General features: G+C 29.9%; 48 protein-coding genes (1 of these 48 running past the window's edge). 24 read left to right on the top strand and 24 right to left on the bottom strand.

What is annotated here, in order from left to right:
* The 4 genes from AAC008_RS00240 to AAC008_RS00225 form a co-directional block, all read left to right on the top strand.
* Window positions 1-206, top strand: the 3' end of a protein-coding gene (locus tag AAC008_RS00240) for a GNAT family N-acetyltransferase (RefSeq protein ID WP_339886705.1). Its footprint begins 322 nt before the window's first position; the window shows 206 of its 528 coding nt (coding positions 323-528); its start codon lies beyond the left edge, outside the window; it ends in the stop codon at window positions 204-206.
* A 64-nt stretch (window positions 207-270) separates the two neighbouring features.
* On the top strand, window positions 271-1,383 hold the full coding sequence (locus tag AAC008_RS00235) for a hypothetical protein (protein ID WP_339886704.1): 1,113 nt from the start codon (window positions 271-273) through the stop codon (window positions 1,381-1,383).
* Between the two features lie 61 nt (window positions 1,384-1,444).
* Complete coding sequence (locus tag AAC008_RS00230) at window positions 1,445-2,296, top strand: substrate-binding domain-containing protein (RefSeq protein WP_339886702.1); 852 nt, start codon at window positions 1,445-1,447, stop codon at window positions 2,294-2,296.
* Between the two features lie 21 nt (window positions 2,297-2,317).
* Window positions 2,318-3,250: a transglutaminase domain-containing protein gene (locus AAC008_RS00225; RefSeq protein ID WP_339886701.1), complete on the top strand. Its 933-nt coding sequence runs from the start codon at window positions 2,318-2,320 to the stop codon at window positions 3,248-3,250.
* Here AAC008_RS00225 and ung read toward each other — a convergent pair.
* The gene (gene ung, locus AAC008_RS00220; RefSeq protein WP_339886700.1) at window positions 3,247-3,915 is read right to left on the bottom strand and encodes a uracil-DNA glycosylase; all 669 of its coding nucleotides are present in this window, start codon (window positions 3,913-3,915) and stop codon (window positions 3,247-3,249) included. The two genes, AAC008_RS00225 and ung, sit on opposite strands and share 4 nt — an antisense overlap.
* Before the next feature lie 82 nt (window positions 3,916-3,997).
* Here ung and AAC008_RS00215 point away from each other — a divergent pair, with 82 nt between their 5' ends.
* Window positions 3,998-6,163, top strand: coding sequence for a DNA mismatch repair protein MutS (locus tag AAC008_RS00215; protein WP_339886699.1), 2,166 nt, complete (start codon window positions 3,998-4,000; stop codon window positions 6,161-6,163).
* 104 nt (window positions 6,164-6,267) lie between these two features.
* Entirely contained in the window at window positions 6,268-6,681 is a 414-nt protein-coding gene (locus tag AAC008_RS00210) for a DCC1-like thiol-disulfide oxidoreductase family protein (protein ID WP_339887198.1), read from the top strand.
* Window positions 6,682-6,745: 64 nt separating this feature from the next.
* Here AAC008_RS00210 and AAC008_RS00205 read toward each other — a convergent pair whose 3' ends face one another.
* Complete coding sequence (locus tag AAC008_RS00205) at window positions 6,746-8,062, bottom strand: T9SS type A sorting domain-containing protein (protein WP_339886698.1); 1,317 nt, start codon at window positions 8,060-8,062, stop codon at window positions 6,746-6,748.
* A gap of 157 nt (window positions 8,063-8,219) precedes the next feature.
* On the opposite strand from AAC008_RS00205, the gene AAC008_RS00200 reads away from it, so the two are divergent.
* The gene (locus tag AAC008_RS00200) at window positions 8,220-8,363 is read left to right on the top strand and encodes a hypothetical protein (protein WP_339886697.1); all 144 of its coding nucleotides are present in this window, start codon (window positions 8,220-8,222) and stop codon (window positions 8,361-8,363) included.
* A gap of 16 nt (window positions 8,364-8,379) precedes the next feature.
* Here AAC008_RS00200 and aroC read toward each other — a convergent pair whose 3' ends face one another.
* Window positions 8,380-9,441, bottom strand: coding sequence for a chorismate synthase (gene aroC / locus AAC008_RS00195; RefSeq protein WP_339886696.1), 1,062 nt, complete (start codon window positions 9,439-9,441; stop codon window positions 8,380-8,382).
* Between the two features lie 100 nt (window positions 9,442-9,541).
* Between aroC and AAC008_RS00190 the strand changes: the two genes are divergently transcribed.
* Window positions 9,542-10,339 (top strand): hypothetical protein, encoded by a 798-nt coding sequence (locus tag AAC008_RS00190; RefSeq protein WP_339886695.1) that lies wholly within the window; start codon window positions 9,542-9,544, stop codon window positions 10,337-10,339.
* A gap of 108 nt (window positions 10,340-10,447) precedes the next feature.
* Window positions 10,448-10,954 carry a hypothetical protein gene (locus AAC008_RS00185; RefSeq protein ID WP_339886694.1) on the top strand — a complete coding sequence of 169 codons (507 nt, stop codon included), beginning with the start codon at window positions 10,448-10,450 and terminating at the stop codon, window positions 10,952-10,954.
* 69 nt (window positions 10,955-11,023) lie between these two features.
* Here AAC008_RS00185 and bshA read toward each other — a convergent pair whose 3' ends face one another.
* From bshA to AAC008_RS00135, 10 genes are all read right to left on the bottom strand, one after another.
* Window positions 11,024-12,163: an N-acetyl-alpha-D-glucosaminyl L-malate synthase BshA gene (bshA, locus tag AAC008_RS00180; protein WP_339886693.1), complete on the bottom strand. Its 1,140-nt coding sequence runs from the start codon at window positions 12,161-12,163 to the stop codon at window positions 11,024-11,026.
* A 64-nt stretch (window positions 12,164-12,227) separates the two neighbouring features.
* Window positions 12,228-12,683 carry a DUF1801 domain-containing protein gene (locus AAC008_RS00175; protein WP_339886692.1) on the bottom strand — a complete coding sequence of 152 codons (456 nt, stop codon included), beginning with the start codon at window positions 12,681-12,683 and terminating at the stop codon, window positions 12,228-12,230.
* Window positions 12,684-12,712: 29 nt separating this feature from the next.
* Window positions 12,713-13,123, bottom strand: a complete 411-nt coding sequence (locus AAC008_RS00170; RefSeq protein ID WP_339886691.1) for a DUF2007 domain-containing protein — start codon at window positions 13,121-13,123, stop codon at window positions 12,713-12,715.
* A 28-nt stretch (window positions 13,124-13,151) separates the two neighbouring features.
* Window positions 13,152-16,079 carry a glycoside hydrolase family 3 N-terminal domain-containing protein gene (locus tag AAC008_RS00165; protein WP_339886690.1) on the bottom strand — a complete coding sequence of 976 codons (2,928 nt, stop codon included), beginning with the start codon at window positions 16,077-16,079 and terminating at the stop codon, window positions 13,152-13,154.
* 62 nt (window positions 16,080-16,141) lie between these two features.
* Window positions 16,142-16,624: an ABC transporter ATPase gene (locus tag AAC008_RS00160; RefSeq protein WP_339886689.1), complete on the bottom strand. Its 483-nt coding sequence runs from the start codon at window positions 16,622-16,624 to the stop codon at window positions 16,142-16,144.
* 84 nt (window positions 16,625-16,708) lie between these two features.
* A complete protein-coding gene (locus AAC008_RS00155) occupies window positions 16,709-17,500 on the bottom strand; it encodes a (Fe-S)-binding protein (RefSeq protein ID WP_339886688.1) in 792 nt (263 codons plus the stop codon).
* A gap of 53 nt (window positions 17,501-17,553) precedes the next feature.
* Window positions 17,554-18,000 carry a phosphoheptose isomerase gene (locus AAC008_RS00150; protein ID WP_339886687.1) on the bottom strand — a complete coding sequence of 149 codons (447 nt, stop codon included), beginning with the start codon at window positions 17,998-18,000 and terminating at the stop codon, window positions 17,554-17,556.
* Window positions 18,001-18,073: 73 nt separating this feature from the next.
* Window positions 18,074-19,378 carry a (Fe-S)-binding protein gene (locus AAC008_RS00145; RefSeq protein ID WP_339886686.1) on the bottom strand — a complete coding sequence of 435 codons (1,305 nt, stop codon included), beginning with the start codon at window positions 19,376-19,378 and terminating at the stop codon, window positions 18,074-18,076.
* 12 nt (window positions 19,379-19,390) lie between these two features.
* The gene (locus AAC008_RS00140) at window positions 19,391-20,344 is read right to left on the bottom strand and encodes an MlaD family protein (protein ID WP_339886684.1); all 954 of its coding nucleotides are present in this window, start codon (window positions 20,342-20,344) and stop codon (window positions 19,391-19,393) included.
* 47 nt (window positions 20,345-20,391) lie between these two features.
* The gene (locus AAC008_RS00135) at window positions 20,392-21,525 is read right to left on the bottom strand and encodes an N-acetylmuramoyl-L-alanine amidase (RefSeq protein ID WP_339886682.1); all 1,134 of its coding nucleotides are present in this window, start codon (window positions 21,523-21,525) and stop codon (window positions 20,392-20,394) included.
* Window positions 21,526-21,641: 116 nt separating this feature from the next.
* Here AAC008_RS00135 and AAC008_RS00130 point away from each other — a divergent pair, with 116 nt between their 5' ends.
* Together AAC008_RS00130 and AAC008_RS00125 are read left to right on the top strand one after the other, a co-directional pair.
* Complete coding sequence (locus AAC008_RS00130) at window positions 21,642-24,290, top strand: putative LPS assembly protein LptD (RefSeq protein ID WP_339886681.1); 2,649 nt, start codon at window positions 21,642-21,644, stop codon at window positions 24,288-24,290.
* A 47-nt stretch (window positions 24,291-24,337) separates the two neighbouring features.
* Window positions 24,338-24,718 carry a RidA family protein gene (locus tag AAC008_RS00125; RefSeq protein ID WP_339886680.1) on the top strand — a complete coding sequence of 127 codons (381 nt, stop codon included), beginning with the start codon at window positions 24,338-24,340 and terminating at the stop codon, window positions 24,716-24,718.
* A gap of 63 nt (window positions 24,719-24,781) precedes the next feature.
* On the opposite strand, the gene lon is transcribed toward AAC008_RS00125, so the two are convergent.
* The 4 genes from lon to AAC008_RS00105 all read right to left on the bottom strand — a co-directional run bounded on the left by lon (window position 24,782) and on the right by AAC008_RS00105 (window position 30,569).
* Window positions 24,782-27,235, bottom strand: coding sequence for an endopeptidase La (gene lon, locus AAC008_RS00120; RefSeq protein WP_339886679.1), 2,454 nt, complete (start codon window positions 27,233-27,235; stop codon window positions 24,782-24,784).
* 196 nt (window positions 27,236-27,431) lie between these two features.
* Window positions 27,432-28,340: a DUF6252 family protein gene (locus AAC008_RS00115; RefSeq protein ID WP_339886678.1), complete on the bottom strand. Its 909-nt coding sequence runs from the start codon at window positions 28,338-28,340 to the stop codon at window positions 27,432-27,434.
* Window positions 28,341-28,374: 34 nt separating this feature from the next.
* Window positions 28,375-29,691: an MFS transporter gene (locus tag AAC008_RS00110; RefSeq protein WP_339886677.1), complete on the bottom strand. Its 1,317-nt coding sequence runs from the start codon at window positions 29,689-29,691 to the stop codon at window positions 28,375-28,377.
* A 59-nt stretch (window positions 29,692-29,750) separates the two neighbouring features.
* Window positions 29,751-30,569, bottom strand: coding sequence for a M48 family metallopeptidase (locus AAC008_RS00105; RefSeq protein ID WP_339886676.1), 819 nt, complete (start codon window positions 30,567-30,569; stop codon window positions 29,751-29,753).
* 161 nt (window positions 30,570-30,730) lie between these two features.
* Here AAC008_RS00105 and AAC008_RS00100 point away from each other — a divergent pair, with 161 nt between their 5' ends.
* Entirely contained in the window at window positions 30,731-31,591 is an 861-nt protein-coding gene (locus AAC008_RS00100; RefSeq protein ID WP_339886675.1) for an alpha/beta hydrolase, read from the top strand.
* On the opposite strand, the gene AAC008_RS00095 is transcribed toward AAC008_RS00100, so the two are convergent.
* A complete protein-coding gene (locus AAC008_RS00095; protein WP_339886674.1) occupies window positions 31,581-32,252 on the bottom strand; it encodes a DUF4294 domain-containing protein in 672 nt (223 codons plus the stop codon). The genes AAC008_RS00100 and AAC008_RS00095 overlap by 11 nt on opposite strands.
* A 105-nt stretch (window positions 32,253-32,357) precedes the next feature.
* Here AAC008_RS00095 and AAC008_RS00090 point away from each other — a divergent pair, with 105 nt between their 5' ends.
* Both AAC008_RS00090 and AAC008_RS00085 read left to right on the top strand, forming a co-directional pair.
* The gene (locus AAC008_RS00090) at window positions 32,358-33,446 is read left to right on the top strand and encodes a M42 family metallopeptidase (protein ID WP_339886673.1); all 1,089 of its coding nucleotides are present in this window, start codon (window positions 32,358-32,360) and stop codon (window positions 33,444-33,446) included.
* A gap of 135 nt (window positions 33,447-33,581) precedes the next feature.
* A complete protein-coding gene (locus AAC008_RS00085) occupies window positions 33,582-34,184 on the top strand; it encodes a DUF2238 domain-containing protein (protein ID WP_339886672.1) in 603 nt (200 codons plus the stop codon).
* An 80-nt stretch (window positions 34,185-34,264) separates the two neighbouring features.
* On the opposite strand, the gene AAC008_RS00080 is transcribed toward AAC008_RS00085, so the two are convergent.
* The 3 genes from AAC008_RS00080 to AAC008_RS00070 form a co-directional block, all read right to left on the bottom strand.
* The gene (locus AAC008_RS00080; protein ID WP_339886671.1) at window positions 34,265-35,212 is read right to left on the bottom strand and encodes a phosphoribosylaminoimidazolesuccinocarboxamide synthase; all 948 of its coding nucleotides are present in this window, start codon (window positions 35,210-35,212) and stop codon (window positions 34,265-34,267) included.
* Window positions 35,213-35,329: 117 nt separating this feature from the next.
* Window positions 35,330-35,842 (bottom strand): hypothetical protein, encoded by a 513-nt coding sequence (locus AAC008_RS00075; protein ID WP_339886670.1) that lies wholly within the window; start codon window positions 35,840-35,842, stop codon window positions 35,330-35,332.
* Between the two features lie 223 nt (window positions 35,843-36,065).
* The gene (locus tag AAC008_RS00070; protein ID WP_339886668.1) at window positions 36,066-37,016 is read right to left on the bottom strand and encodes a PhoH family protein; all 951 of its coding nucleotides are present in this window, start codon (window positions 37,014-37,016) and stop codon (window positions 36,066-36,068) included.
* 108 nt (window positions 37,017-37,124) lie between these two features.
* Here AAC008_RS00070 and AAC008_RS00065 point away from each other — a divergent pair, with 108 nt between their 5' ends.
* From AAC008_RS00065 to dnaN, 5 genes are all read left to right on the top strand, one after another.
* Complete coding sequence (locus AAC008_RS00065) at window positions 37,125-37,949, top strand: SAM-dependent chlorinase/fluorinase (protein ID WP_339886667.1); 825 nt, start codon at window positions 37,125-37,127, stop codon at window positions 37,947-37,949.
* Between the two features lie 38 nt (window positions 37,950-37,987).
* Complete coding sequence (locus tag AAC008_RS00060) at window positions 37,988-38,284, top strand: antibiotic biosynthesis monooxygenase family protein (RefSeq protein WP_339886666.1); 297 nt, start codon at window positions 37,988-37,990, stop codon at window positions 38,282-38,284.
* Between the two features lie 143 nt (window positions 38,285-38,427).
* Window positions 38,428-39,153, top strand: coding sequence for a gliding motility-associated ABC transporter permease subunit GldF (gldF, locus tag AAC008_RS00055; protein WP_339886665.1), 726 nt, complete (start codon window positions 38,428-38,430; stop codon window positions 39,151-39,153).
* Window positions 39,153-40,835 (top strand): gliding motility-associated ABC transporter substrate-binding protein GldG, encoded by a 1,683-nt coding sequence (gene gldG, locus AAC008_RS00050; protein ID WP_339886664.1) that lies wholly within the window; start codon window positions 39,153-39,155, stop codon window positions 40,833-40,835. Before gldF ends, gldG begins: the two co-directional genes overlap by 1 nt.
* Window positions 40,836-41,043: 208 nt before the next feature.
* Window positions 41,044-42,162 (top strand): DNA polymerase III subunit beta, encoded by a 1,119-nt coding sequence (gene dnaN / locus AAC008_RS00045; RefSeq protein WP_339886663.1) that lies wholly within the window; start codon window positions 41,044-41,046, stop codon window positions 42,160-42,162.
* Between the two features lie 70 nt (window positions 42,163-42,232).
* Here the strand turns inward: dnaN and AAC008_RS00040 are convergent, their stop codons facing one another.
* Entirely contained in the window at window positions 42,233-43,063 is an 831-nt protein-coding gene (locus AAC008_RS00040; RefSeq protein WP_339886662.1) for a universal stress protein, read from the bottom strand.
* A 408-nt stretch (window positions 43,064-43,471) separates the two neighbouring features.
* Between AAC008_RS00040 and mnmE the strand changes: the two genes are divergently transcribed.
* From mnmE to AAC008_RS00015, 5 genes are all read left to right on the top strand, one after another.
* Window positions 43,472-44,872 (top strand): tRNA uridine-5-carboxymethylaminomethyl(34) synthesis GTPase MnmE, encoded by a 1,401-nt coding sequence (mnmE, locus tag AAC008_RS00035; RefSeq protein ID WP_339886661.1) that lies wholly within the window; start codon window positions 43,472-43,474, stop codon window positions 44,870-44,872.
* A gap of 88 nt (window positions 44,873-44,960) precedes the next feature.
* Window positions 44,961-45,443 carry a hypothetical protein gene (locus AAC008_RS00030; RefSeq protein WP_339886660.1) on the top strand — a complete coding sequence of 161 codons (483 nt, stop codon included), beginning with the start codon at window positions 44,961-44,963 and terminating at the stop codon, window positions 45,441-45,443.
* 262 nt (window positions 45,444-45,705) lie between these two features.
* On the top strand, window positions 45,706-47,133 hold the full coding sequence (locus tag AAC008_RS00025) for a hypothetical protein (RefSeq protein ID WP_339886659.1): 1,428 nt from the start codon (window positions 45,706-45,708) through the stop codon (window positions 47,131-47,133).
* A 5-nt stretch (window positions 47,134-47,138) separates the two neighbouring features.
* Complete coding sequence (locus AAC008_RS00020; RefSeq protein WP_339886658.1) at window positions 47,139-49,100, top strand: caspase family protein; 1,962 nt, start codon at window positions 47,139-47,141, stop codon at window positions 49,098-49,100.
* A 98-nt stretch (window positions 49,101-49,198) separates the two neighbouring features.
* Entirely contained in the window at window positions 49,199-51,889 is a 2,691-nt protein-coding gene (locus tag AAC008_RS00015) for a CHAT domain-containing tetratricopeptide repeat protein (protein ID WP_339886657.1), read from the top strand.
* Between the two features lie 141 nt (window positions 51,890-52,030).
* On the opposite strand, the gene AAC008_RS00010 is transcribed toward AAC008_RS00015, so the two are convergent.
* Window positions 52,031-56,320, bottom strand: a complete 4,290-nt coding sequence (locus AAC008_RS00010) for a caspase family protein (protein ID WP_339886656.1) — start codon at window positions 56,318-56,320, stop codon at window positions 52,031-52,033.
* Complete coding sequence (locus tag AAC008_RS00005; RefSeq protein ID WP_339886655.1) at window positions 56,317-57,225, bottom strand: hypothetical protein; 909 nt, start codon at window positions 57,223-57,225, stop codon at window positions 56,317-56,319. Before AAC008_RS00005 ends, AAC008_RS00010 begins: the two co-directional genes overlap by 4 nt.
* Between the last annotated feature and the right edge of the window lie 446 nt (window positions 57,226-57,671).

The raw sequence follows: 57,671 nt of genomic DNA, 5'->3' as shown, positions 1-57,671 counted from the left end.
GGAACAAAGGTTATGCAACTGAAGCTTCAAAAGCTTGGTTAGACTATGGTTTCAACCAAATGAACATTAAAGAAATGAATGCATATACTCATTTTGACAATGGAGCATCAAATCATGTTTTACAAAAAGTAGGGTTTAATTTCATGGAAGATTATCCAGATGAACATGGTGCGATTTGGAAATGGTGGCAAATGTTAAATAGTTAGCAATTTATTGCTGAATTGCCGTTCGGCTTCAGCCAACGGTTTACTAAAATTAATAAAAGTAATTATGAAAAAAACAATATTGTATTTCAGTTGTATCTTTTTCTTTATTAATTGTAGTGAAGATGAAGATATAATTATTCCCGTTGAAACTAGAAATTTCTACATGGGTGTAACTCCTTGGCCTGGTAATTTTAATTTTGCAGATTTAGATATTGCCTATGATTTTATCAACAACCATTGCGATATTGTTTCCCATCATTTTGATGAAGGTATTCCTTACGAAGAAGCCTTTAACAATCAAGCAATGCCAACCGAATTGCAACAACAAGTATTATTTAGAAATACAAAAACTAACGATGATAAAAAAGTATTATTGAGTGTTTCTGCTTTAAATTTAGATAGAAATCAACGAGCAAATTATTATAATACTTCAACAGTTTCGGCAAACATTCAACAACAATGGATGAATAAAGAGTTTAATGACCCAACAGTTATTACTGCTTACATCAACTATTTAAACTACTTAATTGCTGGTTTTCAGCCAGATTATATAAATTTTGGTGTAGAAAGTAATGTTGACACTTTTGATGCTGCTGAGTTTTTAAAGTATAAAGATTTCTTAAGTCAAGTTTATGCTTCCTTAAAAAATTCTCATCCTACAATTCCATTATTTATTAGCTTTATAGTCAATAATTCTAATCAAGGTTTCCAATATGCTACTCAATTATTACCATACACAGATTATATTGGTATTAGTGCTTATCCATTTACAGCTTTAAACGGAAGTTTAACCGGAGAAACAAATCCTAACACAATCACAGCTAATTATTTTGAAAAATATATAAATATGGCTAACAAACCTTTTTGCTTTTCAGAAACAGCCTATATTGCTGAGGATTTAGTGGTTCCATTTTATGGTTTAAATAAACAAGGAACTCAAGAATGGCAGAAAGCTTATTTACAAAAAGTCCTTGATTTATGTCAAAACCACAATGCTGAGTTTTTAATATGGTTTTGTTCTAAAGATTATGATGAAGGAAATATATATTTACAACAACAAGGATTATATTTTGATTTACTCGCTATTTGGCAAGACACTGGTTTAATTGACCAAGATGGAAATCAACGTCTTTCTTATGGATTATGGGAAAATTGGTATTTAAAAACTAAAAATTAACATCACTTTTATTTTCTCAATACCATTTAAACTTTTAACCTTTTAAACTATTAACCATTACATGAAAACAATAAAAATAGCAGGAGTTCCAGAACATTTCAATTTACCATGGCACATGTGTATTGAAAATGGAGAATTTGAAGAAGTTGGGATAAATCTTGAATGGACAGATGTTCCAGAAGGAACAGGTAAAATGTGTCAAATGCTTCGTGATGGTGAAACAGACATAGCTGTAATTTTAACAGAAGGAATTGTAAAAGACATTAATGCTGGTAATGATTGTAAAATTGTCCAAGTTTATGTGCAAAGTCCGTTAATTTGGGGAATTCATGTAGATGCAAAGTCAAACTTTAAAGAATTAATCGATTTAAAAGACAAAAAAACTGCTATATCACGTTTGGGTTCAGGTTCGCATTTAATGAGTATTGTGAATGCTAACAATCAAAGCTGGGACACTTCTACTCTACAGTTTGAAATCGTAAATACAATTGATGGCGCAGTTGAAGCTTTATCATCTGGAAAAGCAGATTATTTTATGTGGGAACGATTCATGACAAAACCATTAGTTGATAAGGGAACTTTTAGAAGAATTGCAGATTGTCCAACTCCTTGGCCTTGCTTTGTGATTGCTGTAAGAAATGAAGTTTTAAAGAAACATCCTAACACAATTGCTCAAATTCTGGAGATTATCAACATGACTACAGCAGAATTTAAAATGATTCCGAGTATTGATAGAACTTTAGCTTCAAAATACAATCAAAAAATAGAAGATATTCAAGAATGGTTGACCTTAACACAATGGTCTCAAAGGAATTTAGACGAAAAAATGTTAAACAAAATTCAAAATCAACTATTTGACCTAAATATTATTGATAAAAAAGGTACTTTTGCTGAAATTGTAAAAGCCTTATAGCTTATTGCATTTTTAAAAAGTATGTTAGAAAAAGTAAAACAATATTATGCTAAAATAGAACCTTATTTACACGTCAAAAAACCGTGGGATTCTATTATTATACTTGTTTTAAACATTCTAATTGCTATTCCATTATTTATGGTTTTGCATCAAAATCTTATTGATTTAGAATGGCATTTTCAACTAGATAGAATTTTAATTTTTATTGTTTTACTTGCTGTTATTCAATTGCTTTTAAGGCTATTAAGAAGAGTTACTTTAATTAGTATTTTTATTTATTTAGTGTTTTTAATTTATGGAACATTGTTTGGTAATTATGGTTTCAATCGTGTTTTTGAAGATTACAGAGCTATGCTATTTGCCATGCAGAATAATCCTAATCCTCAGGACATAATCATTTCAAAACTATTACCATTTCCTAATAAATCTCAAGTAATAAAAGCTGTTGAATTCACAAATCCAAAAGTGAGAAACTTTGCCTTATATGCTACAACTAAACATTTTTCTGATTTCAAAACAAACGAGAATAACAGAAAAATGGTTCAATGTTTTGCTGTTTTTAAAGAAATAAAAAACCGATGGAATTATGTTAATGACCCAAAAGGTAGAGAATACATCGCAAGAGCTAGTGAGTCTTTACAACATTTTTCTGGAGATTGTGATGACCATGCCATATTAATGGCTGCATGCATAAGAGCTATTGGAGGAACTCCTAGATTAATTCATACAGGTGGACATATTTATCCAGAAATGTTAATTGGCAATAAAGCAGATTTAGAATTGGCTATTTTATTAATCAAAGACAATCTTTTTGTAAAAGAAAGTGAAGGAAAACAAATTCATTATCATTATGATGAACGTGGACAATATTGGCTAAATCTTGACTATACTGCAAGGTATCCAGGTGGGCCATTTATGAGTGAAGAAATATTAGGGCAATTGACTTTTGACTAAAACCAATCAATTGGCTTCTTCCCTATTCTTTCTAAATAGTCATTCGTTTGACTAAAATGCTTATTTCCAAACCATTTTTTATGTGAATGAGCAAATGAAGGATGACCACTTTCTAAAACCAGATGTTTCAATTTATCAATTTTTGCTCCTTTTTTCTGTGCAAAAGCACCCCAAAGTAAAAAAACAACATGTTCTTTTTCATCAGAAATCATGCGAATAACTTCATCTGTAAAAATATTCCACTTTAGGTGTTTGTGACTATTTGCAGTATCTTTTCTAACCGTTAATGAAGCATTTAACATCAAAACTCCTTGGTTTGCCCAATGTTGTAAGTTTCCATTGGTTGGTAAAAAAATGGAATTTAAATCAGAAGCAATTTCAGTATAAATATTTCGTAAAGATGGAGGAATTTTAACTTCATTATTCACAGAAAAACACAATCCATTAGCCTCACCTTCACCGTGATATGGATCTTGTCCAATGATTACAACTTTTACATCTTCAAAAGAACAAGAATTAAAAGCATTAAAAATCAACTCTTTTGGCGGAAAACAAATATTCTCCTCATATTCATTTTCAACTTGAAGTATTAATTCTTTGAAATAGTCTTTTTGAAGCTCTTCATTTAGTTTTTCTTGCCAAGAATTGGAAATAGTGTTTAACATACCTTAAATTTTACCAAAAATATGAATTTTAGAATAAATTACATTTGAATCTTTGTAACTTTGATGCTTTGCAAATAAACACATGATTTCAATTACAGATAAAACCCTTCAAGACTTAGAATTTACAACGATTTTGGAAACCATTTCCGAAAAATGTAATACAGAAATTGGAAAACAGAAAGCCTTACAAATTGTTCCTTTTAAAGACAAAGAAACTTTAATGGATGCTTTGCACCAAACTTCTGAATATGTGGCTTCTTTTAGCAATAACAATACAATTCCAAACCATGGTTTCGAGAATTTAACAAAAGACATTAAGTTTCTGCAAATTGAAGATAGTTTTTTAGAGGTTGGAACCTTTAGAAAATTGGCTCATTTATCTGAAACCACAAATTTTCTACTGAAATTTTTTCAAAAATTTGATGAATATTATCCTAAATTAAATCAAAAAGCATCAGAAGTTGAATATACTAAATTCATTATTCAAAAAATTGATGAAGTCGTTGATAAATATGGGGAAATTAAAGATAATGCTTCTCCCGATTTAGTCAATATTCGTAGAAATATTAATCTAGTTCGTGGTAAGGTTAATCAGAGTTTTGGAATGGCTTTGAGTCAATATAATTCTTTAGGGTATTTAGATGATATTAGAGAAACAGTTGTTGAAAACCGTAGAGTTTTAGCGGTTTTAGCCATGTATCGAAAAAAAGTAAAAGGTTCCATTTTAGGAAGTTCTAAAACAGGAAGTATTGCATATATTGAACCTGAAGCTACCTTAAGATATTCTATCGAATTAAGCAATTTAGCTTATGAAGAACGGGAGGAAATTCAACGCATTTTAAAGAAATTAAGTTACGAAATTCGTCCATTTGTTAACTTGCTAATGCAATATCAAGATTTTTTAAGTGATATAGATGTTATAGCCGCTAAAGCAAAATATGCCTTTAAATTAGATGCTATTTTACCTGAAATTACTGAAGAAAAGCATTTGTTTTTCCGTGAAGCTTATCATCCTATTTTATATTTAAATAATAAGGCCAAAAACCAAGTAACATATCCACAAACTATTGAATTAGAGAATACTAACCGAATTATCGTTATTTCTGGTCCAAATGCTGGTGGAAAAACTATTTCCTTAAAAACCATTGGTCTATTACAGTTAATGTTACAAAGTGGAATGCTAATTCCGGTTCACGAAAGAAGTAAAACCTTCTTATTTGATAGGATTTTAACAGACATTGGTGACAATCAATCTATTGAAAATCATTTAAGTACATATAGTTATCGTCTAAAAAACATGAATCAGTTCTTAAAGAAATGTAACAATAAGACTTTATTTTTAATTGATGAATTTGGAACAGGTTCTGATCCTGAATTAGGTGGTGCATTAGCAGAAACATTTTTAGAAGAATTTTATCATCGTGAAGCTTTTGGAATTATTACAACGCATTATTCTAATTTAAAGATATTAGCCAACGAATTACCTTTTGCAACGAATGCCAATATGCTTTTTGATGAAAAGTCGCTGGAACCTATGTATAAATTACTTTTAGGTCAAGCCGGAAGTTCATTTACGTTTGAAGTTGCACAAAAAAATGGCATTCCATTTGGATTAATTAATCGCGCTAAAAAGAAAATTGAAAAAGGAAAGGTCCGCTTTGACAAAACCATTGCTACTTTACAAAAAGAACGTTCTAAACTGGAAAAAACTTCAATTAATTTAAAGGAAGAAGAAACCAAAGCACGTGAAGAAAGTAAAAAAATGGAAGGTATTAATTTGAAAATTCAAGATAAATTAGAACGCTATCAAGAATTGTATGATGCCAATCAACGTTTGATTTATATGGGTCAGAAAATTGATGATATTTCTGAAAAATATTTCAACAACAAAGATAAAAAGACTTTAATTGGTGAGTTTTTAAAAATGGTTGAAATAGAAAACTCTAAACGAAAAAAAACTACTGTCAAAGAGAAAAAAGCGGTTGAAGTTGTTAAGAAAGAAATTATTAAAGAAGTAGAAGTCAAAGTTGAAAAAATAAGAGAAAAGAAGAAAGAAGAAAGAGCAAAGAAAAAAGAAGTTGAGATTAAGCCACAAGTAACTTTAAAAGTTGGCGATAGAGTACGAATGAAAGATGGTAAAGCTATTGGAACGATTGATAAAATTGAAAAAACAAAAGCCATAGTTAATTATGGGATTTTTACATCAAAAGTTAGCATGAGTGAATTAGAATATGTTCAGCCTTTATAGATTTTAATGAATTGCCGTTCGGCTTTAGCCAACGTAGAATAATATAAATTAGATTCGAAAGATTCTGAAACAAATTCAGAATAAATATGGAAAAAATTAAAAACATAGAAGATTTGCCAAAAGACAAAAAAATCATTCTTTTTGATGGTGTTTGTAATTTGTGTGATAAATCGGTTCAGGTAATTATCAAAAATGATAAAAAAGACAATTTTAGATTTGTTGCTTTACAATCTGAACTTGGAGAAAAGATACTCAATCATATTAATATCGATAGAAGCAAAACCGATTCAATAATCTTATATGAACCTGGAAATGCTTATTATTATAAATCACAAGCCGCTATAAAAATTGCAGAAAACATGGACGGTTTATATAATTTATTAGGTTTATTTCAATATCTACCCGTTTCATTATCTGATACTGTTTATGATTATATTGCTAAAAATCGATACAAATGGTATGGCAAAAAAGATCAATGTATGATTCCAACTAAAGAAACACTTAACAAATTTCTATAAAAAAAGCTCCTTAAATAAATAAGGAGCTTTTTCATTAAAAACCGATTAACAATTATTAAAAAAACTAATTCTTAATAATTTTCTTTGTAGCTGTTCCTTTATCAGAAGTGATATTTAAGAAATATACACCTGAATTAAGGTCAGAAATATTAATTTGATTTTCTATTGTATTTACATTAAGAGTTTTAACAGTTCTTCCGTTAATATCAGAAATTGTTAAACCAGAAATTGTAATGTTATTTCCATTTTGAATAGAAAAGTTATCGTTTATTGGATTTGGATACACAGAAAAACCATTAGCTTCGAAAGATTCTCTTGGTAAAACTGTTCCTGTATATTTAGAAATTCCACCAACAGTTGCAGAAACATTAAAACCACCTGTAAAACCTGTAGTAGCATTTAAAAAAGCAACATCAGTATGTTGAAGAGCATCAATAGCAACCCAAGTTAATCCATCATCTAAACTATAAGCTGAACCAGAAGATCCTGTTGCTGCTCCTGTACAAACCAATCTTGTAGTTCCAGGAACATATGCTATATCACTTAAGAAAACTGGTCCTGAAAAAGCCTGTTGAGTCCAAGTCGTTCCTGCATTAACAGTTTTGTACATTACACCTGCATTTGTTAATAAAATTCCCTTATTTGCATCTGAAAAAGTATAACTAGCACCTACAGTTGCACTTCCAAAATCTGTTGAAGGTGATTGAGTTACAGTCCAAGTGACACCCATGTTAGTTGATTTAAATAATCTACCCATATTTGTACCAAACCAAATTGTTCCACCAGCTACTTCATAATTGTTTGTATAACCATATTCTCCCGTTAAAGGGGTTGGTATACTTCCTGTAGGAACTCGTGTCCAGTTAGTACCACCATCTGAAGTAATATATATTTCGAAATAACCACTAGCAGGATCACCTTGACAAACCCCATTATTAGCATCATAAAAATGAACTAAGTTTGTAAAAGAATCTGATCCAGTATTAAATAGTGCTGTTGCTTGTTTTGTCCATGAAGTTCCTCCATCTGTTGTTTTCCAAATTCCTCCAATACCACCAGTATCAGGAAAAGCAGAAACCCAAGCCGTAGTTCCAGAAACTGCAGTAATGTTTCCAATTCCTAAACCTCCACTTCCAAATCCAAGTCCCATTGTTCCAGAAGTCCAAGTATTTCCACCATCTGTACTTTTTGCGTATTCTTTAACCGTTGTTACGGCTGCCGCTGTACCATCATAAGCCTTTACCCAAACTGTATTGGCATCAACAATAGAAATCCCACTAATTCCTCTACTAGCTGTAGTAAATGTTGTAGCTTTCTCCGTCCAAAATTGTGCATTTGAAATAAATGGCACAATTAATAATAAATAAAGTAATTTTTTCATCATAATGTAGTTTAATTTTGATTAATATAATGTAAATGTATTAAAAATTAAAGTAAGAATTATCAATTGACATTTTTTTAACAGTTATGATATTTATCATATTTAAACAAATCTTAAATAATTATTTTTGTTCTAATAATCAATAAAAACTTAAAAAATGAGAAATTTAGCTTTGCCACTTGTTAATTGGGGAAATGGAGCATTTATAATGATAGTAATCTTTACCCTTGTTATTTTAGGGTTAGTAGGTGTTGTTTTCTTATTGATGAATACAGATAAAAAGAAAAAAGAAAACAATTAGTATTCGCTTTTTTTTTTTAGTTATAAATTTTATTTAACAAAAAGTTATCTGCTATTACTAAGGCTGCCATAGCTTCTACAATAGGAACTGCTCTTGGTAATACACATGGGTCATGTCTACCTTTTCCTTGAAGCTCTATTATTTCATTTGAATTAGTCAATACTTCTTGTTTTTGGATTAATGTTGCAACGGGTTTAAAGGCTATTCGAAAATAGATATCCATTCCATTACTTATTCCTCCTTGAATTCCTCCTGAAAGATTTGTTTTTGTTGTTCCATCTTCATTATACAAATCATTATGATCGCTTCCTTTCATTTTTGCTCCACAGAAACCGCTTCCAAATTCAAAGCCTTTTACAGCATTAATTGATAGCATAGCTTTTCCTAAATCAGCATGTAATTTATCAAAAACAGGTTCACCTAGACCAATTGGTACATTTTGAATAACACACATAATTGTTCCGCCAACGGTATCCCCTTGTTTTTTAATTTCCTTAATAAAGTCTTCCATTTTTAAAGCTGTAGCTTCATCCGGACAACGAACAGCATTGCTTTCTATTTTAGAAAAATCTAATTCTTGATAAGGTTTATCTATGAAAATATTTCCAACGGAAGTGACAAAAGCGGTAATCTTAATTTTAGGTATAATTTGTTTTGCAATGGCACCACCAACTACTCTACTGGCTGTTTCTCTGGCTGAACTTCTTCCACCACCTCGATAATCTCGAATGCCATATTTTTTTTCATAAACATAATCAGCGTGACTAGGACGATAAGTGTCTTTTATCTCTGAATAATCATTTGATTTTTGATTGGTATTGGGAATTATAAAACCAATTGGTGTTCCTGTAGTTTTTCCTTCGAAAATTCCTGATAAAAACTGTACTTCATCTTCTTCTTTTCTTTGTGTAACAATAGCCGATTGTCCGGGCTTTCTTCGTTGCATATCTTTTCTTATAGCATCAAAGTCAATATTTATTCCTGCAGGACATCCATCAATAATTCCTCCAAGGGCTTCACCATGAGATTCTCCAAAAGTAGTTAGCTTAAATAATTTTCCAAAAGTATTTCCAGACATAGCATTTTATTTATAAACAAAAGTAAAAAAATTATACCAGTAATTTATCATACAATCCAAGGGAACTAAATTTTAATTATATTAGCAAAAAATAAATACCATGAAATCAAAATTATTTCTTCTTTTAGCTTTGTCAATTTTTACTTTATCTTGTAGTTCAGATGATTCATCTGGTGAAGATAATGGAGAGCCAGCTACCTCTTTGCCAATTGTTTCTGGAAATTATTGGGCTTATGATGTATTTAATCATGAGACATCAAATACACCTGAATCTTTTGCAAGAGATTCTGTTTATGTAGGAAATGACACGCTTATTAATTCTGTTGCTTTTAAAAAGATGAAAACATTAACTATTGCTAATGGTTTCTTTTCTGGAACGCTGAAAGATAATGGATTACGTATTGATGGGAATAAAATGAGAATTACAGGTTCGGTAAATTTTAGTGCTGGACTACCTACTCCTCTTGGGTTTTCTGTTTCTGATTTTATAATTTTAAAAGAAAATGCTACAGCTGGACAAGAATTAAGTTCAACAAATGGTTCTTTTACACAGGATTATGATGGCATTCCATTAACGTTTACTTATATATTAAAGTCTGTTTCAGATGGATCTCAATCTTCTTTAACCTCAAATAGCGCTACTTATTCAAATATTACTAAAACTAAAGTTATATTAAATCTTAAAATAACTGCAGACGTTGGTTTTGCTGTTTTAGAAGTTATGCCTGCTCAGAATGTATTAGTTTCAACTCAATATTATAGTAAGAACATAGGGATGGTTTATAATTTAACAAATATTTCTTATACTTTGAGTAGTTCTTTGCCAATTACGTTACCAATACCCCAATCAGGAAGTCAAACTCAAGAAGAATTTTTGGATGTTTATCAGATAAATTAAGCAAATCATCGGATATGTTAATTTTGAAAAGTTGTATAGGAATTATGTAATCTTTGTCTCAAATTTTTCATTTATATTTGTACTATAAATTTTAAACATTAAAATAATATGAAAAAAGTACTTTTATCTGCTATAATGCTATTTGGAATAGCTTTTAGTTCTCAAGCGCAAGACATTGCTAAAAATGCACTAGGTCTTAGATTAGGTGATAGTGATGGATTTGGTGGTGAAATATCGTATCAAAGAGGCTTATCGGGAAACAATCGTTTAGAATTAGACTTAGGTTTTAGAAACAGAAAAGATTATGATGCTTTTAAATTAACTGGTATTTACCAATGGGTTTGGAATATTGAAGGTGGTTTTAATTGGTACGCTGGTGTTGGTGGTGGAGTTGGTAGTTGGAGCTATGACAGAAAAATTGGTAATGACAGATATAAAGATAGTGGAACAATTTTATTTGTAGCTGGAGATTTAGGAATTGAATATAACTTTAGAGAAGCTCCTATACAATTATCTTTAGACATTAGACCTGAAATTTACTTTAATTCTGATGATTATAGAGAAGATAATTTTGGACCAGACATTGCTTTGGGAATCAGATATAGATTTAATTAATATTAATTAATATCAAAAAAAATACAATACCCCCAAAAAGTTAGAAACTATTTGGGGGTATTTTTATGATTATTCTTTTTTGTACGCATCAATAGCTTCTTGATAAACCTTTTCATACATAGGAACAATATTTAAAATATCAAATCGTGAAGCAACTTCTTTTGCATTTTCTTTAAATGTTTTAAGTTTATTTTCATCTTTTAAAATGGAAACGGCATTTTTACTCATGGCATCAATATCTCCAACATCACTTAAATATCCCGAATAACCTTCAATATTTACTTCAGGTAAACCTCCAGAATTACTAGATATTACAGGAACTCCACATGCCATTGCTTCTAAAGCAGCTAAACCAAAACTTTCGGTTTCAGATGGTAATAAAAATAAATCCGAATAACATAAAATTTTGTCAATTTCAGAACTATTTCCAAAGAAGATTACTTTGTCTTGAATTCCTAAAGAATAACACAAATCTTCTGCCATTTGCTTTTCTGGTCCTTCTCCAACCATCATCATTTTTGATGGAATTTCTTTTTGAATGTTATAAAATATCTTTACAACATCATCAATGCGCTTAACTTTTCTGAAATTTGAAATATGCGTAATAATTTTTTCGTTTTCAGAAGCCATCATACCTCTATCACATTTTTTAACTTCATCAGAAGAAGATTTATTAGGCTCAATAAAGTTTGGAATAACTACAATCTCTTTTTTAATATCAAAAAGTCTATAAGTATCATCTCTTAAACTACTTGAAACACTTGTAACAATATCAGATTTATTAATACTAAAACTCACGGCTGGTTTATAAAATGGGTGATTTCCAACCAAAGTAATATCCGTTCCGTGAAGTGTTGTAATCATGGGGATTTTTATGCCTTCATCTGCCAACATTTGTTTTGCCATGTAACCAGCATATGCATGAGGAATTGCATAATGTACGTGTAATACATCAATATCATACAATTTTACCATATCAACTAATTTACTTGACAAGGCTAACTCATAAGGTTGATAATGAAATAAAGGATATTCTGGAACGTGTACTTCGTGGTAATGTAAATTACTGTTTAAAAGTGCCAAACGTACTGGTTGACTGTAAGTTATAAAATGGATTTCGTGTCCTTTTTTGGCTAATTCTAAACCTAATTCGGTAGCTACAACACCACTACCACCAAAAGTTGGATAACAAACTATTGCGATTTTCATCTAAATATATATTTTTCATAAAAATACTATTATTAAAAAGAAGAAAAAGTAAAACTTTGTTAAATTATCGCTTAAAGTTAGCTTCATAACACTTTATCCAATCTTCAACTGACATTTTTTGAACTAATTTGCCAATTAAATCAAAAGGAATTTGATCCATTTTTTTGAAACGAATGCAGCTTTTTCCCATATCTAATTTAGCTGTGCAGTATTTTGGATATTCTGATGTATACCAATTTAGCAATTCAGGATTTGCGTAAATTCCCATGTGATAGAAGTTTACACTATTTTTTTGAGAAGCAAAGCTCATAAAGGGCAAAGGTAATTTTGGAGTACAATGATAACCCGCTGGATAAATTGAATGAGGAACAACATAACCAATCATTCCATAACTCATCTCTTCATTAAATCCTTTTGGTAAATTATCATTGATTACTTTTCGTAGCTTATTGATTGCTTCTACTCTATTTTCTGGTAATTCTGCTATGTATTGTTCTGGTGTCGTGGCTTTTGATATCATTTTGAAAAAGTTAATTTATTAAATTTTAATTATCTATTAAATTCATAATCACATTTTTTGCACTTATATACTCTTTTAAAATATAAAGGGTAAATGAAAAGTAATAATGAAAAAAAAATAGACATAAAACCTTTAAAACTTTTCACTGATTTAAAATCTGAATATAAGTCTTTTGAGTTACAATTAGGGCAATAAATTTCATCATCATTATCGTTAGTAAATTTTTTACTTTCGATCTCATATATAATTTGAATAACTTTTTCTTTATCAAAAGCATTAATTTTCAATTTAATACCTCCAACAGTAACATTATATAGAGGATTAATTGAAACCATATTTTCATCAAAAAGATAACAAGGAATACTTTCACTTTCTAATTTTAGTTTTAAAAGGTGTGCATCAATTGCATTGTCAAATGTCTTTATTGTTATTAATTCCATAACAAATTATCAGAAAATCTAAAATCTATTAATCCCTAATACTCTCGTAAATAATTTTCTGAATATTTTCGCGAATATTTGCTCTAGACAAACGATTTGCAGCATTTGAATCTGGATACGTTCTGTTTGATAAAAATACGTAAACAATTTCTTTTTCTGGATCAGCCCACGCCATTGTGCCTGTAAAACCAGTGTGCCCAAAACTTGTCATGGAAACACAACCACAAGTTGGACCAGCATTACCTAATTGCGGTTTATCAAATCCAACGCCTCTTCGGTTATCTTCATCACAATAATAACAAGTATTAAAAGCGTTCATTGTTTTTTCAGAGAAGAATCTATTGTTACCATAAACGCCATTTTGCAAATACATTTGCATCATTTTAGCCACATCTAAAGCATTTGAAAATAATCCAGCGTGACCTGAAACTCCTCCTTGCATAGCTGCTGCCATATCATGAACATTTCCTTGAACAGTTTGATATCTATAATATTTATCTTCCTCAGTTGGAATAATTTGTCCTAATGAGAATTTTTCTAAAGGTTTGTATGTCGTATGATTCATTCCCATTAAACTATAGAAATTTTCATTAGCAAGAACATCTAATTTTTTTTGCGTTTTTAGTTCTAAATATTCTTTTAATAAAATGAATGAAAAATCACTGTATTTGTATTGTTTAGATGATAACAACTTACTCTTTGCAATAGTACTTATAATAGTATCATTAAAATCTTTTCTTATATAAAGGTTTTCGGCAACTTTAAAAGGAAATTCTTTTGAAGGTGTTTTTCTGTAGTATTTTGTATCAGGATGTTTAGTAGCGTCTAAAGTTTTTACATAAAAAGGTTCCCAAGGCTGAAAACGTGCTTGATGTGTTAACATATCTAACAAAGTAGCATCTTCTTTATTTGATCCTTTAAAAGCAGGTAACATATCACCTAATCTTGCACTTAAAGTAACTTCTCCTTTATCGTATAATTGCATTAAATTAGGTAAAGTTGAAAGCACTTTAGTTAACGAAGCCACATCATACAAATCATCATCTTTAACAGGATTATTATCTTTATAAGTATGATTTCCAAAGGATTTTTGATAAATAACTTTACCTCTTCTGGCTACTACTATTTGGGCACCTGGCGTCATATTATCTTTTATTGCTCCATTAATTATGGAGTCAATTTGAGCTAATTTTGAACCATCCATACCTACATTTTCTGGACTATCAAATCCTAAACGTTTAATTTCTTTTGTATCAAATCCAGTGTTTACTGGAAAATTATCATTGATTGAGACCGATAATTTTCCCTTTGAACCTGTTGAACCAAAAATAATCTCTGAAGCAATTTTCTGCGTAAAATTATTGTTTTGATAAGCCATAATAACTCCATCAAGTGTTGTATAATCAATGGCTGAAGATAAAGAATAAGGTCTTGTAAAAAACGTTAAAATAGTTTTCTTTTGCTTTGAAATAGAGTTAATCCAACGAATTTCTTCACTAGTAGGATTATTTTTTTTCCAAATATTATCTACTTTATGAAAACCAATAATTACTTTGGTATAATCTTGTAGTTTAGAAAGTACAACTTCTATTGAACTTCCTGTAATATCCTCAACTTTAGTGTATTCGTTTAAAGATTTAATAAATACTTCATTAGAATCATCACCAATTTTTACATAAGCGATTTTTTCTGTTTTTAATGATGCGATTGGAATAATTTCGCCTACGTTTTGTAGTGTTGTAATTGCGTTTTCGAATAATTTTTCGTTTAAAGCATCAAATTCAGGTTTGTTTAAATCTTCGTATAAATTTTCTAACGTTATAGGTTTGTAATTCTTTAAACCCGCTTTGAATTTGTACTTCAAAATCTTTTTTACAGAATAAGCCAAACGCTTTTCGGTAAGTGTCTTCTTTTTATAAGCTTCTTTAAATTTTTGCAAGGCCTTTGGAACATCTTCAGAAAATAACAAGACATCATTTCCTGCTAAAAAAGCAGCTAAATCAATATCTCCTGGTTGTTTAAAGTTACTTGCTCCTTTCATATTTAAAGCATCTGTAAAAATTAAACCTTCGAATTTTAAATCATTTTTTAAAATATCAGTTACAACTTTACTTGAAAGTGATGAAGGCAAATTAGGTTGAGATTCTAAACTAGGAACATTCAAATGCGCAACCATTACACTGGCTAAGCCTTTTTCGATTAGTTTTTTATATGGATATACTTCAATACTATCAATACGTTCTTTTGAAAAAGCAACAGTTGGTAATGTATGATGAGAATCCGAAGATGTATCTCCATGACCAGGAAAATGTTTTGCTGTTGCAAAAACACCGTTATTTTGAAGTCCAGTCATATAAGCCAATGCTTTTTCAGTAACTATTTCGCGAGTTTCACCAAAAGAGCGATTTCCAATAATAGGGTTGTTTGGATTTGTATTAATATCAACAACTGGTGAAAAAGTAAAGTTAATGCCTAAACGTTTAGATTGTTCAGCCATTTGTTCTCCCATTTTTTCAATAAGAGAATTATCCTTAATTGCTCCAAGTGTCATGTTCCAAGGATATTTATACGTAGAATCAATACGCATACTTAAACCCCATTCAGCATCAATTCCAACCAGCATAGGTAGTTTTGATTTACTTTGGTATCTATTTGTTAATTCAGCTTGACGAACTGGACCACCTTGAAAAAATATTAAACCTCCAACTTTATAATCAGTCACCAATTTATCTATACTTCTGTAATGGGCTTCATCTTTATTTGAATAAGCTGCAACCATAAATAGTTGACCAACTTTTTCATCAAAAGACATTTTTTTATAGACACTATCTACCCATCGCTGTTCTTCATAAATGTCTTTAACCTCAATTTTTTCTTTTTCAGAAAAATGAATGGGTCTATTATAATTAAAAAGCGAAACAAGAATAAATAAAAGGACTAAATTATATTTTAACATAGTTGTAAATTAAAAATCATCATTAAAAAAAGGATAATGATGATTGAATAAGTATCTGTTTTTTAGAAAAACCTACTGTGCCAACTCTCATTAGCTGGTACTTCCCAAAAATCTTGCCATTCTTCTATGGTATTTACTAAATTATTGAATACTATAGTATTTTCTGAAACGGATTTGCTTTTAGCCAATTGTTTAAACTCAATAAGTGTTTTAAAAGCAATGAATTCACCTGTCTTGTAGGTTACGTTCATTTTATCTAATAAATCAATTTCGTATTTAGCTTCTAAATTTTGAATAAATTGAACAGAACTATCTATAGAACAACCCGATGCAGCATGAACATCTTGATTAATAGCTAAAATAATGAAACGATTATATTTTAATATAAAAGAAGCTTCAAGTGATGTTCCGTGTGCAGCCCAATTTTCTACAAATTCTTTGGTGGCTTCAGTTATTTCTGTTACTTCGTTATCAGACAATTTTCTATTGGCTTGATAAATCCATATTTTTGAGTGCCCTGGTAAATCTTCGAAAGGAATATACATTTTTTTGTGGTTATGGGTTATGGGTTTTAGGTTATGGGCAAAAGTAGAACCTTTGACCAATTATCTTTAACCAATTACCTTAATTTATAAATCCTGAGCATTTGCTATTAATTCAGCTATATCCATTACTTTTACAGTAGCTTCTTTTTCTTTGTTTTTAACGCCATCTGTCATCATAGTGTTACAAAATGGACAACCTGTAGCAATAATATCTGGTACTGTTTCCATTGCATCTTCTGTACGCTCTATGTTTATTTCTTTGTTTCCTGGTTCTGCATCTTTAAACATTTGTGCTCCACCTGCTCCACAACATAATCCATTAGCACGAGAACGTTTCATTTCTGTTAGTTCTACGTCTAATTTTTGAATTAAATCTCTTGGTGCTTCATAAACATTGTTGGCTCTACCTAAATAACATGGATCGTGAAAAGTTATACGTTTTCCTTTAAATTGTCCACCTTCAATAGTTAATCTTCCATCATCTAATAATGATTTTAGAAATTCTGTGTGATGCATAACATCATATCTTCCCCCTAATTCAGGATATTCATTTTTAATGGTATTGAAACAATGCGGACATGCCGTTACTATTTTTCCAACTTCATAACCATTTAAAACTTCAATGTTCATCATGGCTTGCATTTGAAACAAAAATTCGTTTCCAGCACGTTTTGCTGGATCACCAGTACAACTTTCCTCAGTTCCTAAAACAGCAAAATTAACTTTTGCACGATTTAAAATTCGAACAAATGCTTTTGTTATTTTTTTGGCTCTATCATCGAAACTTCCTGAACAACCTACCCAAAATAGAACTTCTGGTTGTTTACCTTGAGCTAGCATTTCTGCCATTGTTGGCACTACTATATTTTCTGACATATTATTTATATGTTTATTCGTTTAACTTTGACTTTAATACTTTCTACTAAAATCTATTCGTGATGTTCATCATCAAAAACTTGAATTGTAACTTCTTTATCTACTAAATCAGTAAATTTACCTCTATATCTTGTGGCTTTAACTAAATGATTATCAATCCAATGGTAATTTCCTCCACGAGGTTTTCCCATTAACATTCCATGATAGTTGAAACCATGTCTTTTTAACCATTCTTCTGTGACTTCTCTGTGTGCTTCTGTACGTGATGTAAAAAAGAAAATAACATGACCTTCACCATACCAACCGTTTAACGTTTTTAATGCATCTGGATAAACAGCAGCTGTTGCCATTCTTTCTGGTTCTTCATTAGGAATATCATCACAGATAGTTCCGTCAATATCAATTAAGTAATTTTTAATTCCGTCTGGTAAAACTGGGCTTAATTTTTCACCATTAATGGTTAATTCTTTTAAATTCTTGTCGATTTTTTCTGATTTCATTTTTGTTAATTAATTATTTCAAATTTATATTAACATTTCCAAGTCTCACGTTTATGAAAATATTGTTGGTTTTCTAGTTTTCGTCTTTCCAGTTTAATCTGTCTTGTTGGTTATATTGCCATGGTGCACCATTATTTTCAATATTTGACATCATAGCATTTATTGGCATTGGAGCAGCACTTTGTTCCATTACTAAATATCTTCTCATATCAACAATAATTGATAACGGACTAATATTTACTGGACATTCCTCTACACAAGCATTACAAGATGTACAAGCCCAAAGCTCTTCAGCAGTAATATAATCGTTTAATAACGATTTGTTATCTGGTATAAAAACCCCTTTGTTTTTATCAATATTTTTTCCAACTTCTTCTAATCTATCTCTTGTATCCATCATAATTTTACGAGGAGACAATTTTTTTCCTGTTATATTAGCTGGACATGATGAAGTACAACGCCCACATTCTGTACAAGTATATGCGTTTAGCAATTGTACCCAATTTAAATCTTGTACGTCACTTACTCCAAATTTTGCAGGAACTGCGTCTGGATTTGCTGGTGCAGCATATGGATCAGCAGTTGGATCCATCATTAATTTTACTTCGTTGGTTACACTTTCTAAATTATCTAATTCACCTTTTGGATTTAAATCAGCAAAATAAGTATTAGGAAAAGCAAGTAAAATATGTAAATGTTTAGAGAAGTATAAATAATTCAAGAAAACCAAAATTCCTGAAATATGCATCCACCAAGCAGTTCTTTCTATAATATGCAATGTAGATTCAGAAAAATCAGAAAATAATGGAGCTATAAATTGAGAAATTACATTTCCTGAATGATTTACTTGAAAATGTGTATCGGTTGCATTCATTACAAGAAATAAAGTCATTAAAACTATTTCAAAATAAAGAATAATATTTCCATCATTTGTGGCATAACCTTTCATTTCAGGATTCATAAATCGCTTTAGCTTAATTACGTTTCTTCTTATCCAAAAAACAATTACGGCTACTAATACTAATAAAGCTAAAATTTCAAATGAACCAATTAAGAAATCATAAAAACCACCTAAAAATGAGAATATACGATGTGTTCCAAATAAACCATCAATAATTATTTCTAATACTTCAAGGTTAATGATAACAAAACCAACATATACAATAATGTGAAGAAAACCTGCAATTGGTCGTTTAATCATTTTTGATTGACCAAGAGCAATCATAGCCATGTTTTTCCAACGAGCAGACGGATTGTCTTTACGGTTTACATCGTTTCCTAGTTTTATGTTGCGAACTAGTTTTTTTACATTCATTGCAAAATAACCTATTCCAATACATAAAATAATTGCAAATAAAATATTGTCTATATAATTCATTTTAAATGATGTTTATTCTTTAGTTAATTCTTCTTCTATAGGTGCTACGTAAGGTTTGTTTTTCTTTCCAAAAACAGAAACATTAATATATCTGGTTGGATGTAGTCGTAAATCTTCTAGCAATAATTCTAATTCTTTTGAAGCATTTGTAAAATTGGTGTACATTTTATCATCCTTCATTAGTTTACCCATTGTTCCTTTTCCCGATTCTACATCTGACATAATTTTATCAACTGAAGAAAGTGTTTTTTCTAGGTTTTTTACTGTTTGACCTAAATTAGCTTTTGCTAAAGAATCTGACATGGCTGCAAAGTTAGCCGAAGTTTTATCGAAATTTGTGAGCGTAGAACTTAGTTTGCTTTTATTTTCTGCTAACATTTGATTAGCCGATTTTGACATTTGACTAAATTCTGTTAATGTTTTATTTAATTCAGCTATACTACTTTTAAGATTCGCTTGAGTTGTTACGTCTAATACTTGATTTAGATTAACTAGCATTTTATTAGCATTATCTAAAAGAACATCAACTTTATCTTTTAACGGAATTAATTGTGAAGATAATTCTTCAGTCAATCCCAATTTAGAAGCAGATTGTAAAAAATCACCATCTTTAACGATATCGGTTCCTTCACCAGGCAAAATTGCAATGTGTTTACCACCAATTGGACTTGGAGCGTATATTTGAGCAATACTTGATTTTGCAATATCATAGTCACCATCAATTTGGATTTCCACAATAGATTTCCAGTTTTTGTCTAAATTAATTGCTATAACTTTCCCAACTGTTTTTCCGTTAATAGAAACCATAGAAGAAGTTTCTAAACCTTCTACATTATCGTATTTGATATATAATGTTTTATAATTGACAAATAAATCTTTGCCTTTTAAAAAGCTATAACCCCATATAAATAATAATATAGAAGAAATAACTAATATGGCTGTTTTAATTTCTCTTGATAGTTTCAATGTTTCTTTTTTAGCAAATTTATTATTTATAAACTATAAAGCCAAGTTTATTTTAACGCTTCTGAAATATTTATTTTTTCACCGTTTTTAAAGGCAACAATAAAAGCCGAATTAAATCCTTTTTCTTTAGCTACTTCTAAGTTCTTTTTGGCTTCAGTATATGATTTTGCTTCTTCATAAAAATATTTAAAAATAACGGAACCTTTTTCTTTAGTAACGTTATTTAAGCCCTTAAAATTTGAAGGAGAAGTTTCTAAATCTCTACTACTAGCCGAAATTTGAACTTTAAAAACTAAGTTGTCTTTAGTTGAATTTGTACTTACAACTTTTGTTTCTTCAGTTTTTACAATAATTTGTTGTGGTTTGTCTTCCGCTTTTTCTTCCACTTTGTTTTTATCAATGACAGTTGCTGATGAGATAAAGTATTCTTTTTTATATTCTAAAATTGAATTTGCTATGGCTTCGGCTAATTTATCCTGTCCCTTATCCGAATTTAAAAAAGCACCTTCTTCTTTATTTGAAACGAAACCCATTTCAATTAAAACTCTTGGCATTGTTATTTTTCTTAGTACAAGAAACCCAGCTTCTTTTACTCCTCTATTTCTAAATGATGTTTTTTTAGTAAAAGCTTGTTGCACTTTTGCGGCTAATTCGACACTTAATTCGCGATACTCTTCTTGTAAGATAGAAATTCCGATCACAGATTCAGGAGAATTTGGATCAAAACCTTCATATTTTATTTCATAATCATCCTCAAGGGTTACAACAGAGTTTTCTTTCTTTGCAACTTCTAAGTTAGAAGCATTTCTTGTAATACCCATTACGTACGTTTCGTTTCCAGCAGCTGACGTATTAGCATTTGCGTTACAATGCATTGAAACAAATATATTGGCTTTTGACTTGTTGGCAATTGTAGCTCTATCATCTAATTCGACAAAGACATCTTTATTCCTTGTATAAACAACCGTAATGTTTGGATCTTTCTCTAAAATTTCACCAACTTTTAAAACTGTTTTAAGGGCAATGTTTTTTTCTACATTACCATGATAGGTTGCACCATAATCTTTTCCTCCATGTCCTGCATCAAGAACAACTTTAAATTTTGTATTTTGGGCATAAATTATGCTAACAAAAAACAGCAAAACAACTGAAAAAAAAGACTTTGAATATAAAATTTTCATAATTTGAAAATATTGAATGTTATAATTTTACTAACACTATAATTTTTAAAAAAAATATATGTAAGTTTGACCCTTCAAAAACTAAGCCATAATTATACAAAAATAGCACAAAAGCATTGTATTTAAAGACTATCCATATCGTTTTTTTTTCCATTTTCCTAACAATTGGAACGACTGCGTCTTTTTCGCAAGAGATTACTGCAAAAGAGACCTTACAAGTTAATGCCAATGAGTTATTAACAATTAAAGATACTACAAAAGTAGATTCGACTAAGAAAAAGAAAGCAATCCTTGAAGGTATTGTAAACCGTAAAGCTAAAGGCTACGAAAAGATTGATCAACGCAAAAAAGAGATGACTTTGTACGACGAAGCTGAACTTTATTATAAAGATATCGAATTAAAAGCAGGAATTATTGTACTAAATTACGAAACTAATGAAGTAAATGCAGGTCGATTAAAAGATAGCGTTGGAAATTATACTCAATATCCTTCCTTTAAACAAGGAGCAAATTTAATTGAACCTGATTCGATACGATTTAATACAAAAACTAAAAAAGCTATCATTTGGAATTCTAAATCAAAACAAGGAGAACTGAATTTTAAAGCTGCCGTTTCAAAACGAGAAAATGATTCTGTTATTTTCATGAAGGATGTACGTTTTACCACTGCAAAAGATGTAGACAACCCAGAATACTATTTTTTAGCTCGAAAGATTAAGTTTGTTCCTGGAAAAAAAGTAGTTACAGGTTTAACAAATTTAGTAATTGCTGATGTTCCTACACCAATTGGAGTACCTTTTGCTTATTTTCCAATGTCAGAAGAAAGCATTTCAGGTTTTATCTTACCAGCTCCTGGACAAAGTAATTCACAAGGTTATTTTCTTCAAAATGGTGGTTATTATTTTGCTTTGAGTAAATTCTATGATTTAGCGGTATTAGGAGATTATTATACTAATGGAAGTTATGGTTTAAGAGCAGAAAGCAGTTATGCTTTACGTTATAAATTTAGTGGAAGAATTAATCTTCGTTATGAAAATCAGATTCAAAGTGAAAGAGGTTTTCCGGATTATGTAAAATCTAAGCAATACAATATTCAATGGAGTCATAGTCAAGATCAAAAAGCAGCTGCAAATTCAAGATTTTCTGCATCGGTCAACGTTTCTAGTAGCCAATATTTTAGAAATTCATTAAACTTATCAAATGTAGGATCTGCCATTAATAATAATTTATCTTCATCTGTCTCATATTCTAAAACAATACCTACTTTACCTCAAGTAAACCTTTCGGTTACTGCTACGCATTCTCAAAATACAAATACAGAACAAATTAATATGACATTACCAACTTTTCAAGGTAGTGTAGATAGAATCTATCCATTTGCTCCCAAAAACGGGACTAAAAAAGGAATTTTTCAAAATATTAATTTTCAATATAATCTAAATGGTAAAAACGAAATCGTAACGTCTGACTCCTTGTTTTTTAAACCTCAAATGTTTAGAGACGGAAAAGCAGGATTTCAACATTCTATTCCGTTGAGTACTAACTTTAAAGTATTTAAATATTTTAGTGTAAGTGCAAGTACAAATTTTAGTGAAACATGGGCATTTAATACGGTTAGAAAATCATATAGTTCTATAGAAAATGAAGTAGTAACTACTCGTGTGGATGAGTTTGGTGCTTTTAGAACTTATAATTTTAATTCGAATTTAGGAACAACTGTTTATGGAACTTTTGATTTTGGAGAAGATAAAAAAATTCAAGCCATTAGACACGTAATGCGTCCTTCTATTTCTTATAATTACAGTCCAAGTTTTGAACAATATTATGATACCTATGCTATTGATGCTACTGGAACAACAATGGCAGAATACACTCGTTTTGAGAGCGGAGTTTATGGTGCTCCTGGTTTAAACAAATCTAGTAGTATTGGTTTTGGAGTAGGAAATTCATTTGAAGCAAAAGTTAAAAAAATAGATAAAAAAACGGGAAAAGAAGAAATTAAAAAAGTAATGTTACTTAGCAATTTAAACCTTTCATCTGCTTATAATATAACTGCTGATTCTTTAGCCTTGCAGCCATTATCTATTAGTGGTGGAACAACATTGTTGAAAGATAAAATGAATATTAATTTCGGAACTAATCTAGATCCTTATGCCATTGATAACAGTGGAACTAGAATAAATACTTTTAATATTGATAATGGTGGAAGTCTTTTTAGAATGACAAGTGCCAATATGCAAATTAATTATTCATTAACAAGCAGTGGTTCTGACGGAAACAACAAAACTAAATCTCAAAATGAATTAAATGGTGGAAGATCTGATGATTTATTTGGAAAAGCAACTGATTTAAATGATAACAGACAAAGTCTTTTTGATAATAATAAAGATGATAAAGAGGAAAAAAAATCTACTGATTTATATAAAAATAAGATTCCATGGGATTTGCAATTTGCTTATTCAGTAACTTATAATAACAGCAATAGACAAAGTGAAATTAGCAACAACTCGTTAATGGTTTCTGGAAATGTAGAACTTGCTCCTCGATGGAAAGTTGGAGTTTCTACAGGATACGATTTTGCACAAGATGGAGTTACTTTTACACAGTTAAGATTTGAAAGAGATTTAGAAAGTTGGCGAATGAGTTTTAACTGGGTTCCTTATGGTACAAATGCTTATTGGGGATTCTTTATTGGTATTAGTTCTTCTATTCTTAGTGATATCAAGTGGGATAAAAATAAAGTGCCAGATAGAGTTTTAAGATAATAAAAAATAAAAAAGTATCGAGAGATACTGAAACAAGTTCAATATACATGAAAAAAATAATATTTACTGACAAAGCTCCTGCTCCTATTGGCCCATACAATCAAGCGGTTTTAGTTGGGAACACGTTATACACATCTGGGCAAATTGCTATAAATCCATCAACAGGTGAATTGGTTTTAGATTCTATAGAAGAAGAAACAAAACAAGTAATGGAAAACATGAAAGCAGTTTTAGAGGCTGCCGAAATGACTTTTGAAAACGTAATAAAAACTACTATTTTTATTATGAATATGGGTGATTTCGCTAAAATAAATGCTGTTTACGGTACTTATTTTGACGAAAAAACGGCTCCAGCAAGAGAAACTGTTCAAGTAGCATGCTTGCCTAAAAATGTAAACATTGAGATTTCAATGTTGGCAATTAAATAAAAAAAACGTTACAGTTGAAAGTTCAATTTGTAACGTTTTTTTTATATCTATTTTAAAAGAAAATTAATCTAACTTCTTTGCGTTTTTTACTTTCTGATCTAAAATAGCAATGTCAATTACTTCGCTCATTTTATCTACATAATGAAATGTTAGTCCCTTTAAGTAATCTTGATTGATTTCTTCAATATCGGGTTTGTTTTCATTACACAAAATGATTTCTTTAATATTTGCTCTTTTTGCGGCTAAAATCTTTTCTTTAATTCCTCCAACAGGCAAAACTTTTCCACGTAAAGTAATTTCTCCCGTCATGGCTAAATTTTTCTTTACTCTTTTTTGTGTGTAAGAAGATACCATAGACGTTAACATTGCAATTCCAGCACTTGGTCCATCTTTTGGAGTTGCACCTTCTGGAACATGCATATGAATGTTATATTTTTCTAACACTTCATCTTTTATTCCTAATAATTCAGCATTTGCTTTTATATATTCTAAAGCTATCGTTACCGACTCTTTCATAACAGTTCCAAGGTTTCCTGTCATTGTCATTGCACCTTTACCTTTTGAAATAAGTGATTCTATAAATAAAATATCTCCTCCAACGGATGTCCAAGCTAAACCTGTTACAACACCAGCTGTATCGTTATTTTCGTATTTATCTCTTTCTAATCTTGGTGATTTTAAAACTCTTAAAATATCTTCAGCCGTAACTTTTACATTATATTCTTCATCCATTGCTATCGATTTGGCAGCATTTCTTACCATTTCTGCAATTTTCTTTTCTAAACCACGAACACCAGACTCTCTTGTGTAACCCACAACAATTTTTTCGAGTTCTCTTTTACCAATAGTTAAATGCTTATTGGTTAAACCGTGTTCTTTTAATTGTTTTGGCAATAAGTGTTTGTGAGCTATTTCGATTTTTTCTTCAATAGTGTAACCCGACATTTTTATGATTTCCATCCTATCTTTCAAAGCAGGTTGAATAGTTGATAAACTATTTGAGGTTGCAATAAACATCACTTTAGATAAATCATAACCCATTTCTAAGAAATTATCATGAAATTCACTATTTTGCTCTGGATCTAATACTTCTAACAATGCTGATGAAGGATCACCACTATGACTAGAGCTTAACTTATCAATCTCATCTAATACAAATACTGGGTTTGAAGTTTTTGCTTTCTTTATAGATTGAATAATTCTACCAGGCATTGCTCCTATATAAGTTTTTCTATGTCCACGAATTTCTGCTTCATCACGCAAACCACCTAATGAAATACGAACATATTCACGTCCAAGTGCTTCTGCTACAGATTTTCCGATAGAAGTTTTTCCAACTCCTGGAGGACCATATAGGCATAGAATTGGCGATTTCATATCATTTCTTAGCTTTAAAACCGCTAAATGTTCGATGATACGTTTCTTTACATCTTCAAGTCCAAAATGATCTCTATCAATGATTTTTTGAGCACGTTTTAGGTCAAAATTATCTTTAGTAACTTCATCCCAAGGCAATTCTAGATATAATTCTAGGTAATTTCGCTGGATTCCAAAATCTGGAGCGTTTGGATTAGTACGTTGTAATTTTGAAAGTTCTTTTTCAAAATGTTTCTCAACTTCTTTATTCCATTTTTTTGTTTTTGCTTTTGTACGCATTTCTTCGATTTCTTGCTCATACGAAACACCACCTAATTCTTCTTGAATGGTTTTCATTTGTTGTTGCAAGAAATATTCGCGTTGTTGCTGGTCTAAATCGGTTCTTACTTTTGATTGAATATCATTTTTAAGTTCTAATTTTTGCAACTCTAAATTCATGTAACGAAGCGTTTCTAAGGCTCTTTCCTTTAAATCTCCAATTTGCAATAAATCTTGTTTTTCCTTTACATTTAAATTCATGTTGGAAGAAACAAAATTGATTAAAAACGGATTACTATCGATGTTTTTTATAGCAAAAGTAGCTTCTGAAGGAATATTTGGACTTTCATTTATGATTTCAATTGCTAGTTCTTTGATTGAATCAACAATAGTTTTGAATTCGTCATCATTTGCATCAGGACGTTTTTCTACAACTTCTTTAATTGTAGCTCTTAAATAAGGTTCTTCTTGCGTGAATTTATCTATTTCAAAACGTTTTTTACCTTGAAGAATTACAGTTGTATTTCCATCAGGCATTTTTAAAACACGCATAATTTGAGCTACTGTTCCTACTCTATGAACATCTTTTGAAGTAGGTTCCTCAACGTCTTCATCGATTTGTGATACTACTCCAATTATTTTTCCTTTGGCATTAGCATCATTTAAAAGCTTGATAGATTTATCTCTTCCTGCTGTAATCGGAATTACGACACCTGGAAATAAAACAGTATTTCGTAAAGGAAGTATGGCTAAATCCTCTGGTAAAGATTCATTATTCATTTCCTCCTCGTCTTCTGGAGTCATTAATGGAATTAATTCGGCATCAGATTGAATTTCTTGTAGTGACAAGTTGTCAATTGAAAATATTTTTTGGTTCGACATAGTTATATTAGGTCATTTTGTCATTAAACATCATATTCTTGAAGCTTCTTTTAAAAGTAAATTTACTATAAAATACTGAAAATCAGATTACACATAGGTTGTATTATAATGCTTCACTTTATAAAGTCAAGTTTTATGCCATAAAAAATCCGTCTAAACAAAACTTAGACGGATTTAATTTTATGAATTTATTTTTTTAGTATACTACATCAAAAGCACCTTCAGAAATAACATAAGGTGTTGATCCATTTACTACATTAAAACTAAAAGTTCCAATTACTCTATCCAAGGTAATACTTGTAATAGTAACTGTTCCAGAATTTGACATTAAAGAGGTTGTACTGTTTAGTTTATAAGTTGCCTGAACCATATCGGTTGCGATATTGCCCGTAATTGTATATGTACCAGGTGTTATATTTTCATCTACTCCAATGGTTATGCTTTGGTCATTTGTGTTAGCAGCTCCAATACCAATAACTCCATTAACTGTTACAGCTAAAATATCAGTTTCAACAAACTCTGTTCCGTTAATTTTTGCAAAAAAAGTATCGTTGTTTGTATCCACATAATCTTCATATGTAATGTTTGTAAAAACACCTTCGGTAATGTTTTTTGGAGCAATATTAGGAGTATCATCTGACCAATATCCTTTAAAAGAAAATGTCCCAGAAATAGTTTTATTTACAGTATTTATAGAAGTAATAGTTATAGAACCTGTATTTTCTGTTGGATTATCAAAATTTAATGAAGACCAACCAAAATCAGTTCCAGCAGGAGAGTATGTTAATATATTTTCATTTGCAGGATAAGTGCCTGTTGCTACTCCATCAATTAGGAAGGAAAAGCTTTCACCATTGTCTCCACCTATAGTCGCATTTATAGCTATTAGATTACCTCCAATAAGAGCAGCTGTAGACTGAGCTGTCCATAATTGACCATCAATTTTTGCTGTAAATGATCCAACAGGATTGTTTGGGTTATTAGGGTTGTTTGGGTTTAAAGCTGTTAAATCGATAGCTGGATCTAAAGGTTCCGTTTCACAAGAAACAAAAGAAACAATTGAAAATAGAACAATTAAACTTTTAAATAATATTGATTTTTTCATTTTTATTAAATTATTTTTTTCAAATATATACTTTTTATTTTTTTACCACAATTTTTTGGACCTTAGTTAATAGAAAAACTCCAATAATGAAAAATACGGCTAAAAATACTATCGCATTTCGCATAGAACCTGAAATTTGATCTATAGTTGCGAATATTCCCATTCCAATAACAATTCCTATTTTTTCTGCTACATCATAAAAACTAAAAAATGAGGTAGTATCCTTTGTGTCTGGCAATAATTTAGAATAAGTGGAACGTGATAAAGATTGAATTCCTCCCATAACTAAACCTACAAACCCAGCCGTAATATAGAACTGCACTGGACTAACCACAAAATAAGCGTAAATACAGATTACTATCCAAATAGAATTTATAATTATTAAAGCCTTTATATTACCTATTTTTTCTGATACTCTTGAAGTGATAATTGCGCCAAAAACGGCTACAATTTGTATCACAAGAATACTTATTATCAATCCTGTTGTTCTTTGGCTATCTGTTTCCCATGCAATTTCTTGTTCCCCAAAATATGTTGCAACCAACATAACGGTCTGAACAGCCATACTATAAACGAAAAAACTGCGTAAATATTTCTTTAAAATTATATTTTCTTCTAGTTGGTGCCAAACTTTTTTTAATTCTTTATAGCCATTGAAAATAACATTTTTTGTAACCTTATTATTTACTGCGTTTTTAGGTAAATAATAGAATGTATATTGACTAAAAACTATCCACCAAATTCCGACAGAAATAAACGAATATTGCATGGCTTTCATAGCTGCATCTTCTCCCATAATACCAAAAAAATCAGGTTTCATGACCATTGCTAAATTGAATAGTAGTAAAATTACACTACCTATATAGCCTAATGAATATCCTTTTGCACTTAATTTATCTTGTTGTTCTGGAAAAGCAATATCTGGTAAATAGGAGTTATAAAAAACCAAACTTCCCCAAAAACCTATCAGTCCAAAAAAGAAACATAAAATTCCAAAATATAAATTATCTAAGGTAAAAAAGGATAAGCCAATACAAGACAATGCTCCTAAATAACAAAAGAATTGCATAAATCGCTTTTTATTTCCTGCAAAATCTGCAATTCCAGAAAGTAAAGGTGACATTATAGCTACAATTAAAAAGGCAAAGGCTGTTACAAAACTAATTAAAGCCGTGTTTTTTACTTCAAAGCCTAGAAACTGGACAGAAGTTATTCCTTTTATTTTAAATAAAGCGCCATAATATATAGGAAAAATAGCTGATGAAATTACTAAATTATAAACTGAATTCGCCCAATCATAAAAAGCCCATGCGGTCCCTAATTTTTTATTTCCTTTCTCTAAATTTGCCATATATATAAATTAAAAAGTCCCATAGAAATGGGACTTCGAATATACATTATTATTTTAAACTATTTAAAAGTAACACCAAATTTAGCAGCTTCTTTTTTTGCTTGAGGAACTAGTGCCGTTAATTCTCTAATTCTTGTTTCATTACTTGGATGCGTACTTAATATTTCTGGTGGAGCACCTCCATTAGAGTTTGCAGACATTCTTTCCCAAACATAAACAGCGTTCATCGGTTCATAACCTGCAATAGCCATTAATGTTAAACCAATCATATCCGCTTCACTTTCGTGAGAGCGACTAAAAGGTAACATTCCTCCTACTTGAGAACCAACTCCGTAAGCTTGCATCACTAATGCTTGAGTTTCAGCACTTTTATTTCCAACTGCGATTGCTGCTCCAACTTGACCTACTTGTTGTAATAAACCAGCACTCATTCTTTGTTGACCGTGATTTGCTAATGCGTGAGCAACTTCATGCCCCATTACAGCTGCAATTCCAGCATCATCTTTACATATTGGTAAAATTCCTGTGTAAAAAACTATTTTTCCACCTGGCATACACCATGCATTTACAGTTGGATCGTCTACTAAATTATACTCCCATTGGTAATCTTTTAAATAACCTGCATTTCCATTAGCTGTCAAATAACGCTCAGCAGCCGTCTTAATTTTCATACCAATTGACTCAATACGATTTGCATCTTTAGTTCCTTTAAGAATTTTGTTTTCAGTTAAAAAAGCATCATATTCTTGAAAAGCCATTGGGAAAATTTGACTATTTGGCACAAAAGCCATTGTGCTTTTACCTGTAAAAGGATTTTTAGCACACGATATTACCACAAGTAATAATAATCCTAAAACAATTTTAATTCTATTATTCATAATCTTTCAAAATTTTATTTTATAAAAATACAAAAAAATTCTAACAAAAATAATGCCTAATTTAAATTATATAAACTTTAGAGGAAGTTTTATAAAACAACGTTAATTATTAATTTTATCCAATTAAATAATGATAAATTTGCACTCAAAACCTACAATACATGTCAAAAAAATCTTCTAAAAATAAACAAGGAATTGAAATTCCTTCCTTCATAATTAAAACCGGTAAAGTTCTTCAAAGTATATCAACATCATTAACGATTCGATTTGCAGCTAAATTATTCACAACTCCAATAAAATATAAGGTTCCGAAAAGAGAAAGACCAATGCTTGATGAAAGTAGTCAGGAAAATGTATTTATTGAAAGTCTTAATAAAACAGTTGTTGTTTATCGTTATGGTAAAGGAGATAAAAAGATATTATTAGTTCACGGTTGGTCTGGAAGAGGGACTCAATTATATAAAATTGCTGATGCAATGGTTGCAAAAGGCTATGAAGTAATTAGTTTTGATGCTCCTGGCCATGGTAAATCTAAGGGCAATAAATCCATGATGCTAGAGTTTATTGAATGCATTTTGACACTAGAAAAAAAATACGGATCATTTGATTACGCAATTGGACACTCACTTGGTGGAATGGCAATAATAAATGCGTTGAGAAAAGGATTTCAAACCAAAAAAATTGTGACAATAGGAAGTGGTGATAAAATTTCGGATATCATAATAGATTTTATTAAACAGTTGCAATTAAAACCAACTTTTGCTTCAAAATTAACAGCCTATTTTGAGAAAAAATTGAATGATAAAATGTCAGATTATGATACAAGTTATGTAATTCAAAATTTTGATATTCCTCATTTAATAATACACGATAAAGATGATGTAGAGGTTGGTGTTTATTGTGCAGAAAACATTCATAAATATTCTAAAAATAGTACATTGTATTTAACCGAAGAGTTAGGGCACAGAAAAATTTTAGGTAGTGATGAAGTTATAAATCAAATCAATCAATTTATTGATTAGTTTGTTCGGCTTTCATTTCAGCTGTTTTTTCTTTCCAAGTACTAATAAGTTTATCTAAATCAATAGGCTCTTTTGCTGCTTGTCTTGATAAAATATTATTTTCAAAAGCAGTTAATAAAATACTTTCTATATTAAAATCTTCCAAAACAGTATAAGGTTTATATTCTGTTTTTAGGTTTATATCAAATAATCTAGCAGTACTGTTAGACCAAAATGCTTTCCAACCACTTTTTAAATCTTTAATTAAATCAAAGGTTGTACTTCCTGTTTGCCTATTGATTAGTTTTACTAAAATTTGACCATCTTTTCTAGATAACTTTTTAAGCTTAGCTTCAAATTCTTCTGTCAAATACTTTTCAACGATTTTAAAATATTTCTTTTTTTCTTTATCTGTTTTTAACTTTTCCATCATTGCATTCATAGCCACTAATTTTTCAGAAGCCATCTTAGCATAAGGATATGTTTTATAAACCCTACGTTTTAAAATAGCCATTCGCTTCTGCTCTTCTGTCATAGTATAAGCTCCATTTTCGGTTAAAATAACTTCCTCTAATTCTATGGTGTAATGAATAGTATCGGTAGTAGTTACAATCGAATCTTTATCTTGAGCAAAAGATAAAAAAGAAATAAAAAAGAAAAATAAGTAGGCTAATTTTTTCATGCAAATAACTATTTGTTTTTTAATGAATCAAATAATAGACCAAAAATATAGAATTAATGTGTAAGTCTAATTACTAATTCTTAATTTAGCAAAAATTTAAACTTTATGAGTACAAAATCAATTTTAAACAAAAGTTCACTTACATTTTTAGAAAAATATTTAAATAACGCATCTCCAACAGGTTATGAATCTGAAGGGCAAAAAATTTGGATGGATTATTTAAAACCTTATGTAGACACTTTTACAACAGATACATACGGAACAGCAGTTGGAATCATTAATCCAGATGCAAAATATAAAGTGGTTATTGAAGGACATTCTGATGAAATCTCTTGGTATGTAAATTACATTACTGATGAAGGTTTTATTTATGTAATTAGAAATGGTGGAAGTGATCACATGATTGCTCCTTCTAAAAGAGTTCATATTCACACTAAAAAAGGAATTGTAAAAGGTGTTTTTGGATGGCCAGCCATTCATACAAGAAATAAATCTAAAGAAGAACCAGCACGAATTGACAATATTTTTATTGATTGTGGTTGTGAAACTAAAGAAGAAGTTGAGAAAATGGGAATTCATGTAGGATGTGTTGTGACTTATCCAGATGTATTTGAAATTCTTAACGAAAATAAATTCATTTGCCGTGCTATTGATAACAGAATGGGTGGATTTATGATTGCTGAAGTAGCTCGTTTATTGAAAGAAAACAAGAAAACATTACCTTTTGGATTGTATATCGTGAATTCAGTGCAAGAAGAAATTGGCCTTCGTGGTGCAGAAATGATAACGCAAACAATTAAGCCAAATGTAGCTATTGTTACAGATGTTTGTCACGATACTAATACACCAATGATTGATAAAAAAATTGAAGGTGATTTAAAAATGGGTAAAGGTCCAGTTATTGCTTATGCTCCAGCAACTCAAAACGTTTTACGTGAAATGATTGTTGATACAGCGACAGAAAATAAAATTCCTTTCCAAAGAAATGCTTCTTCTAGAGCAACAGGAACAGATACGGACGCTTTTGCTTATAGTAATGGTGGTGTCGCTTCTGCATTAATATCATTACCTTTACGTTACATGCACACGACTGTAGAAATGGTTCACAGAGATGATGTTGAAAACGTAATCAAATTAATTTATGAATCATTATTGAAAATAGAAAACAACGAAACGTTTTCTTATTTTAAATAATTAAGATTTTCGGATTTTCAGATAAGGGATTTTCGGAAAAAAAGAATAAAGAATTAAAGGGATTTTTGAAACTAGTTTTTCGACAATCCCTTTTAACCTTTTAAACTTTTAACCACTTAACCTTTTTTAAACTTTATGAAAAATATCTATATAATGTTGGTTGTGTTTTTTGGAACCATGATTTGGTCCATTATTAATCCGAATGAAGGTTTTACTTGCTTTTTGGAAATAATTCCAGCTATTATTGGTGTTTTGATTTTAGCTTTTACTTTTAAAAAGTTTCGATTTACTGATTTCACATACTTTTTTATCTTAATTCATTGTATAATTCTCTTTATTGGAGGACATTATACGTATGCTGAAGTTCCTTTATTTGATTGGATTAGAGAAGTTTTTGATCAAAGTCGAAATAACTATGATAAAGTGGGACATTTTGCTCAAGGATTTGTGCCTGCATTAATTATCCGTGAATTATTTATCAGAAAAAATGTAATTGCCAACAAAAGCTTTTTCAATTTTATAATTGTATCCATTTGTTTAGCAATTAGTGCAGCTTATGAATGGATTGAATGGGCAGTTTCTCTAATGACTGGTGAAGGTGGTGATGCTTTTTTAGGAACACAAGGGTATATTTGGGACACACAATCAGATATGCTTTATGCAACTATTGGTGCTGTTTGTGCTTTGGTGTTTATGAGTAAGTTTCAGGACAAGTATTTAGAAAAAATAAACCATTAAAAAATTAAGTTTCATTAAGCTAAACTTAACTTTCTAAATCTCTTAATGGTTCAATTAATCTGTAAATCTGTGGCTAAAACCTATTTCTTCAAATAAGCCAAAACATTCTTTTCAATTCTATCATTGATGTTTGAAATATCAGCTTTTACGAATTTTTCACCCAAAATATTTTCATATAATTCAATGTATCTTTCAGAAACGGTTGTAATGTATTCGTCAGACATATCTGGAATTTGTTGTCCATCTTTTCCTTGAAAACCATTGGCAATTAACCATTGACGTACAAATTCCTTAGATAATTGTTTTTGAGCTTCTCCTCTATTTTGTCTATCTTGATAACCTTCAGCATAAAAATAACGAGAAGAATCTGGTGTGTGAATTTCGTCAATCAAAACGATTTGACCATCTTTTGTTTTTCCAAATTCGTATTTGGTGTCTACCAAAATTAATCCACGAGAAGCAGCAATTTCAGTTCCTCTTTGGTATAAAGCTCTTGTGTATTTTTCTAAAACTAAATAATCGGCTTCACTAACAATTCCTTTCGCTATAATGTCTTCACGAGAAATATCTTCATCATGTTCTCCATTATCTGCTTTTGTAGAAGGTGTAATTATTGGAGTTGGAAATTTGTCGTTTTCTTTCAATCCTTCTGGTAAAGCAACACCACAAAGCATTCTTTTACCTAAAGCATATTCTCTTGCTGAATGACCTGCTAAGTAACCACGAATAACCATTTCAACTTTAAAAGGTTCGCATAAATGTCCAACAGCAACGCTAGGATCTGGAGTTGCAATTAACCAATTGGGTACAATATCTGAAGTCAACTCCATGAATCGTGTAGCAATTTGATTTAAGATTTGACCTTTATAAGGAATTCCTTTTGGCATTACGACATCAAAAGCAGATAGTCTATCGGTTGCAACCATAACTAATAAATCGTCATTGATGTTATAAACTTCTCTAACTTTTCCGTGATAAACCGATTTTTGATTAGGAAAATTGAAATTGGTAGTAGTAATTGTATTCATTTAAAGTAGTGTGTTGTTTGTTATGCAAATGTAATTTGTTTACCAATGCCAAACAATATCAAAACAAAAAAAGGAGAAATTACTTTCTCCTTTTCCAACTTAATTAAACAAAAACGCTTATTTAAAACGAATATTGTACGTTACACCTAAACCAACTGTTTGCAAGTCAACATCGTTTTCTGCAAATGTATTTTGGTAAAAAGCGTATATGTTCCAATCTCTGTTATGGTATCCTAATTGTGGATTCACGTATAAACCACCATCGTTATCATCAACATTAGTTAAAAATCCATACCCTAAATCAGATCCAATAAAAATTCCACTTGGTGTAAAATAATAACGTAAGAACCCTGCAACTGGAACAACTCCAAAGTCTTCAAAGTTATCTTTTGCGAAAAAATGACTATAACCAGAAGCCACACCAATAGCAAAATTTGGGTTGAATAAATACTGTCCTCTCAAATCAAGACCTAAATTAAATGACGATACATCATTTGCATCTCCAACTGGTATTCCTGCTGTTACTCCAGCTTTAAGCCATGAATTACTTGGTGTAATGTCTATTTCAGTCTGTTGAGCAAAAAGTGGACTTAATCCTAATAATCCGATAATTAAAAATAAATTTTTCATAATGTTTTTCTTTTTTGTTATGGTACAAATTTCGGTAAGTCTAGTCAAAATGATTTACAAGATTATTAGGAATGTTTATAGAATTAAAAGCCCAATGCATCTATATTGTTGATTGTCAGCAAAAAATTAGTTTATTCAAAATAAAAAAAGCCATAAAAAAAACCATTTATTCTCACAAATGGTTTAATCAATTTTCTTTCTTCAATTTTCTGATTTCTAAAATCTAATCTCGATTCTCTATACTCTTATACGCTTCAATAACTTTTCCGACTAATCTATGTCTAACAATATCTTTATCATCTAAATAGATAATTCCAATACCTTCAACATCTTTTAAGACAAGTATTGCTTCTTTTAAACCAGAGATTGTTCTTCTCGGTAAATCGACTTGTCCAGGATCACCTGTTATCATGAATTTTGCATTTTTACCCATACGAGTTAAAAACATTTTCATTTGATTATGCGTTGTATTTTGAGCTTCATCTAATATTACAAAAGCATGATCTAAAGTTCTTCCACGCATAAAGGCCAAAGGTGCAATTTGAATAATTCCTTTCAGCAAATAATCTTCTAACGATTGAGGTGGCAACATATCGCGTAAAGCATCATATAAAGGTTGCATATATGGATCTAACTTTTCTTTCATATCACCGGGTAAAAAACCAAGGTTCTCTCCTGCTTCAACGGCTGGTCTAGTTAAAATAATTCGTTTGACTTGTTTTTCTTTTAAAGCTTTCACAGCCATAGCTACACCGGTGTAGGTTTTACCCGTTCCGGCTGGACCAATGGCAAAAACCATGTCGTTTTTATACACTAAGTCAACTAATTTTTGTTGGTTTGGAGTCATGGCTTTAATCAACTTTCCACCAATTCCGTGAACAAGAATTTTATCTTTGTTATCCATGACTTGTGTTTCTTGCGCATCACTTTCTAGGACACGTAAAATAACATTATCATCTATGCGATTATATCTTGTAAAATGCTGCATCAATCTCCTAAAACGTACCTCAAATTCATTTAAAATTTCTTCTTCACCATAGGCTTTTAAAACTGTACCTCTAGCAACAATTTTAAGTTTTGGGTAATACTTTTTGATAGCTTCAAGATTGGCATCTTGCGTTCCCCAAAATTCTTTTGGAGCAATGTCGATTAATTCAATGATTCTTTCGTTCAAGGGCTTTCTTTTTTTAATTATTTTTTTGGGACGCTAAAAAATACATTAGCTTTGCATTCAAATTTAAGAAAAATAATGCCACTATTATTTTAAGTTATAAACAAATTTATGTCAATAATTACCCTTACATCTGATTTTGGATCCAAAGACCATTATGTTGGTGCTTTGAAAGGGAAAATATTATCTCAATTTTTAGAAGCTAAAATTGTTGACCTAACGCATCAAATAGATTTATTTAATGTATTTGAAACCAGTTACATACTTGAGGCGTCTTATAAAAATTTTCCAAAAAACACGGTACATATTATTTGTGTTAATGCAGAACGAATAGAAGGTATAGAACATATAGTAATGCTATGGGAAGATCAATTTTTTATTGCTGCAGATAATGGAATCTTAAATTCTTTAATACAGAAGAAAAAAGCACAAAAAATAGCCATTATCAACATTCACGATAGATTAGAAGACATTTCAAATATGAGTGTTTTTGCAACTGTAGCTTGTCACTTAGCAAAAGGAGGCAACATGAGTGTTATTGGTAAAGAGATTGATGTTTTAAACGAGTTTTACACTCAAAACCTTATTGTCTCTGATACGCTTGAAGAAATAAAAGGCAATGTAATTTATATTGATCATTTCGGAAATTGTGTAACCAATATTACTAAAAAAGTATTTGAAGAAACAGCAAAAAACAGAAACTTTGAAATTAAATTTAAAAATAAAACTGTTGAAGTAATTCATAAAAAATATTCAGATTTTAAAATTACAGCAACAAAAAAATTAAAAGATTTTGAAGGAGAATATTTAGCTCTTTTTAATGAAGCTGGTTATTTAGAAATCGCAATTTATAATGGAAATCCAGATACTGTTGGTTCAGCAACTTCTTTATTAGGGTTAAAATTTAGAGATAATGTTTCCATTAAATTCAAATAACCTATTACCCATTACCCAAAACCCATTACCTTAAAATTATGTTTGTACGAATAGTAAAAATGCGTTTTCAAGAAGATAAAATCGAAACTTTCTTAAAGAATTTTGAAGAAAATAAAAACCACATACGAAATTTCGAAGGAAACCGTTTATTAGAATTATATCAAGATAAAAATGATCCACGTATTTTCTTTACGTATAGCTATTGGGAAAACGAATCAGATTTAGAAAATTATAGAAAATCGGAACTTTTTGGCATTGTTTGGAAGTTCACAAAAGACTTGTTTAGTGATAAACCAGAAGCTTGGAGTGTTGATAAATTAGTCACTTTAGGTTAAAAGTTGTTTTTACTTTCTAAACTAATATAGTACATTTGCAATTCGATTACTCGATTTTTAGATTATTAGATTTTTCGAAACATCAAATAATCAAACAATCGAAAATTCAACAAAAAAGATACTGAAACAAGTTCAGCATAAATATGAAAGCATTACTTTTAAGAGAAATAAAATCCTTTTTTGGTTCACCGATTGGTTATTTGGTGATTGCCATTTTCTTAGTACTCAACGGATTATTTTTATGGGTTTTTGAAGGAGATTTTAATATTCCTAATTCGGGATTTGCCGATATGAGTCCGTTTTTTAAACTTTCTCCTTGGATACTTATTTTCCTTATTCCAGCTGTGACTATGCGTAGTTTTTCAGATGAAAAAAAACAAGGAACAATTGAATTGTTATTTACAAAACCACTTTCTATTTGGGAAATTGTAAACGGAAAATTCTTTGGTGCTTTATTGTTAATTATTATTGCAATAATACCAACTTTAATATATGTAGTAATGATTTCTTACTTCGGAAATCCAGAAGGAAATATCGATTTGGGAAGCACAATCGGCTCTTATTTTGGACTTTTATTCTTAATCTGCGGATATACTGCCATTGGAGTCTTTACTTCTACTCTTTCTGAAAATCAAATTGTAGCCTTTATTATTTCGGTTTTCTTATGTTTCTTTTTCTATTTTGGATTTGATGGAATTGCAAGTTTCATGGGAGAATTTAGTGGTCTTTTTGCTTCATTTGGAATGGATTATCATTTTAAAAGCATGAGTCGTGGAGTAATTGATACCCGTGATGTTTTATATTTCATCAGTGTAACTATTGTATTTTTAGCAGCAACTGTTTATCAACTTAAATCTTTAAAATGGTAATGGTAGCAAATCAAAAAAATAGCCTGAAGCAATTAGGAATCATCGCAACCGTTTTATTGGTAATAAACATTTTTGGAAATTACTTTTTCAAGCGGTTTGATTTAACCAAAGACAAGCGATATACTTTATCAGAAACAACTTTAGGTATTATAGAATCTGTTGATTCACCTTTATATATTGATGTTTTTTTGGAAGGAAAATTTCCACCTGAATTCAAACGATTACAAAACGAAACCAGACAACTTTTAGAAGAATTTACGGCTTATAATTCGAACATTATTTTTCAATTCGTTAATCCAATCGAAAAAGAAGAAGAACGCGTTGAAGTAATGAAAAACTTCTATGAAAGAGGTTTAATGCCTTTAAGCATAACGGTTGATGATAAAGGTAAACAAACGCAAGAAGTTGTTTTTCCGTGGGCTGTTACAACTTATGGTGATAAAAGTGCCAAAGTAGCTTTACTTAAAAATTTGATGGGTGCATCCACCGAAGATAAAGTAATTAGCTCTGTACAACATATGGAGTTTGCTTTTGCTGATGCCTTAAATAAAATCACAAAAACCAAACAAAAGAAAATTGCTGTTTTAAAAGGAAATGGTGAGTTGCAAGATAAATACATGGCTGATTTCTTAAAAACAGTACGTGAAAGCTATTTTATTGGAACTTTTACTTTAGATTCAGTTGCAAAACAACCCATTCAAACTATTGAAGCTTTGCAGAAATATGATATGGCAATCATAGCGAAACCAACAGAAGCTTTTACGGATGAAGAAAAACAAGTCATTGATCAATTTATTGTTAATGGTGGAAAAACCCTTTGGTTAGTGGATGCCGTTAAGGCTGATATGGATAGTTTATTTACACAACCCCAAATTTTAGCTTATCCTTTAGACTTAAATTTAACGGATCAACTTTTTCAATACGGAATTCGTGTTAATCATCAATTAGTAAAAGACGAACAAGCAACAACGATAAAATTAGCAACAGGTCAAGAAGGAAGTCAGACACAATATCAAGAATTTCCTTGGCGTTTTTCTCCATTTATTTATCCAGCTTCAAACAATCCTATTGTAAAAAACATAGAAGGGATTAAGTTTGAATTTGCTAATCCAATCGAAATCCTTAAAAATGACATTAAGAAAACGGTTCTTTTAACAAGTTCTGAATATTCGAAACCAGTTGGAACACCTACTCCAATAAATTTAGATTTGGTAACTGAGGAAACACAACCAACAGATTATCCAAATGGTGGTCTTTTACCAATGGCTGTTTTATTGGAAGGAAAATTCAAATCGGTTTACAAAAACAGAGTGCTTCCTATCAAAGATTCTAAATTTAAAGACATCAATAAAGAATCAAAAATGATTTTTGTTTCAGATGGTGATGTCATTAAAAATCAACTAGATAAAGATGGATATCCAATGGAATTAGGTTTTGATAAATTCACAAACAATTTATACGGAAACAAAGAGTTCTTAATGAATTGCGTCAACTATTTATTAGACGATAATGGTTTGATAAACATCCGAAGTAAAGATGTAGATTTACCTTTATTAGACAAAGAAAAAGTATATGAAAATTACACGTTTGCTCAATTAATTACAATTGGATTACCTTTAGTATTGTTAGGATTATTTGGATTTATATTCACATTTTTACGAAAAAGAAAATATGTACGATAATTCAAATTGGCTTTAGCCAATACTAAAAATAAAAATCCTTTATAAATTGCCGTTTGACTTTAGTCAACGGTTTAAAATAAAGTTTTATTTATCTGAACATCCGAAATCCGAAAATCTCAAAATCAACAACAAATAAAAATTGTAATTTCAAAATTTAAAATTATATTTGTAATCCTTAAAATTAATAAGGATTTTTAAAACCCAGAAGATGAAGTTTATCGTATCGAGCTCTTATTTATTAAAGCAACTACAAGTACTAGGTAGTGTTATTAACAACAGTAACACCTTACCTATTTTAGATAATTTTTTATTCGAATTAGACAATAATTCCCTTAAAGTTTCTGCATCAGATTTAGAAACTACAATGACAGCTTCTTTAGAAATTGATTCTACAAGTACTGGAAGTGTAGCTTTACCTGCAAAACTTTTATTAGAAACTTTAAAAACGTTTCCAGAACAACCCTTAACATTTACAGTTGAAGATAACAATACCGTTGAAATAAGTTCAAATTCAGGAAAATATGCATTGGCATTTGCACCTGGAGAGGAATTTCCTAAATCAGTAGCATTAGAAGATCCTTCTTCAACCTTAGTTCCTGCAGATGTTTTATCAACAGCCATTAACAAAACTATTTTTGCTGCTGGAAATGATGATTTAAGACCCGTAATGAGTGGAGTCTTTTTTCAATTCTCACCACAAAGTTTAATATTTGTAGCTACTGATGCTCACAAATTAGTAAAATATGCTCGTACAGATGTAGTAGCTTCTGAAGTAGCCGATTTTATTATGCCAAAGAAACCTTTAAACATTTTAAAAGGAATTTTAGGAGCAACAGATGCTGAAGTTAAAATTGAATACAACGATTCAAACGCAACATTTACGTTAGAAAACTATATTTTAACTTGTCGTTTAATTGACGGGAAATATCCAAATTACGATGCTGTAATTCCAAAAGAAAATCCAAACAAATTAATCATTAACAGAGTTCAGTTTTTGAATTCAGTTAGACGTGTGGCAATTTTCGCAAACAAAACAACGCATCAAATTCGCTTAAAAATCGCAGGAACTGAACTAAACATTTCTGCAGAAGATATAGATTACTCTAACAAAGCTGACGAACGTCTTACTTGTGATTATCAAGGTGATGATATTCAAATCGGATTCAACTCTCGTTTCTTAACTGAAATGTTGACTAACTTAACATCAGACGAAATTCAATTAGAAATGTCTATGCCAAATAGAGCAGGAATCTTAACGCCAATTGACGGATTAGATGAAGGAGAAACGGTTACGATGCTGGTTATGCCAGTAATGTTGAACAGCTAGAATTCCCTTAACACTATTATATAAAAAAACCGTCTTGTTTAAATGAACTTGACGGTTTTTGCTTTTACAATTATTCCTGAATTACTAAAACCGGAATATTGCTTTTATACGATATTTTTTCAGTTAAATGTGTTACAAATAATTCCTCAAAGAAAGAGCGTTTATAATTAGCCATAGCTAAAACATCTATCTCATGAATATCAATAAAATCAATGATAGTCTCTTTAACATATTCGCTAGTATGAACAAAAAAGCTAACTTGCTCATTGGCAAATAATTTCTTCCAAGCCTCAATTTTTTCATCCTTAACGTCTGAAGCTAACGATTGAACATATAAACATTTAACTTCTGCTTGTGTTAGTTTTGCAATTTGTAGTACACTTTGCAACGCTTTAATATCTTTATCTCTAAAACGTGTGGTAAAACATATATAACGTATAGTTCTATATTGTGCTTTTAAAGGAACACTCAAAAGAGGCACACTAACAGACGAAATAGCATCACCGGTTTTTGTTCCAATAAAAAATTCTTTCCATCCACTTGCTCCAGCAGTTCCCATTACTACAAAATCTATTTTTTCTTCCACAACACATTCTTTTATATTGCTTATCAAATCACCATCCATAAGTTTATGGTATAGATTAATGTGTCCTAAATTGCGTTTTTCAGCAAGGTCTCTTAATTTCGGAATTTCATCTTTAAATTTTTCAAACGTTGCTAATTCAAAAGAATCAAACAATTGTTTATAATTTTCAGGAAAGTACTGGTAATCAATTATGGGCATTTGAAAAGTATGCAACACTATAATTTCTGCATCAATAATTTTAGCCAATTCTAATGCGTAAACAAATGCATTTGTTGCCACTTCAGAAAAATCAGTAGGAATTAGTATTCGTTTCATAATAGTAAAGTATAAAGTTATTGGTTTATCCAACATAAAATTACAAAAGTTTTTTTTGATATTTCATGACAACCATCATGTTTTCAGTAAATTAACGATTATTTTAAAAAGAGTACAAAAAAACTATACCCACAAAATTGAAATTATGCCAGAATCCCAAACAAGCAACTCTACAAAATTTTAAATCTATAAAAATCAGCTATTTATGAAATAAATCCGTATCATCCGCGTTCCAACTTCCCACAAATCAAGAAATTATAAAGATTTCTAAAATTTCTAAAATCTGTGTTCCAAAAAAAACTTTGTGAAACATTGTACAGCCAATAAACCCCAACCAAAAAATCTTAGTATCTTTGCAACCGAAACAATTTAACGATTAATCAGTTAAACAATTCAACACTTATAAAAATGATCAACCAAGAAACCATAGTCGCGTTAGCAACACCATCTGGAGCTGGAGCTATTGCCATAATTCGTCTTTCTGGAAATGAAGCTATAACCATTGCGTCAAGTGTTTTTGAATCGGTTTCAGGTAAAGATATTGCAAAACAAAAAACACATACCATTCATTTGGGACACATAGTAGATAACGGAAAAATCTATGACCAAATCCTACTTTCCATTTTTAAAAATCCTCATTCTTATACAGGAGAAGATGTAGTTGAAATTTCGTGTCATGGTTCTACTTTCATCCAACAACAAATCATACAGTTATTGCTTCGTAAAGGAGCTAAAATGGCTCAAGCAGGTGAATTTACCTTAAGAGCTTTTTTAAACGGTAAACTCGATTTATCACAAGCAGAAGCAGTCGCTGATTTAATATCATCTGACAATGAAGCATCGCACCAAATTGCCATGCAACAAATGCGTGGTGGATTTAGTAATGAAATAGCTAAATTAAGAGAAGAACTTTTAAACTTTGCCTCCTTAATCGAATTAGAATTAGACTTTGCCGAAGAAGATGTAGAGTTTGCAGACAGAACCCAATTCGCCGAATTACTAAACCGTATTGAATTTGTATTAAAACGTCTAATCGATTCTTTTGCTGTTGGAAACGTAATTAAAAACGGAATACCAGTAGCCATTGTGGGTGAACCTAATGTGGGAAAGTCAACCTTATTAAATGCCTTACTAAACGAAGAACGTGCCATTGTTTCCGACATTGCTGGAACAACACGTGATACTATTGAAGATGAACTAGTCATAGAAGGAATAGGTTTTAGATTCATCGATACGGCTGGAATCAGAGAAACAAAAGATGTAATAGAAAGCATCGGAATTCAGAAGACGTTTGAGAAGATTGAACAAGCACAAGTCGTAATCCTTTTGCTAGACGCAAAAGAATTACAAGTTTCAGGTTTAAAGTTTCAGGTTGAAATTGAGAAAATCAAGAACAAATTTCCTCAAAAACCACTTGTAGTCATCATCAATAAAGTTGATTTACTTTCTAAAGAAGATATTGAATCCATACGAAAACAACTTGAAACTTTAAACCTGAAGCTTGAAACAATTTCTGCTAAACAAAAAACGGGTATCGAAGAACTTAAAACTACCCTACTCTCTTTTGTAAACACAGGTGCTTTAAGAAATAATGAAACGATTGTAACCAACACCCGTCATTACGATTCTTTATTGAAAGCGTTAGAAGAAATTACTAAAGTCCGCTTTGGTTTAGACCAGAATTTGTCTTCCGATTTAATGGCAATTGATATTCGTCAAGCGTTGTTTCATTTTGGTGAAATTACAGGTCAAGTATCTAACGATGAACTTCTTGGAAATATTTTTGCTAATTTCTGTATCGGCAAATAATTGCGCTTCTTTTAAATGAGTTTTACAATAAATCTTATTAAAATGAGTTTTATGTAATTATAACTTTACTTCATTTAAAATTAGCATCATGAAAAAACTTGTAATCTTATTTTTATTGATGTCCATTACTGCTTTTTCGCAAAAAACCAATGAAATTGAAAAGCTTCTAAACAAAGAGTTATTTAAAGAACTTCAAAGACAAATTGATAATTCTTATTTTGAAGGAGATAGCTTAATTGTTGTTCAACCTTTTAAAATAGAATATAAAATTTTGAGCATTACTATTCAAAAAAAATCATATTATGACAATGAATTTTATCAAGAAAAACAAGAAATAGCTTTAGATAAAATTATATCAATTCTTAAAGACATTAATGTAATTTTTGAAACAGAAACTGATGCCGTAAAAATTACTCAAACTAGTAAAGAAGGAGTGATTACCAAAAGTAATTATAATTTGTTTTTTTTACATTTATCCGCAGAAAAAAACAATGAATCTTTAGCCAAAAATATTGTGAAAAGTTTTAAAAAAGAAGGATATACTATTGAAAAAAAATATTGGTTTGATTAAGTTTAAGACTACATATAACATTCATTTTATTAGAAAAAACTTCTTTAATTTATACTGCCTACAAAATCTATATATTTTGTTAAAAATATTGAAAAATTAAAAAAGTTATAAAAAAATTAAAGAATTAAACTGAAATTAAGAAGATTATCTTAAAAAATTAAAATCTTAATTTTTTGTATATTTTTCAATTCATTAAATTTTATCTATATTTGGTTAACTAACTAAATAAAATAGTATTCAACTTTACTAAAATTTATATTATATGAAAAGATTAGTACTTTCAGCTATAATTTTGTGCTCCACTTTTACTTTTGCTCAAGAAAAATATAGAATCCAATATGATTATAAAACAGATAATTTTGAATATTTCAAACTCGATAAGACCAACAAAATAATTGATACTTTAAACAATCCGAAGTTTAAAAGGAATAGCTTAATCGAAATAAAGTTACTAAATGTCAATCCATTTGCTGTAAACATAAAAACTGATGTTAAAGAAGAAGAAATTCATACATCTGGTTCAAATGGTTTCAATTTTTCTAATTTATTAGGAGGTATAACTTCTGTTTCTGGAAATGATTTAAAATTAAATGTGACCAATTTACCATCTAATTCATTAGCTCCATCAAGAGGTGAGGGTAACTCTAACGCTAATAAATCAAGAGGAGAAAAAATTAATTCGAAATTTTCTGAATTAAATACTTTATCTACAAATATTGATGCTTTAAAAAAAACGTTATTAGCAAACTTAACCAATCCCAATCTAGACAAAGAAACCATTTTAAAAAACCTAATTCAAGTTGCTTCTATCCAAGAAGATTCAAGAATTACTGATCCAAATCAAAACTTTCATGTATATCTTTCGAGTTTAAAGAAAATAATTAATGAAGATTCTAACACCATTTCAGCAAACATTAATGAAATAAAAAGTGAAATTGATGCTCAAGCTATTGAAAACACTTCCGTTTCTAGAGGAGAGTTAAGAGCACAAAACATGACTTATACTAATTTAGAAGCTCTGTTAGGCAAATTAAATGAATCTTCTAATTGGACTACAGAAAATTTAAATAAAATTGAATCTTTATACACTTCTTTAGAATCCTCATCTTTTGAACAAACTTATGATTATGAAATATCTGCTGATAAAGTAAATTTAGAATTACAGTTTATACAAAGTGATTTTGCCAACAAATTAGATGATGACACTAGTTTGGCTACCCTAAAAACACGTCATGTAAAGTTATCTTCAAAAGGAGGTTTTAAAATCAATACCAGTGTAGCTTTAACGTTAAATAATTTTAAGTCTAAGTCAAATGATTATTTTATAGATGAAGATGGAGTTATTGGTGCAGATAGTAATAATTATTTCACTCCAAATTTGAGTACTATGATTAATTTTTATCCTGTTATGGGAGAAAATTTTAATTTAGGAGGAAGTTTTGGAATATCAGTACCTATTTCAGATGCAATTAACGGAATCAATTATTTATTTGGACCATCAATTATATTAGGAAATCAAAGTCGTTTGGCTTTATCTGGTGGAGTTGCTTATGGACCTGTTAAGAAATTAATCAACGGTTTAGAAGTTGGTGATACGACTTCATTAAACGATGTAAGTAGTTTTACAAAAAACGTATATGACTTTGGATTTTACTTCGGAATTTCGTTTAGTATTTTTAATTTAAATTAAACATTATGCTCAAAAAAAGTACCTTATTATTTTTTCTTTTATTTGCCTTAAATGTTTCAGCTGAAAAATATGGATTAATCATCGCAATTGGTGATTATCCTACCAAAACTGGCTGGTCAACAATTAGTTCTGTTAATGATGTTCCCTTAATAAAACAAGCCCTTTTAAACCAAGGTTTTTCTGAAAACAACATAAGCATACTTATTGATGCAGAAGCTACAAAAGAAGGTATACTTAAAGCTATTGAAAACTTAAAATCACGATTAAAAGCTGGAGATATTGTAGTAATTCATTACTCTGGTCATGGTCAACAAATTTTTGATGATAATGGTGATGAAATTGACGGAAAAGATGAAGCTTTAGTTCCTTATGATGCTTGGGTAAAATATACATTTAACTACAAAGGTGAAAATCATTTACGTGATGATGAATTGGGAAATATTATTGCAAATTTTAGAAATACTTTAGGAAGTAAAGGACAGTTATTATTCATTTTAGACAGCTGCCATTCGGGTTCAACTACTAGAGGTAGAAAATCTCGTGGTGGAAAAGCAACTTTTGCACCAGACGATTGGAAACCTTTAGAAAATGATAAAACAAAAGGGAGTGCTATGGTAGAACGTACCAAAGTAAATCCTGATGCAGCTCCATTTGTATTGATTTCAGGAGCTTCTGCAGATGAATTGAATTATGAATATGAAGGATTTGGTTCTTTAAGCTACGCTTTTTCAAAAGCTATGACTGAATTAGGAAGCGATTTTACCTATCGTCAACTGTTTTCAAAAATTGCTACCAATATGAATGTAATTTCACCCAAGCAGACTCCAACTATTGAAGGTGATATGGATTATAAATTATTTAATGGCGAATATGTTCAGCAACAACCTTATTTTGAAATTGCTAAAATTCCAAATGTTAACTTAATACATATTAATGCTGGAAAAATTCAAGGCCTTTTTGAAGGAACAACTGTAAAAATTGTCCCGTCTGGAACTACAAAAGTTACTGATAAAAATACTATATGTACAGGAACTATTACCAAGTCAAATTTTAATCTTTCTATTATTAAGTTGGATAAAAGCTTAAGCAGTACCAATACAAAAGAATTTTGGGTAATTATAGACAAACAGTCTTATGGAGATATTGCAATTAAAGTATATTTTGATAAAACTATTAAAGATAATGTTATTAAAACAGGTGTGACTAATTATTTAAAAGATAATAATTTAGGTACAATAGTTACAGATACACTAAAAGCAGATGTTATACTAAATAGTATAAAAAACGCCATTGAATTAAGATCCCCAAGTGGTATCGGAGCCATCGATACAGATGAAAGTACAAGAGGTGCAACAACTTTAGAGGATATCAATAAAAAACTTTTCAATTTTGCCCAAGGACAATATCTTAAAAATTTAAGCCTTAAGAATCAAGCTTATGAAATGGAGTTTAAATTATTGCCTGTTAATTATTCTGAAGAAACAAAAAAAGCTGGAGATTTAATCGAAGTGTCTAAATTCATCAACGAAGCCGGAATATTTGAAGTAGTTCCTGAAAAAGATCATGTGGTTTTACAAATCACCAATAAAAGTAAAAAAGCACTTTACGTCAGCATCATTGAAATTAACAGCAAAGGAGAAATTTTTCCTTTTATGCCAAACGACAATTGCTCATTAACTAATGACGAACGCAAATTATCTCCAGGACAAACCATGATTTTTAAAGATTGTGTTTATTCTTTTGGCCCTCCTTATGAAAGATTAATTTTAAAAGGATTTGCTACCACTACTCCAATAAATTTTCAATCTACAGTGGCAACACGTGGTGAAGGAAGCAGAAATTCTAATCCTTTAGAAAATTTTATCCAACAAAGTTATACCCAATCAAGAGGAGCTACTGGAAATAGTACTAACAGTGATGTGGATGGTTTTACTACTGAGTTTGTGTATGAGATTGTGAAGAAGTAATTAATTATATAAAACAAATTATTATAGCAATAGCATTCTAAAAAATCTTCTTAAATTAATGCGTTTTTTAATATTCATTCAGGTAAAGAGTATTATATATGAAAAAACTTCTGTACATATCTTTTTTTTTAGTTTCTTGCTTTTCTTTTAGTCAAGAAACTGAAGAAATAATCCCTTTGTTTGAATTACTAGCAGAAGAGTCCTCAAGATATCACTCTTATGGAGAAATTGATTTAGCTTTAGAGTCACAAAATAAGGCTATTGATTTATATAAAAAGAAATATGGTGTTTCAAATATGGGTTATTATAGTATGTTATATAGCTTAGCATTAATATATTTGGATATTCAGGATAATCTAGAAGCTCAAAAAATTCTCTTAGAAATAAAAAAAAATATTGAGAAGTTAGATGAACAAAAACATGATCTCTACATATCTATTATGAGTAGTTTGGCAGAATCATATACGGTTATGGGGATTTATGATAAAGCTTTAAAAATTTATGAAGATGAGCTAGCTGCTGAAAACACAAAAATATTTTATACCGGCAAATTAGCCCTAACTTATGAAAACATCGGACAATATAATAAGGCTTTGACTTTGTATATTGAAGCGTTAGAACTAACAGAAGAAAGATTTGGAATTGATTCGTATAATTATGCAATTGGATTGAAAAAAATAGCTAATTGTTATTTAAAATTAGGAAATAACATAAAATCCAAAGAGTTTTATGAGAAATTTATAGAACATCTATTTATATCTTTAGAAAAAGAACCAAATTATGTCGATTCAATTACCTATGACTTAATTGAAACATTTTATTTGATTGGACAAAAAAATAAGGCCTTAAAATTGGCTATTAAATTTTTACAAGATGAAAAAAATAATAGTTTCTATTTTAGACATTATTCAGAACTTATAATTGACATATACGTAGACATTGATCAAGGAGAAAAAGCATTACCATTTATTGTAGACTTATTAAAATATTATAAAGAAGAATCTATAGTTTACCGTTCAGTTTATAGTGATAATGTAAAAAAATTAGCAAATTTATATGTAAGATTAGGACACTATGATAAATCGTTAGCTCTGTATAAAGAGCATAATAATTTTATTCAAAAAAAAATTAAAGAAAATTTCAACTTTTTAACTAATCAAGAGAAAGAAAATTTTGTTAAAAACAGTGTTTCTACAGACTTAAAATTATTTTCTAATTTCAATTATTTAACTAATAATGTGTACGAGGAAGCAATACCGTTAGCAATAAATAATATTTTAACTTCAAAAGGACTTTTACTTAATGCCTCTAAAAACATTTTAACAGAACTTGATAATTTAAATAACAAAGATATTAGCTCAAAGGTTTTAAAAACAAGAGTAAAACGAGCATTTATTATCAAACAACAACAATTATCTATTTTAGATAGAGACCTTAACTTTAAACAAGAACAAGAGCAATTAGAAGAGCTCGAAAGAGAAATCATTAAATTATATACTGACAATTTTGGAGAAGATATTAATTATGTTAAAAACTATAAGAATACTAAATTAGAAGAAAATGAACTTGCTATAGAATTTGATCATTTTAAAGTAATTAGTAATAGTAAAACAGATAGTATAATGTATGTTGCTTATTTATACAAAAAAGATTGGCAGTCACCTAAAGTAATTAATTTATTTGAAGAGAATCAACTAAAACAATATTTTACGAGCTACAGTAATCCAAATCTACTATATAAAACAAGAGGATCAAAAGGTAATTCTAGTATATCTAAAAGTATAGTTGTAGATAGTATTTATAAATTAATATGGAAACCTATAGAAGAATATGCAAATAATAGTTCTAAAATCTATTTTTCTCCCGATGGATTATTACATAATATTCCTTTTGCAGCTTTACCCAATGAAGATAATAAATTGATTGGTGAATTATATGATATTGAACAAGTTGGTAATACCGCTGATATAAGAAAAAACGTCAAGGAACCAAATTTGAAAGATATAGTACTCATTGGAGGTGTAGATTATGAATACACTAAATTGAAAGATAGTATAATTCAAAAAAGTAATACCTATAATATTTTACAGAGTGAGCAATTATTAGGAAGTAACAAAAACAGAAGCATTTCAATAAATGGCTTTTCCTATCTACCTGGCACTAAAAAAGAAATATCACAAATCAACATATTACTTCCAAATAGTAAACAATTAATAGGCAAAGATGCTACAGAAACAGCTTTTAAAGCTTTAAGTGGAGAAAGCCCTTCTGTAATACATATTGCTACACATGGTTTTTTCTTTCCCAAGCTTGAAAAAGTAGGAGATGAAAATAAAACAATTCAGGAAAAACAAACTTATATATATGCTGAAAATCCATTGCTGCGTTCAGGATTATTACTTGCCAATGCCAATTATGCTTGGAAACATGGAAATAATCCTTTTGAGGAAGATGACGGCATTCTTACTGCTTTAGAGATTTCTAGTTTAGACTTAAAAAACACCGACTTAGTTGTTTTGAGTGCTTGTGAAACCGGTTTAGGAGATATTGAAGGTTCTGAAGGTGTATATGGTTTACAGCGTGCATTTAAAATGGCTGGTGTAAAAAGTATTATTATGAGTTTATGGGAAGTACCTGATGCTGAAACAGCTGAATTTATGAACCAATTTTATGCAAAATGGAAAAAGAGCAACAATGCCAAACTAGCTTTTAAAACAACACAAAAAAAAATGATGAAAAAGTATAGAAAACAACCAGAAAAGTGGGCCGCTTTTATATTCTTTGAATAATCAAACTGAAATGAATGTTTTAAATTATCTAAAAGATTAAAAAAACTATTAACCTCAACTAAATTAAGAGATTCATTTAGTGATAATACAATTCAAAAGTATATTAATAGGAACTAGAGAAAAAACCATCAAATAAACTAATCACAAATTCCAATCCCATTCAGGGTTTTCAGATCTTGCCGTTGGTTTTTGCTTTCCGTTTGTTAGATTTCGCACTTTTTTATACACTTCTTTTTGTAAGGTAGAAACAGGAACTCCAACATCACCTTTCCATGTGTCATATCCTTTCTCCTCTAAAGTTTTAATTAAACTATACGTAAAAACACCATTGTTCCAATCTTTTCCTTCATAAGCATATTCCTTTCCTCCAGCAGCAGCAATAATTATGGTTCCATTGCTTTTATTCAAATCAAAAAATAAGTTTTGCATTTGCTCATAACTGTCTAATGTTTGTGATTTAGTTCCTTTAACAACAATACTTCCCTTTATATCATGTGCTTTTACATTGGGATCATTGCTCACTGATAATTCTTCATCTTCATCTAAACTTCCACTATGACAAGCATCAATTAAAATCAGTCTTTTACGAGCTGGAATATTATCGGTTAGACTCTGAATTAACTCATATGAAATTCCTGCCTTTTCTGGAGAAGAAAAATCGGTATCATATCCTGCAAAATAAAATTCTTTTTCATTATTAATTAAACCATGTCCAGAAAAAGAAATTACAACCCTATCATTTACATTTGTCTTATTAAGAATGTCTTTTATTTTTTTAATATTTTCAACCGTTACATCTTTATTTAAAAGTTTGAATGTTTTAATTGTATCGTCTCTGTATCTTTCAGTAAAATACTCTTCTAGTTTTTCAATATCTTTCACTGCAAATTTAAGATTCATGGTAGAATCTTTATAGGTGGAAACCCCAATACCAATATAGTAATTTATAGGTTTCACTTCATTTTTATTGATAATTTTAAAAGATAAAGGATCACTTTCAAGTAAGTTTTTATCCTTTGCTATAATTGAAATATTATTTTCTCCAGCATGAAGCACAACGTTTATTTTATCCTCTTTTTTAGTAAAATTATCTTTTTTTGTTAGTAATACTCCATTATCGTAAACCTCAAACGTTTTAGCATTTTCAGAAAAATGAAGTGGTATATCAATACTTAATTTTTCAGTAGTAAGAGAGGGCTGATAATTTTCATTAAAAGTAACCGCTGGTCGTTTTATATTCCAAAAATCTATATCTTCAGAGATGCCCAATTTTTTCATTCTTTTTTGAGTAGCTTCTGTGTAGAGGTTTAAAAAAGTAGTATCCGTATTCGCTAATTTTTCAAGAATCTTTTCAGGTCTATTAAGATAAGCATCAAAAATAGTAAGAGGTAATACTTTTTCTTGTTTGATAAAATGAAAATCTCTTAAAGCTGATTTTTCAGCACTATAAAATCCTTCAGGTGTAAACCATAGTACAGAGTATTTATTTTCCTCATATTCTTGAACCGCAATAGTTAGAATCCATTTATATGTCTTGTTATCTATAAAATGAAGAGAACCATAGTTATCAACTGCAATTAATTGATTGTCTTTCTCAATTATACGAACTATAGGTTCTGTTGTACCTGTTTTTATAATTTCCTTTGGAGTGGAATTGTCTAAATCCCAAACAAAAACTTTTCCGTTATCTGAACCAGCAAATAATTTTCCCGCTTTTTTGGAAAAATAGCTACTCTTTAAATACTCTCTACTATAAAAAAATTTCTCTTCTCCATTATTATCTATCCATTCAACTTGTTGTGATGCTAAAGCAACCGAGGGCTGATTTTTATGGATTGATTTTTCCTCGAATTTTTTTTCCCAACCACCAGAAACAATATTGAAGTATTTTGATTTATTTCCTTCAAATACAACTTGAACTAGTTGTAAGTTATTTGTTTTATTTATAGATAATATATTTTGATTGGTTTTAATGGTTTTTGAAATGTTTTTTTTCCAATCAGCCCAAAAGAAATAATCCACAGCAGAGGTTACAAAATATCCACTTTGATAACCTAACATTTGATTTTCGGATTCAGAAAAAATAAAATTACTTACTCTAAAATAAATATCTTCTGTTTTTAAAGGAGAACTCATCCATATCTCTTTAGAGCTTTCATCAAATTGTTCAATAAACCAATGAAAACTTTGAGTCTCATTATTAAATTTTTTATGAATTACATAAGGCAACTTATCAAACAAATAGGCTTCTTCACTAAGATCATATTTTTTTTCGGATGACAAAGTATTTAAATTGATCAAAAGTTTATTCCTCCACAAAACTTGTCCTGAAGGATGAATTTGTATTTCTGATTCTGGATAAAATAACTTCTTTGTTTTTGATATTCTCCAAGCATTTAAATAATCTGATTTAGAATCATAAGTGAATAACTCTTCTGACGTTTTAACAAATGCGTTATTTGAGTTGGCACCAAATCCATTATATGAAATAACTCCATCAATGGTTACATTTTTCTCAATTCCATTATAATCAATGGTTGAAAATCCTTTGTTGTTTTGTATCCAAAGTCCTTTATCTGTTAAAAATGAAGGTTTATCTAAAATAGTAATATCTTTAATCTTATTTTTTTGAGCATTTTTTATAGAAAAGAATTCATTTTTTGTAGTATAAGCCAATTCTTTACTAGCCAATATATGTACATTTAGCCAATCTTCAGAGTTTGGAATTTTCTCAAGTTGAATCTTATTTATATCAAACCAATAATATCCTTTCTTTATGTATTTACTATAACCATTATCACTTTCAACACTTTCAGTTAAGCTCAACAATAATTGATTATTTTTAATTCCAACAAGTTTATTAGGAAAAAGTTTCTTTTCAAACCGATGTAAGGCTTTAAATTCCATTTTTTCTGTATCAACCAACCATAAAGCTTGGTAATCTCTACCTATCCATTGATTTGGATTATCAGTTGGAATAAATGTATAAGAATTTCCAAGTGGATTAATAAAACGATATTCGTTATCTGCAAATAGTTTAGAGTGTATTGCTCCCGTTCGTAAATCAATGACCCTCATAACAAAATCATCAAAACTTTTACCTGTAGATTCTTCAAAAACCAAAAGCTGCATGGTCTTTTCTGAAAAATGAGTATATGCTTTTTTAGAAAAAGAAAATGTTCTCCATTTTTTTTGTTTAGGAATATTCCAAAATTCTACAGAACTAACAAAAGTAACCACCATCCAATCCTCATAAAAACTTACATTTTGACTTTCATCTTTAACTGTATTTGTAGCTAATAAAGCAATATTGGGATCAAATATAATTTCGTTTTCAGCTACTTTCTGCTTTTTGGTATAAATTTCTTCTTGAAGCAAAGAAAACTTTTGAATACCATTTTTAGTATGATTTGAGTAATTACTCTTCTCTCCTAAAATTAAAATAGTCGTTGCATTTAAACTATAAAAACCTGTAAAACTACTGAATTTTGTGAGGTTGGCCCAAATTTCCTCTTCAGGTTCAAGTGTTTTAGCATTAAAAGTTTTTATACTATTATCATCTAATCTAACTATCTTGTTTTCTAACATCCAACCCGGAAAATTGATGTTTGCATCTACCGATGAAATTTCTTCAAGAGTTTCATAATTAAAAAAATGATTGCTTGTTTTACTATAACTTTCATTAACTATAAAATTCCAAACACTTCCATCTGATGAACAACTAACACTCTCAATATCAACTAATGCAATTTGCTTTTTTCGAATAACTTCTAATGTTTCAGAACTTCTGACTTCAAAAACGTATTGTCTATTTTTATTTTCATCTTTATAAAAATAAACTAAAACCACTTCTTTTTTGGTAGGGTGAGTCAGTAAATGTCTAATAACACCTGGTGCATCAATAGTTAACTCAGTAGGATATAATGTTATTTTTCCTTTTAAGGGACTATAATTTGTTTGCCCATAACTATCTTGATACTTAAAGTAATCGTTATAAGAAACGATAAGCTTATTTTCTTGGTCATATAAAAACTGAATGTGATTATTGCCTGGAACAGAGTTGGTGATCTTACGTTCAGCAAGATTAAACAAATGAATGGAATCTTGAGGATATTCTAAAAAGTCATATGTAAAAGAGCGTTTTTCAAAAAGAGGCTTTTGTTTGAGTACTAAAACATTATTATTAGGAAGAATATCAATAGCACTGACATAATAATCTTCATGGACTGCAAGAGCAAATGAATCTAATAATTTCAGTTGATCAATACTTGCCCAATAGATCTTTTTATCTGAAGTAAATGCTACATATTTTTCATCATTAGAAACTTTGAAAGTAGTAATTTTGTTTTGGGTCTCAATAAAATCTGTTTGTGCTTTTACAATGAAAGAACAAAATAAAAAAAAGAATATGTAAAATTTAGATTTTATCACTTCATCACTTTTTCAATTACAGAAGCACCATCTTTTACAATCTTACTTTTATTATCACTTAATATTCCTGGAAGTTTATTGATGTATTTACTTTTACCACCTTCAAACTCTTCTACTTGAATAGTAACATTTATAACCCCAAATTTACCATTGTTTTCAATTGCTGAAGTAATAGGAATATCATAATACCATGGCGATAAAATAGGATCATTAATTTGATTGTGATAACCATACTTTAAGTTTCTAAATTCATAGGCTTGTTCGATTAGCATTTTTGTCATTGGTGAACCGTCCGTACTTCTCCATTGACCTTCAATAGCAATGGATACTTTAGCATTCAAATTCTCGTCCGAATAAATACGTGTTTTAGAAAAAAGAATACGCAATTCATTAAAACTCAAACGTGTGACACCCGGATTTTCTGGATCACTTTTTAATTCAATCACGGCATGAAAGTTAAGCAGGTCATCCTTTTCATCTCTTATGACTTCTGAAAGCATTAAACTAGCATTTGCTCCTCTTGATTTAGGAATCGCTTGATATTCAGTTTTAATTTCACTGGCTAATGTTCCTTTTTTCTCTTTATCAGTAGGCTTAGAATATTTCTTAATATGAATTTGATTGTAGGTCTTCTCTACTTCACCAGTATCTGTATTGTAGTAATCATTAATTGAAATTGATTTTGTATAATTATTTGACAAAGACTTTGAAGTTTTTTCTGCAAAATAATTAGCACCCAAAAACAAACCTTGTAATGCTAAATCAATAGCCCCTCGAGAAACTGGTTTTTTCAATTCAACAATAAACTCTTCATTAGCTACAATATTCGATTTCTTATGCGTGGAACAAGAAAAAAGAAATGCTAAAGGAACTGCAACACATAGATTTTTTAAGGATACTTTCATAAAAAAATGTTTAAGGATTACACAAATATATAAAAGTTATCTTATAAATGTTTAATTGCTCTTTTCAGTTATTAACAAGTGTTTGATTTGTAGCTATGTTGTAGATGAGTATTTGGTTGGTGTGGTTTCTTATAAAAAGGAAAGGGATTAGGGATTAGTACTGAGTGAAAGGGATTAGCAAAAAAAAAGTGTCATCCGCGTTCCATAAACCGACACGCAAAAATTTTAGGAACACAGATGACACAGATTAAACGGATTTTCACAGATTTTTAAAAATAATTATAATGATTTGTATGGGTTTCTTACTTTGTCAGGGTGAAAAACTTGGGTAATGGGTAAAAGGTAATGGGTAAAAGGGATTAGGGATTAGTACTGAGTGAAAGGGATTAGCAAAAAAAAGTGTCATCCGCGTTCCATAAACCGACACGCAAAAATTTTAGGAACAC

The sequence above is a fragment of the uncultured Flavobacterium sp. genome (assembly GCF_963975515.1).
Lineage (GTDB): Bacteria > Bacteroidota > Bacteroidia > Flavobacteriales > Flavobacteriaceae > Flavobacterium.
The sequence above is the reverse complement of the archived record's forward strand: the minus strand, read 5'-3'. Positions and strand labels throughout refer to the sequence as shown.

What these genes read in the sequence shown, in the direction of transcription:
- AAC008_RS00235 (WP_339886704.1), top strand. Translation starts at nt 271, where the DNA reads ATGAAAAAAACAATATTGTATTTCAGTTGTATCTTTTTCTTTATTAAT.
- AAC008_RS00230 (WP_339886702.1), top strand. Translation starts at nt 1,445, where the DNA reads ATGAAAACAATAAAAATAGCAGGAGTTCCAGAACATTTCAATTTACCA.
- AAC008_RS00225 (WP_339886701.1), top strand. Translation starts at nt 2,318, where the DNA reads ATGTTAGAAAAAGTAAAACAATATTATGCTAAAATAGAACCTTATTTA.
- ung (WP_339886700.1), bottom strand. Translation starts at nt 3,915, where the DNA reads ATGTTAAACACTATTTCCAATTCTTGGCAAGAAAAACTAAATGAAGAG.
- AAC008_RS00215 (WP_339886699.1), top strand. Translation starts at nt 3,998, where the DNA reads ATGATTTCAATTACAGATAAAACCCTTCAAGACTTAGAATTTACAACG.
- AAC008_RS00205 (WP_339886698.1), bottom strand. Translation starts at nt 8,062, where the DNA reads ATGAAAAAATTACTTTATTTATTATTAATTGTGCCATTTATTTCAAAT.
- AAC008_RS00200 (WP_339886697.1), top strand. Translation starts at nt 8,220, where the DNA reads ATGAGAAATTTAGCTTTGCCACTTGTTAATTGGGGAAATGGAGCATTT.
- aroC (WP_339886696.1), bottom strand. Translation starts at nt 9,441, where the DNA reads ATGTCTGGAAATACTTTTGGAAAATTATTTAAGCTAACTACTTTTGGA.
- AAC008_RS00190 (WP_339886695.1), top strand. Translation starts at nt 9,542, where the DNA reads ATGAAATCAAAATTATTTCTTCTTTTAGCTTTGTCAATTTTTACTTTA.
- AAC008_RS00185 (WP_339886694.1), top strand. Translation starts at nt 10,448, where the DNA reads ATGAAAAAAGTACTTTTATCTGCTATAATGCTATTTGGAATAGCTTTT.
- bshA (WP_339886693.1), bottom strand. Translation starts at nt 12,163, where the DNA reads ATGAAAATCGCAATAGTTTGTTATCCAACTTTTGGTGGTAGTGGTGTT.
- AAC008_RS00175 (WP_339886692.1), bottom strand. Translation starts at nt 12,683, where the DNA reads ATGATATCAAAAGCCACGACACCAGAACAATACATAGCAGAATTACCA.
- AAC008_RS00170 (WP_339886691.1), bottom strand. Translation starts at nt 13,123, where the DNA reads ATGGAATTAATAACAATAAAGACATTTGACAATGCAATTGATGCACAC.
- AAC008_RS00165 (WP_339886690.1), bottom strand. Translation starts at nt 16,079, where the DNA reads ATGTTAAAATATAATTTAGTCCTTTTATTTATTCTTGTTTCGCTTTTT.
- AAC008_RS00160 (WP_339886689.1), bottom strand. Translation starts at nt 16,624, where the DNA reads ATGTATATTCCTTTCGAAGATTTACCAGGGCACTCAAAAATATGGATT.
- AAC008_RS00155 (WP_339886688.1), bottom strand. Translation starts at nt 17,500, where the DNA reads ATGTCAGAAAATATAGTAGTGCCAACAATGGCAGAAATGCTAGCTCAA.
- AAC008_RS00150 (WP_339886687.1), bottom strand. Translation starts at nt 18,000, where the DNA reads ATGAAATCAGAAAAAATCGACAAGAATTTAAAAGAATTAACCATTAAT.
- AAC008_RS00145 (WP_339886686.1), bottom strand. Translation starts at nt 19,378, where the DNA reads ATGAATTATATAGACAATATTTTATTTGCAATTATTTTATGTATTGGA.
- AAC008_RS00135 (WP_339886682.1), bottom strand. Translation starts at nt 21,525, where the DNA reads ATGAAAATTTTATATTCAAAGTCTTTTTTTTCAGTTGTTTTGCTGTTT.
- AAC008_RS00125 (WP_339886680.1), top strand. Translation starts at nt 24,338, where the DNA reads ATGAAAAAAATAATATTTACTGACAAAGCTCCTGCTCCTATTGGCCCA.
- lon (WP_339886679.1), bottom strand. Translation starts at nt 27,235, where the DNA reads ATGTCGAACCAAAAAATATTTTCAATTGACAACTTGTCACTACAAGAA.
- AAC008_RS00115 (WP_339886678.1), bottom strand. Translation starts at nt 28,340, where the DNA reads ATGAAAAAATCAATATTATTTAAAAGTTTAATTGTTCTATTTTCAATT.
- AAC008_RS00110 (WP_339886677.1), bottom strand. Translation starts at nt 29,691, where the DNA reads ATGGCAAATTTAGAGAAAGGAAATAAAAAATTAGGGACCGCATGGGCT.
- AAC008_RS00105 (WP_339886676.1), bottom strand. Translation starts at nt 30,569, where the DNA reads ATGAATAATAGAATTAAAATTGTTTTAGGATTATTATTACTTGTGGTA.
- AAC008_RS00100 (WP_339886675.1), top strand. Translation starts at nt 30,731, where the DNA reads ATGTCAAAAAAATCTTCTAAAAATAAACAAGGAATTGAAATTCCTTCC.
- AAC008_RS00095 (WP_339886674.1), bottom strand. Translation starts at nt 32,252, where the DNA reads ATGAAAAAATTAGCCTACTTATTTTTCTTTTTTATTTCTTTTTTATCT.
- AAC008_RS00090 (WP_339886673.1), top strand. Translation starts at nt 32,358, where the DNA reads ATGAGTACAAAATCAATTTTAAACAAAAGTTCACTTACATTTTTAGAA.
- AAC008_RS00085 (WP_339886672.1), top strand. Translation starts at nt 33,582, where the DNA reads ATGAAAAATATCTATATAATGTTGGTTGTGTTTTTTGGAACCATGATT.
- AAC008_RS00080 (WP_339886671.1), bottom strand. Translation starts at nt 35,212, where the DNA reads ATGAATACAATTACTACTACCAATTTCAATTTTCCTAATCAAAAATCG.
- AAC008_RS00075 (WP_339886670.1), bottom strand. Translation starts at nt 35,842, where the DNA reads ATGAAAAATTTATTTTTAATTATCGGATTATTAGGATTAAGTCCACTT.
- AAC008_RS00065 (WP_339886667.1), top strand. Translation starts at nt 37,125, where the DNA reads ATGTCAATAATTACCCTTACATCTGATTTTGGATCCAAAGACCATTAT.
- AAC008_RS00060 (WP_339886666.1), top strand. Translation starts at nt 37,988, where the DNA reads ATGTTTGTACGAATAGTAAAAATGCGTTTTCAAGAAGATAAAATCGAA.
- gldF (WP_339886665.1), top strand. Translation starts at nt 38,428, where the DNA reads ATGAAAGCATTACTTTTAAGAGAAATAAAATCCTTTTTTGGTTCACCG.
- gldG (WP_339886664.1), top strand. Translation starts at nt 39,153, where the DNA reads ATGGTAGCAAATCAAAAAAATAGCCTGAAGCAATTAGGAATCATCGCA.
- dnaN (WP_339886663.1), top strand. Translation starts at nt 41,044, where the DNA reads ATGAAGTTTATCGTATCGAGCTCTTATTTATTAAAGCAACTACAAGTA.
- AAC008_RS00040 (WP_339886662.1), bottom strand. Translation starts at nt 43,063, where the DNA reads ATGAAACGAATACTAATTCCTACTGATTTTTCTGAAGTGGCAACAAAT.
- mnmE (WP_339886661.1), top strand. Translation starts at nt 43,472, where the DNA reads ATGATCAACCAAGAAACCATAGTCGCGTTAGCAACACCATCTGGAGCT.
- AAC008_RS00030 (WP_339886660.1), top strand. Translation starts at nt 44,961, where the DNA reads ATGAAAAAACTTGTAATCTTATTTTTATTGATGTCCATTACTGCTTTT.
- AAC008_RS00025 (WP_339886659.1), top strand. Translation starts at nt 45,706, where the DNA reads ATGAAAAGATTAGTACTTTCAGCTATAATTTTGTGCTCCACTTTTACT.
- AAC008_RS00020 (WP_339886658.1), top strand. Translation starts at nt 47,139, where the DNA reads ATGCTCAAAAAAAGTACCTTATTATTTTTTCTTTTATTTGCCTTAAAT.
- AAC008_RS00015 (WP_339886657.1), top strand. Translation starts at nt 49,199, where the DNA reads ATGAAAAAACTTCTGTACATATCTTTTTTTTTAGTTTCTTGCTTTTCT.
- AAC008_RS00005 (WP_339886655.1), bottom strand. Translation starts at nt 57,225, where the DNA reads ATGAAAGTATCCTTAAAAAATCTATGTGTTGCAGTTCCTTTAGCATTT.